General features: G+C 73.6%; 48 protein-coding genes, 1 tRNA gene, 1 pseudogene and 1 riboswitch (2 of these 51 only partly in view). Of the genes and pseudogenes, 17 read left to right on the forward strand and 33 right to left on the reverse strand.

Annotation, left to right across the window (positions count from 1 at the left end):
• Positions 1–343, forward strand: the 3' portion of a protein-coding gene (locus tag ACFZBX_RS00225) for a TetR family transcriptional regulator (RefSeq protein WP_391530404.1). The gene continues 314 nt to the left of window position 1, outside the view; the window shows 343 of its 657 coding nt (coding positions 315–657); the start codon falls outside the window, past its left edge; it ends in the stop codon at positions 341–343.
• Positions 344–400: 57 nt separating this feature from the next.
• On the opposite strand, the gene ACFZBX_RS00230 is transcribed toward ACFZBX_RS00225, so the two are convergent.
• Together ACFZBX_RS00230 and ACFZBX_RS00235 are read right to left on the reverse strand one after the other, a co-directional pair.
• Complete coding sequence (locus ACFZBX_RS00230; protein WP_391530405.1) at positions 401–1,282, reverse strand: hypothetical protein; 882 nt, start codon at positions 1,280–1,282, stop codon at positions 401–403.
• A gap of 8 nt (positions 1,283–1,290) precedes the next feature.
• Positions 1,291–1,947, reverse strand: coding sequence for a papain-like cysteine protease family protein (locus ACFZBX_RS00235; protein WP_391530407.1), 657 nt, complete (start codon positions 1,945–1,947; stop codon positions 1,291–1,293).
• A gap of 288 nt (positions 1,948–2,235) precedes the next feature.
• Here ACFZBX_RS00235 and ACFZBX_RS00240 point away from each other — a divergent pair, with 288 nt between their 5' ends.
• The gene (locus ACFZBX_RS00240) at positions 2,236–3,168 is read left to right on the forward strand and encodes a hypothetical protein (RefSeq protein WP_391530408.1); all 933 of its coding nucleotides are present in this window, start codon (positions 2,236–2,238) and stop codon (positions 3,166–3,168) included.
• 39 nt (positions 3,169–3,207) lie between these two features.
• Here the strand turns inward: ACFZBX_RS00240 and ACFZBX_RS00245 are convergent, their stop codons facing one another.
• From ACFZBX_RS00245 to mca, 5 genes are all read right to left on the reverse strand, one after another.
• Positions 3,208–3,966 (reverse strand): sterol desaturase family protein, encoded by a 759-nt coding sequence (locus ACFZBX_RS00245; protein ID WP_391530409.1) that lies wholly within the window; start codon positions 3,964–3,966, stop codon positions 3,208–3,210.
• 135 nt (positions 3,967–4,101) lie between these two features.
• Complete coding sequence (locus tag ACFZBX_RS00250; RefSeq protein WP_391530411.1) at positions 4,102–4,962, reverse strand: GNAT family N-acetyltransferase; 861 nt, start codon at positions 4,960–4,962, stop codon at positions 4,102–4,104.
• A gap of 41 nt (positions 4,963–5,003) precedes the next feature.
• A complete protein-coding gene (locus tag ACFZBX_RS00255) occupies positions 5,004–7,061 on the reverse strand; it encodes a thioredoxin domain-containing protein (protein ID WP_391530412.1) in 2,058 nt (685 codons plus the stop codon).
• Positions 7,062–7,104: 43 nt separating this feature from the next.
• Positions 7,105–7,296 carry a hypothetical protein gene (locus tag ACFZBX_RS00260; protein ID WP_380760000.1) on the reverse strand — a complete coding sequence of 64 codons (192 nt, stop codon included), beginning with the start codon at positions 7,294–7,296 and terminating at the stop codon, positions 7,105–7,107.
• Between the two features lie 49 nt (positions 7,297–7,345).
• Positions 7,346–8,251 (reverse strand): mycothiol conjugate amidase Mca, encoded by a 906-nt coding sequence (mca, locus tag ACFZBX_RS00265; protein ID WP_391530413.1) that lies wholly within the window; start codon positions 8,249–8,251, stop codon positions 7,346–7,348.
• A 239-nt stretch (positions 8,252–8,490) separates the two neighbouring features.
• Here mca and ACFZBX_RS00270 point away from each other — a divergent pair, with 239 nt between their 5' ends.
• Together ACFZBX_RS00270 and greA are read left to right on the forward strand one after the other, a co-directional pair.
• On the forward strand, positions 8,491–8,901 hold the full coding sequence (locus tag ACFZBX_RS00270) for a DUF4307 domain-containing protein (RefSeq protein ID WP_391530415.1): 411 nt from the start codon (positions 8,491–8,493) through the stop codon (positions 8,899–8,901).
• 272 nt (positions 8,902–9,173) lie between these two features.
• On the forward strand, positions 9,174–9,671 hold the full coding sequence (gene greA / locus ACFZBX_RS00275) for a transcription elongation factor GreA (protein WP_391530417.1): 498 nt from the start codon (positions 9,174–9,176) through the stop codon (positions 9,669–9,671).
• A 70-nt stretch (positions 9,672–9,741) separates the two neighbouring features.
• Here greA and ACFZBX_RS00280 read toward each other — a convergent pair whose 3' ends face one another.
• The 3 genes from ACFZBX_RS00280 to ilvA form a co-directional block, all read right to left on the reverse strand.
• Positions 9,742–10,599 carry an ABC transporter permease gene (locus ACFZBX_RS00280; protein WP_391530418.1) on the reverse strand — a complete coding sequence of 286 codons (858 nt, stop codon included), beginning with the start codon at positions 10,597–10,599 and terminating at the stop codon, positions 9,742–9,744.
• Between the two features lies 1 nt (position 10,600).
• A complete protein-coding gene (locus ACFZBX_RS00285) occupies positions 10,601–11,641 on the reverse strand; it encodes an ATP-binding cassette domain-containing protein (protein WP_391530420.1) in 1,041 nt (346 codons plus the stop codon).
• A 193-nt stretch (positions 11,642–11,834) separates the two neighbouring features.
• A complete protein-coding gene (gene ilvA, locus ACFZBX_RS00290; protein ID WP_391530422.1) occupies positions 11,835–13,046 on the reverse strand; it encodes a threonine ammonia-lyase in 1,212 nt (403 codons plus the stop codon).
• A gap of 121 nt (positions 13,047–13,167) precedes the next feature.
• Here ilvA and ACFZBX_RS00295 point away from each other — a divergent pair, with 121 nt between their 5' ends.
• A complete protein-coding gene (locus tag ACFZBX_RS00295) occupies positions 13,168–13,659 on the forward strand; it encodes a MarR family winged helix-turn-helix transcriptional regulator (protein WP_391530423.1) in 492 nt (163 codons plus the stop codon).
• A gap of 22 nt (positions 13,660–13,681) precedes the next feature.
• Here ACFZBX_RS00295 and ACFZBX_RS00300 read toward each other — a convergent pair whose 3' ends face one another.
• A complete protein-coding gene (locus tag ACFZBX_RS00300; protein WP_391530425.1) occupies positions 13,682–14,836 on the reverse strand; it encodes a cystathionine gamma-synthase in 1,155 nt (384 codons plus the stop codon).
• 142 nt (positions 14,837–14,978) lie between these two features.
• Between ACFZBX_RS00300 and msrA the strand changes: the two genes are divergently transcribed.
• Together msrA and ACFZBX_RS00310 are read left to right on the forward strand one after the other, a co-directional pair.
• A complete protein-coding gene (gene msrA, locus ACFZBX_RS00305) occupies positions 14,979–15,644 on the forward strand; it encodes a peptide-methionine (S)-S-oxide reductase MsrA (RefSeq protein WP_391530426.1) in 666 nt (221 codons plus the stop codon).
• Positions 15,645–15,752: 108 nt separating this feature from the next.
• The gene (locus ACFZBX_RS00310) at positions 15,753–16,121 is read left to right on the forward strand and encodes a cupin domain-containing protein (protein ID WP_391530427.1); all 369 of its coding nucleotides are present in this window, start codon (positions 15,753–15,755) and stop codon (positions 16,119–16,121) included.
• A 15-nt stretch (positions 16,122–16,136) separates the two neighbouring features.
• On the opposite strand, the gene ACFZBX_RS00315 is transcribed toward ACFZBX_RS00310, so the two are convergent.
• From ACFZBX_RS00315 to ACFZBX_RS00330, 4 genes are all read right to left on the reverse strand, one after another.
• A complete protein-coding gene (locus ACFZBX_RS00315) occupies positions 16,137–16,637 on the reverse strand; it encodes a DUF1203 domain-containing protein (RefSeq protein WP_391530428.1) in 501 nt (166 codons plus the stop codon).
• 326 nt (positions 16,638–16,963) lie between these two features.
• Entirely contained in the window at positions 16,964–18,316 is a 1,353-nt protein-coding gene (locus tag ACFZBX_RS00320) for an Ig-like domain-containing protein (RefSeq protein WP_391530429.1), read from the reverse strand.
• 180 nt (positions 18,317–18,496) lie between these two features.
• Positions 18,497–18,835 carry a hypothetical protein gene (locus ACFZBX_RS00325; RefSeq protein WP_380760029.1) on the reverse strand — a complete coding sequence of 113 codons (339 nt, stop codon included), beginning with the start codon at positions 18,833–18,835 and terminating at the stop codon, positions 18,497–18,499.
• Positions 18,836–19,345: 510 nt separating this feature from the next.
• A complete protein-coding gene (locus ACFZBX_RS00330; RefSeq protein WP_391530431.1) occupies positions 19,346–20,749 on the reverse strand; it encodes a cystathionine beta-synthase in 1,404 nt (467 codons plus the stop codon).
• A 203-nt stretch (positions 20,750–20,952) separates the two neighbouring features.
• Between ACFZBX_RS00330 and ACFZBX_RS00335 the strand changes: the two genes are divergently transcribed.
• The 3 genes from ACFZBX_RS00335 to ACFZBX_RS00345 all read left to right on the forward strand — a co-directional run bounded on the left by ACFZBX_RS00335 (position 20,953) and on the right by ACFZBX_RS00345 (position 24,561).
• The gene (locus ACFZBX_RS00335) at positions 20,953–22,038 is read left to right on the forward strand and encodes an SGNH/GDSL hydrolase family protein (RefSeq protein WP_391530432.1); all 1,086 of its coding nucleotides are present in this window, start codon (positions 20,953–20,955) and stop codon (positions 22,036–22,038) included.
• A 62-nt stretch (positions 22,039–22,100) separates the two neighbouring features.
• On the forward strand, positions 22,101–23,321 hold the full coding sequence (locus ACFZBX_RS00340; RefSeq protein ID WP_391530433.1) for an acetyl-CoA C-acetyltransferase: 1,221 nt from the start codon (positions 22,101–22,103) through the stop codon (positions 23,319–23,321).
• 295 nt (positions 23,322–23,616) lie between these two features.
• Positions 23,617–24,561: a hypothetical protein gene (locus ACFZBX_RS00345; RefSeq protein ID WP_391530435.1), complete on the forward strand. Its 945-nt coding sequence runs from the start codon at positions 23,617–23,619 to the stop codon at positions 24,559–24,561.
• Positions 24,562–24,669: 108 nt separating this feature from the next.
• Here the strand turns inward: ACFZBX_RS00345 and ACFZBX_RS00350 are convergent, their stop codons facing one another.
• The 3 genes from ACFZBX_RS00350 to ACFZBX_RS00360 all read right to left on the reverse strand — a co-directional run bounded on the left by ACFZBX_RS00350 (position 24,670) and on the right by ACFZBX_RS00360 (position 26,306).
• Positions 24,670–25,071 carry a hypothetical protein gene (locus ACFZBX_RS00350; protein ID WP_391530436.1) on the reverse strand — a complete coding sequence of 134 codons (402 nt, stop codon included), beginning with the start codon at positions 25,069–25,071 and terminating at the stop codon, positions 24,670–24,672.
• 92 nt (positions 25,072–25,163) lie between these two features.
• Complete coding sequence (locus ACFZBX_RS00355; RefSeq protein WP_391530438.1) at positions 25,164–26,072, reverse strand: Bax inhibitor-1/YccA family protein; 909 nt, start codon at positions 26,070–26,072, stop codon at positions 25,164–25,166.
• A gap of 152 nt (positions 26,073–26,224) precedes the next feature.
• Positions 26,225–26,306, reverse strand: a tRNA-Leu gene (locus ACFZBX_RS00360).
• 414 nt (positions 26,307–26,720) lie between these two features.
• Between ACFZBX_RS00360 and ACFZBX_RS00365 the strand changes: the two genes are divergently transcribed.
• Both ACFZBX_RS00365 and ACFZBX_RS00370 read left to right on the forward strand, forming a co-directional pair.
• Complete coding sequence (locus ACFZBX_RS00365; protein ID WP_391530439.1) at positions 26,721–27,494, forward strand: ABC transporter ATP-binding protein; 774 nt, start codon at positions 26,721–26,723, stop codon at positions 27,492–27,494.
• Between the two features lie 54 nt (positions 27,495–27,548).
• Positions 27,549–30,107 (forward strand): ABC transporter permease, encoded by a 2,559-nt coding sequence (locus ACFZBX_RS00370; protein ID WP_391530440.1) that lies wholly within the window; start codon positions 27,549–27,551, stop codon positions 30,105–30,107.
• A gap of 216 nt (positions 30,108–30,323) precedes the next feature.
• On the opposite strand, the gene ACFZBX_RS00375 is transcribed toward ACFZBX_RS00370, so the two are convergent.
• The 7 genes from ACFZBX_RS00375 to ACFZBX_RS00405 form a co-directional block, all read right to left on the reverse strand.
• Positions 30,324–31,694 carry an NAD(P)/FAD-dependent oxidoreductase gene (locus tag ACFZBX_RS00375; protein ID WP_380760874.1) on the reverse strand — a complete coding sequence of 457 codons (1,371 nt, stop codon included), beginning with the start codon at positions 31,692–31,694 and terminating at the stop codon, positions 30,324–30,326.
• Between the two features lie 427 nt (positions 31,695–32,121).
• Positions 32,122–33,063, reverse strand: coding sequence for an exopolyphosphatase (locus ACFZBX_RS00380; protein WP_391530441.1), 942 nt, complete (start codon positions 33,061–33,063; stop codon positions 32,122–32,124).
• Positions 33,060–33,731, reverse strand: a complete 672-nt coding sequence (locus ACFZBX_RS00385; RefSeq protein ID WP_391531015.1) for a DUF501 domain-containing protein — start codon at positions 33,729–33,731, stop codon at positions 33,060–33,062. The genes ACFZBX_RS00380 and ACFZBX_RS00385 overlap by 4 nt, the downstream gene beginning before the upstream one ends.
• Positions 33,703–34,221, reverse strand: a complete 519-nt coding sequence (locus ACFZBX_RS00390) for a septum formation initiator family protein (RefSeq protein WP_391530442.1) — start codon at positions 34,219–34,221, stop codon at positions 33,703–33,705. The genes ACFZBX_RS00385 and ACFZBX_RS00390 overlap by 29 nt, the downstream gene beginning before the upstream one ends.
• 144 nt (positions 34,222–34,365) lie before the next feature.
• Entirely contained in the window at positions 34,366–35,652 is a 1,287-nt protein-coding gene (eno, locus tag ACFZBX_RS00395; protein ID WP_344333861.1) for a phosphopyruvate hydratase, read from the reverse strand.
• 241 nt (positions 35,653–35,893) lie between these two features.
• The gene (locus ACFZBX_RS00400) at positions 35,894–36,829 is read right to left on the reverse strand and encodes a transglycosylase family protein (protein WP_391530444.1); all 936 of its coding nucleotides are present in this window, start codon (positions 36,827–36,829) and stop codon (positions 35,894–35,896) included.
• 5 nt (positions 36,830–36,834) lie between these two features.
• Positions 36,835–36,983, reverse strand: a riboswitch (cyclic di-AMP (ydaO/yuaA leader).
• Between the two features lie 231 nt (positions 36,984–37,214).
• Positions 37,215–38,525, reverse strand: coding sequence for a cytochrome P450 (locus tag ACFZBX_RS00405; RefSeq protein ID WP_391530445.1), 1,311 nt, complete (start codon positions 38,523–38,525; stop codon positions 37,215–37,217).
• Positions 38,526–38,757: 232 nt separating this feature from the next.
• Between ACFZBX_RS00405 and ACFZBX_RS00410 the strand changes: the two genes are divergently transcribed.
• Complete coding sequence (locus ACFZBX_RS00410; protein ID WP_391530447.1) at positions 38,758–39,183, forward strand: SDR family NAD(P)-dependent oxidoreductase; 426 nt, start codon at positions 38,758–38,760, stop codon at positions 39,181–39,183.
• A 34-nt stretch (positions 39,184–39,217) separates the two neighbouring features.
• On the opposite strand, the gene ACFZBX_RS00415 is transcribed toward ACFZBX_RS00410, so the two are convergent.
• On the reverse strand, positions 39,218–40,255 hold the full coding sequence (locus ACFZBX_RS00415; protein ID WP_391530448.1) for a MazG family protein: 1,038 nt from the start codon (positions 40,253–40,255) through the stop codon (positions 39,218–39,220).
• Positions 40,256–40,391: 136 nt separating this feature from the next.
• Here ACFZBX_RS00415 and ACFZBX_RS00420 point away from each other — a divergent pair.
• Positions 40,392–41,030, forward strand: a pseudogene (locus ACFZBX_RS00420) (phosphatase PAP2 family protein); the annotation flags it as partial.
• Between the two features lie 114 nt (positions 41,031–41,144).
• Here the strand turns inward: ACFZBX_RS00420 and ACFZBX_RS00425 are convergent.
• The 5 genes from ACFZBX_RS00425 to ACFZBX_RS00445 form a co-directional block, all read right to left on the reverse strand.
• On the reverse strand, positions 41,145–41,804 hold the full coding sequence (locus ACFZBX_RS00425; protein WP_391531017.1) for a response regulator: 660 nt from the start codon (positions 41,802–41,804) through the stop codon (positions 41,145–41,147).
• A 76-nt stretch (positions 41,805–41,880) separates the two neighbouring features.
• The gene (locus tag ACFZBX_RS00430; RefSeq protein WP_391530450.1) at positions 41,881–43,284 is read right to left on the reverse strand and encodes a sensor histidine kinase; all 1,404 of its coding nucleotides are present in this window, start codon (positions 43,282–43,284) and stop codon (positions 41,881–41,883) included.
• Between the two features lie 488 nt (positions 43,285–43,772).
• The gene (locus ACFZBX_RS00435) at positions 43,773–45,398 is read right to left on the reverse strand and encodes a protein kinase (RefSeq protein WP_391530451.1); all 1,626 of its coding nucleotides are present in this window, start codon (positions 45,396–45,398) and stop codon (positions 43,773–43,775) included.
• A complete protein-coding gene (locus ACFZBX_RS00440) occupies positions 45,395–46,180 on the reverse strand; it encodes a hypothetical protein (protein ID WP_391530453.1) in 786 nt (261 codons plus the stop codon). Before ACFZBX_RS00440 ends, ACFZBX_RS00435 begins: the two co-directional genes overlap by 4 nt.
• Positions 46,181–46,371: 191 nt before the next feature.
• Complete coding sequence (locus tag ACFZBX_RS00445; protein WP_391530454.1) at positions 46,372–48,528, reverse strand: N-6 DNA methylase; 2,157 nt, start codon at positions 48,526–48,528, stop codon at positions 46,372–46,374.
• Between the two features lie 199 nt (positions 48,529–48,727).
• Here ACFZBX_RS00445 and ACFZBX_RS00450 point away from each other — a divergent pair, with 199 nt between their 5' ends.
• Entirely contained in the window at positions 48,728–49,366 is a 639-nt protein-coding gene (locus tag ACFZBX_RS00450) for a DUF4352 domain-containing protein (RefSeq protein ID WP_391530456.1), read from the forward strand.
• A 138-nt stretch (positions 49,367–49,504) separates the two neighbouring features.
• Here the strand turns inward: ACFZBX_RS00450 and mfd are convergent, their stop codons facing one another.
• Complete coding sequence (mfd, locus tag ACFZBX_RS00455; protein ID WP_391530458.1) at positions 49,505–53,134, reverse strand: transcription-repair coupling factor; 3,630 nt, start codon at positions 53,132–53,134, stop codon at positions 49,505–49,507.
• Between the two features lie 682 nt (positions 53,135–53,816).
• Between mfd and ACFZBX_RS00460 the strand changes: the two genes are divergently transcribed.
• On the forward strand, positions 53,817–55,136 hold the full coding sequence (locus ACFZBX_RS00460; protein ID WP_391530459.1) for a nucleotide sugar dehydrogenase: 1,320 nt from the start codon (positions 53,817–53,819) through the stop codon (positions 55,134–55,136).
• A gap of 97 nt (positions 55,137–55,233) precedes the next feature.
• Here the strand turns inward: ACFZBX_RS00460 and ACFZBX_RS00465 are convergent, their stop codons facing one another.
• Positions 55,234–55,551 carry a beta/gamma crystallin domain-containing protein gene (locus ACFZBX_RS00465; protein ID WP_391530460.1) on the reverse strand — a complete coding sequence of 106 codons (318 nt, stop codon included), beginning with the start codon at positions 55,549–55,551 and terminating at the stop codon, positions 55,234–55,236.
• A 487-nt stretch (positions 55,552–56,038) separates the two neighbouring features.
• Between ACFZBX_RS00465 and ACFZBX_RS00470 the strand changes: the two genes are divergently transcribed.
• Positions 56,039–56,476, forward strand: the 5' portion of a protein-coding gene (locus ACFZBX_RS00470; RefSeq protein ID WP_391530462.1) for a hypothetical protein. 231 nt of this gene lie beyond the right edge of the window; only the first 438 of its 669 coding nucleotides appear in the window; its start codon is at positions 56,039–56,041; its stop codon lies off the right edge, out of view.

The raw sequence follows: 56,476 nt of genomic DNA on the forward strand, positions 1-56,476 counted from the left end.
TCCGCGCTCCTGCCGTACGGCCCTCGTCGAGCTGCTCCGCAACCTGCCGCAGGACGATCGCGAGGAACTGCTCCTCCGGATGCGACTGGTCGGGGACATCCCCGCGCTGCGCTCCCGGATGCTCGACGCCGGCGGCGCCCCGCAGCGCCTGTACCTCGCCGTGCTGACCCGGCGGGCCGGCGTCCAGGAGCCCACCTTCGCGATGCGGATCGCCGCCGCCGCGCTCACCGCGGCCACCACCGAGGCCGTGCTGCTGTGGGCCGAGGCCGGCGGCGGCGAGGACATCGCCGGCCTGGTCGACCGCACCTTCACGGTCCTGGAGGAAGGATTCGCCGGTCTGTAGCACGGGCGGGGCGGCGGAGCCCGGTCGCCGCACCGGGCCCAGCCGCCCCGCCCGGACCTACCGGCGAGCCCGGCCCGACGGCGCTCCGACCCGCCGTCGCAGGACCACGCCCGCGCCCGCGAGCGCGGTGGCGCCCAGGGCCGCGGCCGCCGTCACGGCCGGCAGCGCGGCATTGCCGGCGGCCTGCCCGGCGGTCGGCTCGTAGCCGCCGCCCCGCCCCGCCCGGTCGTACGCCGAGCCGGGCAGCTTGTCGCCGTACCGCTGGCGGACCAGGCCCTGGTACCCGGCCAGGCTCACCCCGGCCTCGCCCACCGAACGGCGCGCCTCCTCGTCGAGCGGCAGCACCCGGCCGTCCCGCAGCACGTACCAGGCGTTGATCTGCGGCTCGCGGAACGCCGTCCCGCCACCGCCCTCGGCCGCCCGCGCCGCGTAGTCGCCCTCGTCGCCGCCGCCGGCGATGTTGACCACCCGCCAGCCGCCGCCCTGCTTCACCGTCCACACCGAGGCGACCTGGCCGTCGGCCGCGACCACCCGGCTCGCGGTGAACTCCGCCCGGGCCACCGGGGCGCCCGGCGTACCGGCCACGAAGGCGGCGTCCAGCGTGTACACCGGCACGGTCTCCCCGGCCAGCCTGGGCGCCGCGGCCGCCGCCGCGGCCTCCTCGGCCTCCGCGGCCGCGCCCGGGGCGAGCCGCCCGGTCGGCGGGACGCCCTTGCGGGCGAAGAAGCGGCCCAGCTGGTCGAGCACCGCCGGGCTGCGCACCGCGTCGCGGGCCCCGGCCAGCTCCGCGGCCGGCACCGGCTCGGGCACCCCGGCCGAGCCGGCCGGAGCCGCGGGACCGGCGGCGGACGCGGCCGGTGCGAGTGCCAGACCCAGACCGGCGGCGAGCAGGACGGCCGCCGCGCCGCGCACGAGCGCGGACCTGTGCATGCTGCTCATGTCGCCCCTCACGCGCCGATCCGGTACAGGGAGTGGGTCCAGGAGAACGTGCCGTTCGACACGTAGTAGTTGTAGTCCGCCCAGTTGTAGCGGTAGTTGGACGGCCACGGGTCACCCCAGTAGACCTGGTTGGCGGTGGTGTCGTACCCGTACAGGACGTGCATGTGGCCGCCGCCGGAGCTCCACTGGATCCGGGTCTCCACCGGCCGGTCGGCGTTCACCTCGCTCTGCACCGTGCTGTAGCGCAGGTACCCGCTGACGTACGAGCCCGGGTTGATGCCGAACCGGCTCAGGGCGTTCTGCACATCGCCCAGGGTGGCCTGGTTGTTGGGGCAGGCGGAGTTGGCCGAACGGCCGAACGCGGCGTTGCAGAACTGGTTCTGGCTGTAGTCGTAGCCGTACCAGGTGGCGATGGTGTTGCCGCTCGCCGCCCAGCACCAGTTGCTCTGCTGTTGCTGCTGCATGGTGAGGTTGAGCTTCTTGTAGGTGCCGGCCAGGTCGGCCGAGGAACCCGCGGCGGCCACGGGCCGCACTCGCTGCTGGGGGCCCGCGGCCGTGGGGGCGGCCTGGGCCGGGGTGACGGCCGCGACGCTGAGCGCCGGGCCGAGGACGCCGAGCGCGAGCACCGAGACGGCGCGGCGCAGACGTATCCGGGTGACGGACATGGGGGATGTCCTCCTTGCGACAGGCAGAGGAGTCGAGAGGTGTGGGGGCGCGGTCCGGATCGCGACACCGAGCATCGCGCCGTTGACATGGCCGGTCAACGGCCCCCGAGGCCCCGCCCACCGGGTGTGAACGGGTCCCGCCCCGCTGTGAACGACGGCCGCGGAACCCCCGCCCGGGATGTCGGAACCGGTGACAAACCCCCCTCCACATGTGAATATTCACGACCGACCGGGCCCGCCGCACAGGCCCGGGCCGGCCCGCCCCGTCCCGCCACCCGAGGAGGCCGCATGCGGCGGACCGACCAGCCCGACCTCGTCACCGCGCTGCGCACCGGCCCGTTCGACCTCGCCCTGCGCACCGCCATCGCCGCCCGCGGCCTCGCGCTGCACCGCGTCCGCGACCACCTCGCGCTGCGCGGCGTCCACATCGGGGTCACCAGCCTCAGCTACTGGCAGCAGGGCCGGCGCCGCCCCGAACGGCCCGAGTCGCTGCGCGCCGTCCGGGAGTTGGAGCGGGTCCTGGAGCTCCCCGCACACTCCCTGACCCGGCTGCTCGGCCCCCGGCGGGCCGCCCCCGCCGCGCCGGCCGGCCCGCCCGTCCGCCCCTACCGCGACCTCATCACCCCGGCCACCGCCGTCGACGACCTGCTCGCCGAGCTGGCCGGCCCGCGCGACAGCGGGCTGCACACCATCACCCACATCGAGCGGATCAGGATCGGCGCCGACCGCCGGCTCCGGCGCCGCGACTCCCAGCACGCCCTGCGCGCCCACCGCGACGGCATCGACCGCTACCTCGCCATCCACCAGGGCGACCCCGGGAGCGACATCACCCGGGTCGGCGTGCGCGCCGAGGAGAACTGCCGCCCCGGCCGGGTCCGCCGCGACCAGGCCCACGACCTGCTGATCGCCGAACTCCTGCTGGACCGCAGGCTGCGCGCGGGCGACACCCATCTGCTCGGCTACGGCTTCGACGACGCCCCCGCGCCCGAGCCCAGCCGCGAGTACATCCGCGGCTTCCACGCGGGCGCCGGGCAGTACGTCCTCCAGGTCACCTTCCACCCGGCCGCGCTGCCGGTCCGCTGCCACCGCTTCGCCCGCCGCTCGCCCGCCGAGAAGCCCTACGAGAGCGAGGAGCTGACCCTGGACGGCCACCACTGCGTCCACCTGGTCGCCACCGCCGTCGGGCCCTGCATCCTGGGCATCGGCTGGGACTGGGACTGAGCCGCGCCCGAGGGCGCCGGGATCACCGGTGCGCCGGGATCACGGGTGCGCCGGGTCCGGGGCCGCGCGGCGGGCGTCGTAGCGGGGGTCGATGGTGCCGAACAGCCGGTCCCAGACGGTGGTGTAGAAGCCCAGGTTGACGGCCGGATCGGCGTGGTGGCCGGCATGGAACATCGGCAGCGCCACCCAGCGGAACACCGCGAGCCGCCGGACCCGTGCCGGGAAGGGCTCCACGCCGAGGTGTCCGAGCAGGCCGAAGACCAGGTTGACGCCGATGTAACCGGACAGCGCGAGGACGGACATCCCCGGCCAGAGGCAGAGCACCGTGATCCACGCGCCGCCGAAGCCCAGCACCTCCAGCGGGTGCAGCACGAAGAGGGTGGCCGGGCGCGGGTCCGGGTAGCCGTGGTGCAGTTCGTGCGCCAGCCGGTAGAGCCGGCGGCGGTGGGCCAGCCAGTGCCCGCCGTACATCAGCGCGTCCATCACCAGCGAGAACAGCAGCAGATCGGCCGGCGCGCGCGGTCCCACGTCGGCCGTGAGCCGGATCCAGCCGGCCCGCCAGAGCTGCCAGCCGAGCAGCCCGACGGCGGAGTTGAGCAGCACGGCGACCAGCGTGAGCACCCGTTCCCGGCGGTCCGGCGGCGCGGGCGGCGGGGTCACCCGGCGGTCGCCGAAGCGGCGGACCAGCAGGCCGCCGGCCAGCAGGGCCAGCGCGAACAGCGCGAGGTTCCCGGCCAGCGCGCCCGCCGCCGCCTCCGCCGGGCTCAGCCGCCCGGTCCAGTCGAGCACCGTGTCCACCGCCACGCTCCCCCCGGCCGCCGGCCCACCCCACCGCTCCGACGCCGGCCCGCCGCGGGTGGTTCCCTCCGCCGCTCCGGCCGTCCCGGCCCGTCCCGCCCGTCCCCGCCCGTCCCGCCCTGGCCGCCCTGGCCGTCAGTCGCCGAAGGCCAGCTCCAGGCAGTCCTCCACCGGCCGGTAGCCGATCCGCCGGTAGATCGAGTTGCTGGTCGGATTGGAGAGGTCCGCGTACAACAGCACCTCCGCGGCCCCGGCGGCGAGGGCGGCGGCCGAGGCTGCCGCCGTGACACCGCTGCCGTAGCCGCGGCCACGGGCCTCGCGCGGGGTGTAGACCGGGCCGATGCGGGACATCCCGGCGACGACCGCGCTGGCCCCGGCCACCGCGACCGGCCGACCGGCGTCCTCCCACAGGTGCAGCTGGCCGGCGGCGGTCCGGTCGTCCACCACCATCGCCACATCGGGGACGAGGACGCCCGCCTCGACCGCGAACTCCTCGAACCAGCGGATCAGCAGCGCGCGGTCCGCCGCCCCGGCGAGCCGGGCACGGCCGGCCGGAGGACCCGGCGGTCCGGTCAACTCGCCCAGCCGGTAGAGCCGTTCATTGGCCCTGACGGTCCCGGCAGCCCCGGTGGCCCCGGCCCACGCCTCGCCGAACGCCCGCACCGCCGCCACCCCGCCGGCGATGCCGGCGAACTCCGTGAACCCGGCCCGGGCACCGGCGAGTTCGGCGGCCAGTTCGGCCGCCGCCCGCTCGGGCATCAGTCCCAGCCGCGGCACGAACGGCGGGGTCTGCAGGAACGCCCCCTCGACCGGCCCGTCCGGCTCCCCGCGCCACCAGCCGAAGACCGGCACGCCCGCGCCGTAGTAGTCCGGGCCGCGCGCGGCCAGCCGGTCCATGATCGTGAGCAGCACGGTGTTCTCGGCCGGATGCGCGGCGAGGAAGCCGCCGGCCTGCGCGCGGAAGTCGTCGAGGGAGGTGCCGAGGGTCCAGGACATGGCCCCATCCTCTCCCGCCGTCCAGCGCGCCGGCCAACGGTTTACTCCTGCGCCAACGCCCCCAGTCGCTCGGCGAGTTGCTCCGGATCGGTGGTCGGCGCGTCGCAGCTGAAGTGCCGGCAGACGTAGGCGGCGGGCGCGCCGTCGACCAGCGGCCGGCCGGCCAGCAGCGGGACCTCGTCGCCGCCCGCGCCCGGCTCGCCGAACGCGACCACGGCGCCGGGCGCGGTGCCGAGCAGCGCGGCCCGGTGCAGCGCGGCCGTCCCGGGGTCGCCGGCCTGGCCGATCACCGCGACCTCGCGCGGGCCGTCGGCCAGCGCCTCGGCGGCGGCCAGGCCCCAGCCGACGAACCTCGGCGCGCGCGAGGCGAGCGCCCCGACGATGCCGAGCGCCCGTTCGGCGGCGGTCCGGTGGCGGGCGGAGCCGGTGTACGCGGCGTAGGTGAGCAGGGCGGCCGCGGCGGCGGTCCAGCCGGACGGGGTCGCGTTGTCGGTCGGGTCCTGCGGGCGCCGGATCAGCTCCTCGGCGTCGTCGGCGGTGTCGTACAGCGCGCCGGACGCCTCGTCGGCGAAGTGCTTGAGCACGGTGTCGAGCAGCCCGCCGGCCAACTGGAGCCACTCGGCCTCGCCGGTGACGGCGTACAGGGCGAGGAAGCCCTCGGCGGTGTCGGCGTAGTCCTCCAGCACGCCCGCGTTGGCGCCGGGGCGGCCGTCCCGGGAGGTGCGCAGCAGCCGGCCCTCGGGGGTGAGGTGGACGGCGAGCAGCAGGTCGGCGGCGCTCTCGGCGGCCCGGACCAGGTCGGGGCGCTCCAGCAGGGCGCCGGTCTCGGCGAGGGCGGCGATGGCGAGGCCGTTCCAGGCGGCGACCACCTTGTCGTCCCGGGCGGGCGCGGGGCGGGCCGCGCGGGCCGCCAGCATCCGCTCCCTGATCGCCTCGTACTCGGCGAAGTCCTCGGGGTCGGCGAGGAGTTGCAGGACGGAGGTGCCGTGCTCGAAGGTGCCGTCGGCGGTGACCGAGAACAGCCGGGCGGCGGTGGCCGCGTCGGCGGGGCCGAGCAGGTCGACCAACTGGCCCGGCTCCCAGACGTAGTAGGCGCCCTCGGCGGTGGCGCCGGTCTCCTCGTCCAGGCTGTCGGCGTCCAGCGCGGAGGCGAACGCGCCTTCGGGGGTGCGCAGTTCGCGCAGCAGGAAGTCGGCGGTGGAGAGCGCGACCCGGCGGGCCAGCGGGGAGCCGGTCGTCCGCCACAGGTGCAGGTAGGCGCGCAGCAGCAGCGCGTTGTCGTAGAGCATCTTCTCGAAGTGCGGCACCACCCAGCCGGCGTCCACCGCGTACCGGGCGAAGCCACCGCCGAGCTGGTCGTGGATGCCGCCGCGGGCCATCGCCTCACCGGTGCGCACGGCCATCTCCAGCGCGGCCTCGGAGCCGGTCCTGGCGTGGTGGCGCAGCAGGTACTCGACCACCATGGCGGGCGGGAACTTGGGCGCCCCGCCGAAGCCGCCGTGCCGCTGGTCGAAGTCGCGGCTGAGCGCGACCAGCGCCTGGTGCAGATCGGCCTCGCCGGGCGGCTGGTGGACCCCGCTGCCGACGGCGTAGACGGACGCCCGCTCGGCCAGGTCGGCCCGGATCCGGGCGGCGACCTCGGCGACCTCGTCCCGCCGGTCCCGCCAGGCGGCGTGCACGCCCTCCAGCACCTGCCGGAACGACGGCATGCCGTGCCGGGGCTCCGGCGGGAAGTAGGTGCCGAAGTAGAACGGCTCCTTGCCGGGGGTCAGGAACACCGTCATCGGCCACCCGCCCTGCCCGGTCGCCGCCTGCACCGCCTCCATGTACACGGCGTCGACGTCCGGCCGCTCCTCCCGGTCCACCTTGACCGCGACGAACCGCTCGTTGAGGTACTCCGCCGTCCCGTCGTCCTCGAACGACTCGTGCGCCATCACATGGCACCAGTGGCACGCCGCGTACCCCACGGACAGCAGGACGGGGACGCCGCGGCGGGCCGCCTCCTCGAAGGCCCCGGGCCCCCAGGGCCACCAGTCGACCGGGTTCCCGGCGTGCTGCTGCAGGTACGGCGACGTCGCGTCGGCGAGGCGGTTCGGCATGCCCCCATCCTCGCGCATCCGCGCGGGTGGAGGGGGCATGGCCTCACTCCTTCGGGGACTCCGGCTCCTCGGCGAAGTTCACGCGCTTGAACTGCTTGTTCATCGACTTGGCCAGGAACCAGGTGGCCACGCCGAGGGCGGCGAAGACGAGGAAGCCCAGCAGGCCGGGGGTGACCTTGGCGTCGTCGACGGCGAGTTCGGCGGCGAGGTGGGTGAGGTTCACGGGGGCGCTCATATCTCTATGGTGGCCCGGCTCACGGGGAGCCGGGCCGTCGGGGGGTGCTTCAGTCCCGCGTGTCGGCCGACTCGGCCGTCAGGCTGGGGGTCCGCAGGCCGGCGAACAGGTCGTCCTCCGGCAGGTCCACGTCGACCAGGGTACGAGCAAGCTCGTAGTCCTCGGTGGGCCACACCTCGCGCTGGACCTCCAGCGGGACGCGGAACCACGGGCCGTCCGGGTCGATCTGGGTGGCGTGCGCGATCAGCGCGCGGTCCCGGGTCTCGAACCAGTCGTCGCAGCGGACCCGGGTGGTGATCTCGCGCTCCTGGCGGCCGCTCTTCTCCCAGCCGGCGATCCACTCGCCGTAGGGGGACTCGTGGCCGTTCTCGGAGAGGTACTTGTGCAGGGCGCGGATCCGGCCCATCGGGAAGCCGTGGTTGTAGTACACCTTCAGCGGCTGCCAGGGGTCGCCGGCCTCGGGGTAGGCGTCGGGGTCGCCCGCGGCGTCGAAGGCCAGCATGGTGATCTTGTGGGTCATGATGTGGTCGGGGTGCGGGTAGCCGCCGTTCTCGTCGTAGGTCGTGATGACCTGCGGCTTGAACTCCCGGATGAGGCGGACCAGCGGTTCGGCCGCCTCCTTGACGTCCTGGAGGGCGAAGCAGCCCTCGGGCAGCGGGGGCAGCGGGTCGCCCTCCGGCAGGCCCGAGTCCACGAAGCCCAGCCAGGCCTGCTTGATCCCGAGGATCGCGCGGGCCTCGTCCATCTCCTTGCGCCGGACCTCGTGGATGTTCTCCTCGATCTCCGGCTTGCCCTGCAGCTTCGGGTTGAGGACCGAACCGCGTTCCCCCCCGGTGCAGGTGGCCACCAGCACGTCCACCCCCTGGTCGACGTACATGGCCATGGTCGCCGCGCCCTTGCTGGACTCGTCGTCCGGGTGGGCGTGCACCGCCATCAGTCGCAACTGCTCAGTCAACGCGTGCGTTCCTTCCACAAATGTCCGGGCGTACCGCGCAAGCCGGTCCACCCACCGTCCGAGCCGCTCTTGGGGCCGCGTCACCGCGGGACCGGCCGCCGCGCCGGGCGCCGACACGGCCGGGCCCGCCCCCGCCGGACCGGCCGCGGGCGTGCCCCTCCTATAGTGACGGACTGGAGGAGCACCGCATTCCCCCGCACCACCCGCGCGGCCCCCTCCCCACGAGAGGACTGAGCCCCATGAGCGCTGGCACCCGGCCCCCGCAGCTGCCCGAGGACCGCTACGGGCGGCGCGGCGACCGCGAGAGCGACCGCCGCCTCAAGGTGGTCGGCGCGGTCTGCGGGGTCCTGGCCCTGGGCCTGATCGTCTGGCTGGGCAGCTCCTACCTGATCCGCGAGACGAAGATCAACGGCGCCGTGCCGACCTTCCAGGCGCTCTCCGACACCGAGCTCCAGCTCCACCTGGCGGTGCGCAAGAGCGACGGCACGGCCGGCAGCTGCACCGTCCGCTCGCAGGCCGAGGACGGCGCGGTGGTCGGAGTGGCCGACTTCCCCGTCCCGGCGGAGGGCTCCAGCTACGACGCGGTGGTGAGCCTGCGGACCACCGCCCGCGGCACCACCGCCGAGCTGCTGGGCTGTACTCCCAAGTAACCCCGCCGCAGGCATATCCGCTCGGGAGAACGGGCATCCGTAGAGGAGCCCGTCCCGCCGATCCTGTACACCTTGGCGCAACGCTGTCGTCAATGGCAGGCCAACGACCCTCCCGATTGTCGGCGGGAGTTGTTAGGCTCGTGGTTTCGCCCCTTCCGCACCAGCTGGTACGGGAGCGGGCGTTGCTTTGTAGTTAAGACCGATATCAGCACCACTCAACACGCTGACGACTCACACCCTCAGCACAGCCCCAGCACCTACGAGGAGCACCCGTGACCCAGACCAGCGAGAACGTGACCTGGCTCACTCAGTCCGGCTACGACCAGCTCAAGGCCGAGCTGGATCACCTGACCGGCCCCTGGCGGATCGAGATCGCGCAGAAGATCGAGGCCGCGCGCGAGGAGGGTGACCTCAAGGAGAACGCCGGTTATCACGCCGCCAAGGAGGAGCAGGGCAAGTACGAGCTGCGGATCCGCCAGCTCACCCAGATCCTGGAGCGCGCCAAGGTCGGCGAGGCCCCGGCGGACTCGGGTGTGGTGGCCCCGGGCATGGTCGTCACGGTCGCCTTCGACGGCGACGAGGACGACACCATGAAGTTCCTGCTGGGCTCGCGCGAGGTCGGCGACGACGACCTGGACATCTACTCGCCGCAGTCGCCGCTCGGCCGTGCGATCGACGGCAAGACGATCGGCGACGAGGCGACCTACGAGCTGCCGAACGGCAAGCAGTCCATGGTCAAGATCATCGAGGTCAAGCCCTACTCCGGCTGACCCCTCCCCCGACACGCCGAAGCGGCCGCGCACTCGTCGCGGCCGCTTCGCGCGTTCCGGGCCGGGTCGGTCAGCCGGCCGAGGAGCGGTACTTGCGCACCGCCAGCCAGGAGAAGACCGCGGTGATCACCACCGACCAGAGCACCGAGACCAGCTCGGCGTGCTGCATCGGCCACACGTCGTCCACCGGGCCCACCTGGTTGCCGAACAGGTTGCGGCAGGCCTGCACGGTGGCGCTGAACGGGTTCCAGTAGGCGATCGCCTGCAACCAGCCCGGCATCGAGCTGACCGGCACGAAGGCGTTGGAGATGAAGGTCAGCGGGAAGAGCCAGATCAGCCCGGCCGAGGTGGCCGCCTCCGGACTGCGCACCGAGAGGCCGATCAGCGCGCCGATCCAGGAGAAGGCGTAGCCGAGCAGGAGCAGCAGCCCGAACGCGGCGAGCGCGGACAGCAGTCCCTCGTGGATCCGCCAGCCGACCAGCAGCGCGACCACGGCCAGCACCACCAGGGTGAACGCGGTCTGGCAGAGGTCGGCCAGGGTGCGGCCGACCAGCACGGCCGAGCGGGCCATCGGCAGCGAGCGGAACCGGTCGACCAGGCCCTTGGACATGTCCTCGGCGATGCCCGCCGAGGCGCCGGCCACCGCGAAGGTCACGGTCTGGGCGAAGATGCCCGCCATCAGGAACTGGATGTACGTCGAGGAGCTGGACTGCGTCCCCGGGATGTTGATCGCGCCGCCCATGACGTACGAGAACAGCAGCACGAACATGACCGGCTGCATCAGGCCGAAGATCACGATCTCGGGTATCCGGGTCATCCGGCGCAGGTTGCGCTTGGCGACCACCCAGGAGTCGTGCAGGACGGCGTCCACGCCCCGGCGCTGCTTGGGTACCGCTCCGCCGATGGCGTGCTCGGTGGCCGTGGCCATCTCAGAGCTCCTTCCCGGCCGCGACGGCCTGCTTGCCGGTGCCGGAGCCGTTGCCCCGCCCGCGCTTCCCGCCCCCGGCGGCGGCGTTCTCCGCGTCCTCGGCCTCGGTGTGGTGGCCGGTGAGGGAGAGGAAGACGTCGTCCAGGGTCGGCCGGCGCAGGCCGATGTCGTCGATCTCGATCGAGCGGGAGTCCAGTTCGCGGATCACGTCGGCGAGCACCCGGGCGCCGCCGCTGACCGGGACGGTGATCCGCCGGGTGTTCTTCTCCACCGCCGGCTCGCCGAGCGCGTAGGCGGAGAGCGCCGCGACCGCGTCGCCGACCAGGTCGGGCCGCTGCACCACGACCTCGATCCGCTCGCCGCCGATCTGCGCCTTGAGCCGGTCGGCGGTGCCGCGCGCGATCACCTTGCCGTGGTCGACCACGGCGATGTCGTGGGCGAGGCGGTCGGCCTCCTCCAGGTACTGGGTGGTGAGCAGCAGCGTGGTGCCCTGCTCGACCAGGGTCTCGATGACCTCCCACAGGGCCAGCCGGTTGCGCGGGTCGAGGCCGGTGGTGGGCTCGTCCAGGAACATCACCGGCGGGCGGACGACCAGCGCGGCGGCGAGGTCCAGGCGCCGGCGCATGCCGCCGGAGTAGGTCTTGGCGGTGCGGTCCTTGGCCTCGGTGAGGTTGAACCACTCCAGCAGTTCGAGCGCCCGGGCCTTCGCCTGGCGGACCGGCATCTGGTAGAGCTCGCCGACCATCTGGAGGTTCTCGAAGCCGGTGAGGTACTCGTCGACCGCGGCGTACTGGCCGGAGAGCCCGATCAGGCTGCGGACCCGGTTCGGGTGCTTGAGGACGTCGACGCCGGCCACCGTCGCGCGGCCGGAGTCGGGCTGGAGCAGGGTGGTGAGGACGCGCACGGTGGTGGTCTTGCCGGCACCGTTCGGGCCGAGCAGCCCTAGCACCGTGCCCTCGGGGACGTCGAGGCTGACGCCGTCCAGGGCTCGTACGTCGCCGAATGTCTTGACCAGGTTCTCGGCTTGGATGGCTGGCGCCATGGGCCTGCCTCATCTCCTCGAGGAAAGGACTGGGCTGTGCGATGACGAAATCTGTGGCCTGTCCTACTTTGCCCCCAATGCAGGCGGGCGGGCGAGTCGTTTCCGCGACCACGACGGCAGAACGCGATGTATCGCGAATATGGCAGACGCGATATAACGCGTCAAGAAATTAACCGACCGCCCCCCGGGGGGCCTACCGAGAGACCACGTACCCCGCGCCGCGCAGCTCCCCGAGCACCGCCGCGCAGTGCTCCGGCCCCTTGGTCTCCAGGTGCAGGTCCACCTCCACCTCGGTCAGCCCCAGCTGCGGGTCGACCCGCACGTGCGCCACGTCCAGCACGTTGGCGTCCACCCTGGTCAGCACCCCGAGCAGGCCCGCCAGCGCGCCCGGCCGGTCCGCCAGCCGCACCCGCAGCGAGAGGTACCGCCCGGCCGCCGCCAGCCCGTGCCGCAGCACCCGCTGCATCAGCTGCGGGTCGATGTTGCCGCCGGACAGCACCGCCACCACCGGGCCCTCGAAGGAGTCCGGCCGCTCCAGCAGCGCCGCGACCGGAGCCGCCCCGGCCGGCTCCACCACCAGCTTCAGCCGCTCCAGCCCCAGCAGCAGCGCCCGGGACAGCGAGTCCTCGGAGACCGTCCGGACGCCGTCCGCCAGGGTGTTGACGATCTCGAACGGGATGTCCCCCGGCCGGCCGACCATGATCCCGTCCGCCATCGTGGCGAACCGTTCCAGCGAGACCGGGCGCCCCGCCGCCAGCGAGGGCGGGTACGCGGCCGCGGCCGCCGCCTGCACCCCGATCACCCGCACGTCCGGCCGCAGCGGCTTGACCGCCGCCGCGATCCCGGCCAGCAGGCCGCCGCCGCCCACGCCGACCAGGACGGTCCGCACCTCGGGGCACTGCTCCAGGATCTCCAGCCCGACGGTGGCCTGCCCGATCACGACGTCCCGGTGGTCGAACGGGTGGATGAACACCGCGCCGCCCGCCTCCGCGTACCGCTGGGCCGCCTGCAGCGTCTCGTCGACGGTCGTCCCGTGCAGCCGCACCTCGGCGCCGTACTCCCGGGTGGCCGCGATCTTCGGCAGCGGCGCGGAGACCGGCATGAAGACGGTCGAGCGCACCCCGAGCAGCGAGGCGGCCAGCGCCACGCCCTGGGCGTGGTTCCCGGCGCTCGCCGCGACCACCCCGCTCGCCCGCTGCACCGGGGAGAGGCCGGCGATCCGCACGTACGCCCCGCGCAGCTTGAACGAACCGGTGCGCTGGAGGTTCTCGCACTTCAGGTGGACCGGCGCGCCGACCAGCGCGGAGAGGTGGCGGCTGCCCTCCATCGGCGTCACCCGGGCGACCCCGGCGAGCATCTTCTGAGCGCCGCGGACATCGTCGAGGGTGATCGGCCAGCTGTGCATGACAGCAGCCTAGAGCGCGATGACACGTGATCCGGGGACGTCGGCCCTGTTCCCGGGCCCGCCCGGCCCGCGTACGCTGCTGCTCCTGAGCTTCCTCACCGCACGACGATCGTGAGCCGCGATGACGACGACCTCGCCCCTGGCCACCGACCTCACCGACCCCGTGCACACCCAACTGCAGTACCAGCTGGCCGTGTTCGCCCGCCGCATGGAGCAGGTCCGCGGCACCGACGGGGTGGCCGCCCTGGTCCGGGCCGCCTACCTGCTGCTCGAACGGCTGGAGCGGCTGGGCCCCGCCAACGTCAAGGCCCTGGCCGACGCGCTGGGTGTCGAATCCTCCACCGTCACCCGGCAGGTCGCCCCGCTGGTCGCGGCCGGCCTGGTCGGCCGGGTGCAGGACCCGGCCGACCGGCGCGCCGTCCGGCTCGCGCTGACCCCGCTCGGCGCCGGCCGGCTGGCCGAAGTCCGCGCCGGGAGAACCGAGTTGACCCGCCGACTGGTGGCCGGCTGGCCGCCCGAGGAGCAACGCGCGTTCTGCGCCCTGCTGGCCCGCTTCAACCACTCCGTGGAGGAGTACGCCGCGGGCCGGCAGGGCGCCGGCGGCGGCGCGTAGCGCGCGCCGCCGGCGCGCGGACTCAGCCCAGCGCCTGCCGGAGGTCGGCCAGCAGGTCGTCGATCGACTCGATGCCGACGGAGACGCGCACCAGGTCGGCGGGCACCTCCAGCGCCGAACCGGCCACCGAGGCGTGGGTCATCCGGCCCGGGTGCTCGATCAGCGACTCCACGCCGCCCAGCGACTCACCGAGGGTGAACAGCTGCGCCCGGTTGCAGACCTCGACCGCCGCCTCCTCGCCGCCGTTCACCCGGAACGACACCATGCCGCCGAAGGCCTTCATCTGCTTGGCGGCGATGTCGTGCCCGGGGTGCCCGGGCAGGCCCGGGTACAGCACCTGGCTGACCTTGGGGTGGCCGGCCAGCAGCTCGGCGACCTTCTCCGCGTTCGAGCTGTGCCGGTCCATCCGCACGCCGAGGGTCTTGATGCCGCGCAGCACCAGCCAGGCGTCGAACGGGCCGGAGACCGCGCCCATCGCGTTCTGGTGGTAGGCGACCTCCTCGCCGAGGCCCGCCTCGGCGATCACCAGGGCGCCGCCGACCACGTCGGAGTGGCCGCCCATGTACTTGGTGGTCGAGTGCACGACCACGTCGGCGCCGAGCGCGATCGGCTGCTGGAGGTAGGGGCTGGCGAAGGTGTTGTCGACCACCAGCAGCGCGCCCGCGCCGTGCGCGATGTCGGCCAGCGCGGCCAGGTCGGTGATGCCCAGCAGCGGGTTGGACGGGGTCTCCACCCACACCGCGCGGGTGTTGGGCCGCAGCGCCTCGCGGACGGTCGCGAGGTCCTGGGTGTTGGCCACGGAGAACTCGACGCCCCAGCGGGTCAGCACCTTGGCGAACAGCCGGAAGGTGCCGCCGTAGGCGTCGTTGGGGATCACGATGTGGTCGCCCGGCTTGAGGATCGTGCGCAGCAGGGTGTCCTCGGCGGCGAGACCGGAGGCGAAGGCGAGGCCGCGGGCGCCGCCCTCCAACGCGGCGAGGCACTCCTCCAGCGCGGTGCGGGTCGGGTTGGCGCTGCGGCTGTACTCGTAACCGCCCCGCAGGCCGCCCACCCCGTCCTGCTTGTAGGTGGACACCTGGTAGATCGGCGTGACGACGGCCCCGGTCTGGGGGTCTGCTTCCTGACCCGCGTGGATGGCGAGGGTCTCGAAGCCCTGGGGAAGCTGGTGCTCGGTCATGCTCCGAGCGTAGTCGGCGAACCGCCGGCCGCCGCCCGGAAGCCGCCGGCCGGTCCGCGGGGCGCCGCCGGACCCTCGGAATCCCCGGGTGCCCGGCCGCGTTGGAACGTCCGCAACCCTCCCCGATCCGTTGGAGCAGGCCGTGCTGTTCAACCGCCACAAGACCTCGCTCGTCCCCGCCGACCAGGCGCTGCCCGGCCGGGAGACCCCGGCGTTCACGCTGCGTGAGCCGCACACCGTGCTCGGTCATCCGCTCACCGGCCCGTACCCCGACGGTCTTGAGGTCGCGGACTTCGGGCTGGGCTGCTTCTGGGGCGCCGAGCGGACGTTCTGGCGGCTGCCCGGCGTCTGGACGACGCTGGTCGGCTACCAGGGCGGCCACACCCCGAACCCGACGTACGAGGAGGTGTGCAGCGGCCTGACCGGGCACACCGAGGCGGTGCGGGTGGTGTACGACCCCGCGGTGGTCTCCTACGAGCGGCTGCTGAAGACCTTCTGGGAGGCGCACGACCCGACCCAGGGCAACCGCCAAGGCAACGACGTGGGCACCCAGTACCGCTCGGCGCTCTACACCCACTCCCCCGACCAGGCCGCCGCCGCGACCGCCACCCGGGACGCCTTCCAGCCCGCCCTGACCGCGCTCGGCCTCGGCCCGGTCACCACCGAGATCGCCCCGGCCGGCCCGTTCTACCCCGCCGAGCCCTACCACCAGCAGTACCTCTCGGACGCCAAGAACCCGAACGGCTACTGCGGCCTCGGCGGCACCGGCGCCAGCTGCCCGATCGGCGTGGCCCGGACGGACGCCTGAGGTCCGGTTCCCGACCCGGGTGTCGGGGGCGCAGACTGGAAGGACCGGTAGGGCGGCCGCGTCACCGTCCCTGGTGACGGGGCCGCCCCCTGTCCCGAGGAGCACCTCATGGCCGGTCTCATCCGCAGGAACTTCGACACCGATCCCGAGGAGGTCCGCCCGTTCGAGGCGGACAAGGGCGAGTTGCGCCTGGTGAACCTGGACGGCGGGGCCGTCGGACGGGCGGTGTTCCAGCCCGGCTGGCAGTGGTCCAAGCACATCAAGCCGATCGCCGGGACGGACAGCTGCCGGTCGGCCCACGTCGGCTACGTCGTCTCCGGACGGATGAAGATCGTCATGGACGACGGCGAGGAGAACGAGTTCGGCCCCGGCGACTTCATGGTCTGCCCGCCCGGCCACGACGCCTGGGTGGTCGGCGACGAGCCGGTGGTCGCCCTGGACTGGCAGGGCTTCGGCGAGTACGCCAAGCGTTCCTGAACCCCCCGGCGGTGGTCAGCCCCGCCGGACCTCGTGCATGAAGCACCCGAACTCCACCGCGCGGACGTGCAGCACGGCCACCTGCGGGTCGGCGAGCAGCCGTGCCGCGACCGCCTCGGCGGTCTGCGGCTCGACCAGCTCGCCACCCAGGATGTGCCCGCGCCGGTCGTAGGCGCGCACCACCCGCCGGCCGCTGTGGAAGCCCTCCGGCCAGCCCGGTCCGGCCGGACCGGCGCACGGGCCGTCGTGCACGAAGACCGGGCCGAGTTCCTCGTACGGCCCGGGCTCGGCCCCGGTCTCGGCGGCCCAGCGGCGCAGCGGTGCGTAGCTCACCAGGGCGATCCGCTCCCCGGCCCGCGCCCTGGTCAGGCAGCAGCGCAGCGGGGCGCCGCCGGTCGCGTCGACCGAGCGCACGGGCGCGCGTCCGGCGTCGTCGCGCACCAGCAGGGCGCCGTGCACGGCGGGGTCGATCGGACGGACGGTCAGGACGGACGGGGTGGTGGAGGTTGTCGTCATGCCTCCACCCTCCCGCCGCGGCCGCCGGGAGTCCGGCGGGATTCGGCCGTCGCGTTCGGTGGCCCGCCCGCGGGTCGGCGGGCGCCGGTCGGGCGCGTGGTCGGTGGGCGGCTCCCGGTTGCGCAGCCGCCGCCACCGGTCGCGGTGCCGGTGACGACGATCCGCCGCACGTGGGCGGTCGGGTCGTCCGCGTTCGCGGTGATCCGGTGATCCCGGGCCGGTGCAGGTGGGCGCGCTCCGGCGCGGACTGCACGATGTCCCGGGCCCGGTACGGATCACCGGCCGGCGGTTCCCGGGCGGAATCGCGCGGGCGGTCCCGGGGAGCGTCAGATCGCGCTGCCGGCCTTCCAGTCGGCCCAGCCCATGTTCCAGCCGTTGAGGCCGTTGGACGGCGCCACGGTCTTGTCGCCGGAGTTCACGACCTCGACCACGTCGCCGATCATGGAGCTCTTGTAGAACTTGTAGCCGTCCGCGCTCGCGTCCTGGCCGCCCTTGACGTCGCGCAGGCCGACGCAGCCGTGGCTGGTGTTCTGGCTGCCGAAGATCGAGGCCGGCGACCAGTAGTTGCCGTGGATGAAGGTGCCGGAGGTACTGAGCCGCATCGCGTGCGGGACGTCCGGGATGTCGTACTCGCTGCCGAGGCCGACGGTCTGCGAGTTCATCCGGGTCTGCTGGTACTGCTCGGTGATCACCATCCTGCCGCCCCAGGTGCGGTACTCGGGCGAGCCGCCGGAGATCGCGTAGACGGCGCTGACCTGGCCGTCCGTGGTGACGGTGAGCTTCTTGGCGGCGAGGTCGGCGACGCTGGTCTGCGCGCGGCCGATGGTGAAGCGGACGTCCTTGGACTGGGTGCCGTAGACGCCCTTGGCCCCCTGGACGTCCTTCAGCCGGAGCTTGACGGTCACCTTGGTGCCCTTGGCCCAGTACTCCCGCGGCCGGAAGTCGAGGCGGGTGCTGGAGAACCAGTGCCCGACGATCTCGACGCCCGGCTCGGCTATCACGGTGATCGCCTGCTGGACGGCCTTGCGGTCGGTGACCGGCTTGCTGAAGTTGATCGAGACCGGCATGCCGACGCCGACGACCGAGCCGTCCTCGGGGGTGAAGTAGCCGACGAAGGTGTTGGCCGGGGTCGCCGTGGTGAAGACGGCGTTGGCGTCGGCCTCCAGCCTCTCCTTGTCGAAGGCGACCGCGGACACCGTGTACTTGGTGCCGCTGGCCGGGGCGGCGGCGGAGGTCCAGACGGTGCCGTCCGCGGACAGCTCGCCGGCCAGCGCCTTGCCGGTGGAGTCGGTGACCTTGACCGTGGTGAGGGCGCCGCCGGCGACGGCGACCCGGACCGGCTCGCTGAAGCTGGCCGCGGTGGCGCCGTCGGCCGGGGTGACGGTGATCACGGCGGCGGAGGTCTTCGGGGTCGGGGTGCTGGTGGCGCTGGGCGTGGGCTGCGCGCCGCCGGTGGCCGTACCGTCGGTGGCCGTACCGCCGGAGCCGCCGGAGCCGCCGGTGCCACCGGAGCCGTTGCCGCCCGAGCCGCCGCCGGTGGTGCCGGCGCCGTTGTCGGTGCTCTTGCTGTCGTTGCAGGCCGCCAGCAGCAGGACCGGGGCGCCGATCAGACCCGCCAGTACGCCACGTCGGCTCCAGCTGCTCCCGGCCGCTCGGCCCTGACCTTCCCGTGCCGTCACGTCGCCCACTCCCTGCTGATCATCCGGGCATTACGGATACAGAAACGCAATCCGTGCGTTCACGGTTCCATCACCAACGGCTTGCGATCGTACGAGAATCCGAAACTCGGCGCCAAATATGGACAAATGCCCGGTCCGTGGACAGCGGACCGGGCATTCACAGGCCGTGACGGGCACGCCCTACTCGGCGGACTCCTCCACCGAGTACTCGTCCCACTCGTCACCCTCCGGGTCGAAGTCGGTCTTCGCCGACTCCCAGGTCGCCGAGGCGAGCTCGACCCCGGGGACGTCGCCGAGCAGCGCCACCGGGTCGATGAAGTGCGCGAGCGAGCCCGACGGGTCCACCTCGATGGCGTCCACGGACTGCGCGCGCTCCTCGTCGTCGAGGTACTCGTCCTCGGCCACCTGCTGGAGGGCCGCCGCCTTCAGGGCGCCCTCGTCGGTGATCTCGGCGATGAGCTCGATGCTGAGCCGGACGTAGCGCGGGCTGTCCTGGTCGGTCGTGTCAGTGCTGGTCATGGCAGTGAGACTACGGGAAGACGGCCATGCCGGACGCACGAAGCCGCCCCGGGCCGAAGGGGCGGGCGGGAGAGTGACAGCCGGGGCCGGCCCGCCCGGAGGCGGGGCCGGCCCCGGCGTCTCCGCCGGGCTCCCCCACCCGGGAGCCGCGGAGACGCGCCAAGCGGCGCGGTTCGCCCGGGGAGCCGCCACACCCTGGCGGCCGGCCGGAGCCGGGCAGGGGCGGGACGACGGCGTCTCCACGGGCGGGGACACCACCGGCCGGTTCAGGACCGGCCGTCGGGTCCGAGACGGGCCGTGCCCGCCGGGGAGCCGCTCCCGTCGGTCACCGCCGTCTCGCTCGGCGTCTTGCCGTGAGCACAACGATGGCGCAGCCGTGTTAAGCCCGTGCTGCACGGAGATGACGCCGGTGTACCAGTTCGCGCGGAAACAGCACCTCCGCCCCGTAGGTCCTCAGCCACCGGGTCGGGGTCGGCGGCTGACCGGGGGCGGGTCCGGCGGTTCCCGGCCTCAGTGCCCGGCGCGGCTGCCGGTCAGGAAGCCCAGCAGGTCCTGGCGGGTGACGATGCCCTGCGGCTTGCCCTCCACCAGCACCACCGCGGCGTCGGCCTTCTCCAGCACCGCCATCAGGTTGGTGACGGTCTCGCCCGAGCCGACCACCGGCAGCGGCTTGGACATCACCTTGTCCAGGGTGTCGGTCAGCTGGATGTCGCCCGCGAAGACGCCCTCCAGCAGCAGCTTCTCCACCACCGAGCCGATCACCTCGCCGGCCATGATGTCCGGGTGGCCGGCGCCCGGCGAGACCACCGGCATCTGCGAGACGCCGTACTCGCGCAGCACCCGGACGGCCTCGGCGACCGTCTCGTTGGGGTGCATGTGGACGAACTGCGGGATGCCCTCGTGCTCGATGGCGTCCTTGCGGGCCAGCACCTCGCCGATGTGCGCCTCGTCGGTGGCGGACGGCAGGAAGCCGTAGTCGGCCATCCAGTCGTCGTTGAAGATCTTCGACAGGTAGCCGCGGCCGCCGTCCGGCAGCAGCACCACGACGACGTCGTCCGGGCCGAGCCCGCGGGCCACCTCCAGCGCGGCGACGACCGCCATGCCGCAGGAGCCGCCGACCAGCAGGCCCTCCTCCTTGGCCAGGCGGCGGGTCATCTGGAAGGAGTCCTTGTCGGAGACGGCGACGATCCCGTCCGCGACGGTGCGGTCGTAGGCGGTCGGCCAGAAGTCCTCGCCGACGCCCTCGACCAGGTACGGCCGGCCGGTGCCGCCCGAGTAGACCGAGCCCTCCGGGTCGGCGCCGATCACCTTGACCTTGCCGCCGGAGACCTCCTTCAGGTAGTTGCCGGTGCCGGAGATGGTGCCGCCGGTGCCGACGCCCGCCACGAAGTGGGTGATCCGGCCCTCGGTCTGCTCCCACAGCTCCGGACCGGTGGAGTGGTAGTGCGAGGCCGGGTTGTCCGGGTTGGAGTACTGGTCCGGCTTCCAGGCGTTCGGGGTCTCACGGACCAGGCGGTCGGAGACGTTGTAGTACGAGTCCGGGTGCTCGGGGGCGACGGCGGTCGGACAGACGACCACCTCGGCGCCGTAGGCCCGCAGCGTGTTGATCTTGTCGGTGGAGACCTTGTCGGGGCAGACGAAGATGCACTTGTAGCCCTTCTGCTGGGCCACGATCGCCAGGCCGACGCCGGTGTTGCCGGAGGTCGGCTCGACGATGGTGCCGCCCGGCTTGAGGGCGCCGGAGGCCTCGGCGGCCTCGATCATGCGCATCGCGATGCGGTCCTTCACCGAGCCACCGGGGTTGAAGTACTCGACCTTGGCGAGCACGGTCGCGCTGATCCCCTCGGTGACCTTGTTCAGCTTGACCAGCGGGGTGTCGCCGACCAGGTCGATGATCGAGTTGTGGTACCGCACGGGGGGTCCTCCCGGTCTGTGGGGCATGCAGTGGCGCTTTCGGTACTGCAAAGCCTAGGCCGTACCACGAGCCCCGGAGGGCCCTCGCGCCCCACGAACGGACCACCCCCGTCGTAGGCCGGGGCGATCGCGGGTACTAGGGGTGTACACGCATCGGGAGCGGCCCTTCACGGGGTGGCACGAGGACGCGAAGGGGGCACCGGATGTCGACGGCACAGGAGTCACGGGCCCGGGTGGCCCGCCGGATCGCCACCGCGGCGGCGTACGGCGGCGGCGGGCTCGGGGTGCTGGGCGTGGGCCTGGTGGGCCTGCTGCTGACCGAGAGCAAACTCGCGATCCAGGCCATCGGCATCCTGGAGAGCGCCCCGCCGAAGGCCGACGGCGTCTACGGCGAGGCCTTCGCCGACACCGCGGCCGCCCCGCAGCCGCCGCTGGTGCTGGCCTTCCTCGGCGACTCCACCGCGGCCGGCCTGGGCGTGCTGCGGGCCCGCGAGACGCCGGGCGCGCTGCTCGCCGCCGGACTCGCCTCGGTCGCCGAGCGCCCGGTCCGGCTGGTCAACGTGGCGTTCTCCGGCGGCCGCTCCGCCGACCTCGCGGGCCAGCTGGACCAGGCCCTGGCGCACCGCCCCGACGTCGCCGTGATCATGGTCGGCGCCAATGACGTGACCCGGCACAGCCCGGCCCAGCTCGCCGTGCGCCAGCTCGGCGAGACGGTCGCCGCACTGCGCGCCGTCGGCTGCCAGGTGGTGGTCGGCACCTGCCCCGACCTCGGCACGATCAAGCCGGTCCGCCCGCCGCTGCGCTGGGTGGCCCGCCGGCTGAGCCGTCAGCTGGCCGCCGCGCAGACCATCGCGGTGGTGGAGGCGGGCGGCCGGACGGTCTCGCTCGGCTCGCTGCTCGGGCCGGAGTTCGCGGCCCGGCCGGAGATGTTCGCCGCCGACCGCTACCACCCCTCGGCCCAGGGCTACGCGACGGCCGCGATGGCCGTACTGCCCTCGGTCTGCGCCGTACTGGGCCTCTGGCCGCAGGAGGAGCGGCCGGACGGGCCGGTCCCGGGCGAGGCGGTGCTGCCGGTGGCGGTGGCCGCGGCGGCCGCGGCCGGACGCTCCGGCTCCGAGGTGGCGGCGGTCGGCGGCGAGCCCGGCGCGGCCGGGCGCTGGGCCCTGCTGCGCCACCGGCTGAGGGTCGGCCTGCCGGGCTCCGGAGCCTCCGCGGAGCCCCCCGCGGAAGGCCGCCCGACCGGCGGGAACACGTCGGCCAGCTCACACACCGGGGCGGATGACGACTGACCTACCAGACGGTAACTTTCCTCCCGGACGCCTGTCCGCCGCCACTCAGCGAGGAGCCCGCCATGCCCGAAGCCGTCATCGTCAGCGCCACCCGTTCGCCGATCGGCCGGGCCTTCAAGGGATCGCTGAAGGACGTCCGCCCGGACGACCTGACCGCGCACGTCATCCGGGCCGCGCTGGCCAAGGTGCCGCAGCTCGACCCGCGCGAGATCGACGACCTGATGCTCGGCTGCGGCCTGCCCGGCGGCGAGCAGGGCCACAACCTGGCCCGCATCGTGGCCGTGCAGATGGGCATGGACTACCTGCCCGGCGCCACCATCACCCGCTACTGCTCCTCCTCGCTGCAGACCACGCGGATGGCGCTGCACGCGATCAAGGCCGGCGAGGGCGACGTCTTCGTCTCGGCCGGCGTGGAGACCGTCTCGCGCAGCGTCAACGGCACCTCGGACGGCCTGCCGGGCACCATGAACCCGCTGTTCGACGAGGCCCGCGCGCGCACCGCCGAGCGCGCCGAACGCGGTGGCGGCGAGTGGCACGACCCGCGCGAGGACGGGCTGCTGCCGGACGCCTACATCGCGATGGGCCAGACCGCCGAGAACCTGGCCGCACTCAAGGGCATCACCCGCGCCGAGCAGGACGAGTTCGGCGTGCGCTCGCAGAACCTCGCCGAGGCCGCCATCGAGGCCGGCTTCTGGGAGCGCGAGATCACCCCGGTCACGCTGCCGGACGGCACCGTGGTCGGCACGGACGACGGTCCGCGCGCGGGCGTCACGCTGGAGGGCGTCTCCGGCCTGAAGCCGGTGTTCCGCCCGGACGGCACGGTGACCGCCGGTAACTGCTGCCCGCTGAACGACGGCGCCGCCGCGCTGGTCGTCATGTCCGACACCAAGGCCCGCGAGCTTGGCATCACCCCGCTCGCCCGGGTGGTCTCCACCGGTGTCAGCGCACTCTCCCCCGAGATCATGGGCTACGGCCCGGTCGAGGCCTCGAAGCAGGCGCTCAAGCGGGCCGGCCTGGGCATCGGCGACATCGACCTGGTCGAGATCAACGAGGCCTTCGCCGCCCAGGTGATCCCGTCCTACCGCGACCTCGGCGTCGACCTGGACCGGCTGAACGTCAACGGCGGCGCGATCGCGGTCGGCCACCCCTTCGGCATGACCGGCGCCCGGATCACCACCACCCTGATCAACTCCCTGCAGTGGCACGACAAGCAGTTCGGCCTGGAGACCATGTGCGTCGGCGGCGGCCAGGGCATGGCGATGGTCATCGAGCGGCTGAGCTGACCCACGCCTCCAGGTCAACCCCGAAGGGTCCAGACCACCCGTTTGGAGTGACGCAGCGTAATTGAGGGCCGGATCACACCGAGAGGTCGATCCGGCCCTCTTTTCTTTCATTTCCGGACCGGAAATCAACGGTGCGGAGCGGATCAACTCCGCAGCGTAGAGCGGGACTACCTAACAATTTGGGGACAAGAGCGAAAGTCGCTGACAAAGTGGACATTCGCCACTGCGGTAACAGGCCGGGATGCGGCACTGTGGAGGCGTAACCCCGTTCCACTCCTCGCTAGGAGTACGTTCCGTGAGCGCCGTCTACACCATCCTGCTGCTGATCCTGATCGCCGTGTCGACCGCCGTGCTGCTCCACCTCCGGGGAATCTCCCGCCGGCTGGACGCGCGGGCCGCCGCCGCCCCGGCCGTCGACGAGGCGGCGATACGCCGGGCCGTCGCCGAGGCGCTGGCCGCCGACCGCGAGCGGGAGATCACCGAGGCCCGGGCGTTCTGGGCCGAGCAGGAGGCCCGCGCGGCCGAGGACGCGCCACTGTTCGACTCCCCCTTCGCCGGGGTCTTCAACACCACCGACGAGTGGCCGCTCTTCTTCCCCCGCCCGACCGGTCCGAGCGAGGCGGCCGACAACGCGGGAACCATGGACCCGGAGTTCGGCGAGGCGCTGCGCTCCGCGCTGGAGGACCTGATCAACGAGGGCGGCGTCCACCCGGCCGAGCCCGGTACCGAGGGCGGCGCGCCGCTGCGCCCCGGCCACCCGACCGGCGCCCCGGTCGCCGAGCCCACCGGTGACGCCCGGGCCCGCCGCGAGGCCGACCTGCTGGCCACCGGCCTGGAGGCCGGACTGCTGGACGCCGAGTCGGCCGTCGAGGAGGCCCCGGTCGCCGCGCCCGACCCGCGCCGCCACCCCTCGCACCCCGACTTCGTCCCCAGCCAGACGCCGTCCCGGGAGTGGACCGACACCCGGCTGACCGCCCTCGCCGAGGAGGGCGTCGCCCTGATCGACGTCCGCCCGGGCCCGCTCGGCACCCTGGACGTCTACGCCTTCGCCGACGGCACCACGCTCTGCGTGGCCCCGGGCGACCGCGAGGCCGCGTACCGGCTGATCGACGCCGTCCGGGCCGGCGAGAACGTCCGGCTGCTCGGCGGCTCCCGGTTCTCCGGCTCCTACTCGCTGACCTTCTCCACCGACGAGGACACCGTGTACGTGCTCGCCGACCGGGTGGTGGCCAGCATCTGACCCGACCGGGCAGACAGGCCCCGGGGCCGACCGGATCAAGGGGTTACCGATCCGGCCGGCCCCTCGCCTTTCCCGTACCGGGTGCCGGGTGTCGAACACCCGGGGGGATCAGACGGCCGCCGTGGTCTCCGCGAGCCACCGCAGGGCGTGCGCCCGCAGCACGTCCGCCGTCGCCGGTCCGTCCGGCAGCGCCACCGAGGCGCCCCCCGGAAGTGCGGCCAGCGCCGCCGCCAGGTCGTGCCCGACCACCGCGAGCTGGTCGCCGACGGCGAACGCCCCGGCGTCGGGCAGCTCGTGCGCCGTCCCGCCGCCGACCCCGCCGTCCGGACGCGCCGCCTCGGCCGCCTGCGCCGCGGCCGCCAGCCGGCGGGCCAGCGCCAGCCCGGCCGCCGCCCGCGAGGGGTGCCCGGGAACGGCGCCCAGCAGCCGGCTCTGCGGCATCGCGCGGAACCGGTCCGCCAGCGCGTCGACGGCGGTCACCAGGGTGTTCTCATCGGACGTCTCGGACATGCCGCGAGCATACGGGGCCCGGACGCGGAAAGCCGCCGGGCCCCGGAGCGGTCGGCTCCGGGGCCCGGCGGCAGTGGTGGTGCGACGGAGGATCAGTCGTCGCCGCGCAGGATCGCGATCAGCCGCAGCATCTCGACGTAGATCCAGACCAGCGACAGGGTGAGCCCGAAGGCGGCCCGCCAGGCCTCCTTCTGCGGGGCCCCGTGCGCGATGGCCTCCTCGACGGCGGCGAAGTCCAGCGAGAGGAAGAAGGCACCGAGACCGATGCCGACCAGGCCGACCACGACGCCCAGCGGACCGGAGCGCAGCCCCATGTCGGCGCCGAACATCGACGCGACCAGGTTGATCAGCATCAGCAGCACGAAGCCCATGGCGATCGCGATGCCGATCCGGGTGTAGCGCGGGGTGACCCTGATCCGGCCGGTCTTGTAGGCGATCAGCATCGCCGCGAAGACCGCCGCGGTCCCCAGCACCGCCTGGATCGCGATGCCCTCCCAGATGGTGTTGAACACCTTGGTGATGGCACCGAGCGCGAAGCCCTGCAGACCCGCGTAGAGCAGGATCAGCGGCGGGCTGACGCTCCGCTTGAAGGAGATCACCATGCCGATGACGAAGGCGATCAGCGAGGCGCCGCCGGCCAGGCCGAAGTTCCGCTCGGGCAGTGCGAACCAGGCCAGACCGCCGGCCGCGACCAGGGTCAGCAGCGTCATCGCGGTGCGCGCGACCACGTCGTCGAGCGTCATCCGCCCCGTCGCCAGCGGACCGGCGGACGGCGCGTTGTACATCTCGGCGAGCTGCTCGTCGGTCAGCGGCGCCTGGCCCTGCGGCTGCTGGGCGTAGGGGCTGTTGGCGTACGGGTTGTTTCCGTACGGATTGTTGCCGTAGGGGTTGTTGGCGTACTGGCCCCCGGCCGGCGGGGTCTGGGTGGTCCCGAAACCCGCGTAGCCGGACTCGCGGGTGAAGGACCCCTCCCGCGAGAAGACCGGGTTGCTGCTTCTCATTGCTCATTCCCTCCGTGGCGGCACTGCACCGCCCGAACCACCAGGGTAATGGCTTGGCAAAGGAATCGGCATCCGCCGCGAGAAGGATTCGGCCGCCGGTCGGCCCGCTACTCCGGCGGGGACGCCGATCGGCGCCCCCGCGAGCAAGCACGTGCCCAGAGCCGGACTCGAACCGGCACGGCCTTTCGGCCAAGCAGTTTTAAGCTGCCCGTGTCTGCGTTCCACCATCTGGGCGTCCTGCGGACCCGGCCCCGCCGACGGAGCGGAGAGCATTGCCCCGCCGCCCGCGCGGACCACCCCTGAGCCTAGTCGCCCGACAACCCCTTTCGCATGTTCCTAGGCGGGGAAGTTGTCATGTTTCCTTGCCATCTGACGAACAGTTCGTGATTTGGCCACCGAACCCGCTCGTTCCGGCCACCGCCTTTCGCTCAGGGTCCGTGTCATACCGCAGGAGGAGGGCGCCTCCCGGGCGTACACCCAGCGGCGGTCAGGCCAACCGTCCGGCGGAGCGACGAGAAACCATGATCGTCCGGCGGAGCATGGAGGTACGGCCGGACGCCCATGGAAGGGCCCGGTCGTCCAAGCACTTCCGCCGCGCCGCACCCACCCGGCGCGGCCCCTCTCTGCCGAGCCCCGAGGAGCACCCCCGTGACCACGTCGACCGCAACCGCCGTCCGCACCGGCCGGGCGGCCGCCCGCGCCACCGGTCTGAACAAGGTCTACGGGGAGGGGGAGACCCGCGTCGTCGCCCTCGACAACGTCAGCGTCACCTTCCCGCAGGGCGAGTTCACCGCCATCATGGGCCCCTCCGGCTCCGGCAAGTCCACCCTGATGCACTGCATGGCCGGCCTCGACACCGTCACCTCCGGCTCCTCCACCATCGGCGACACCGAACTCGTCGGCCTCAAGGACAAGCAGCTCACCCAGCTGCGCCGCGACCACATCGGCTTCATCTTCCAGGCCTTCAACCTGCTGCCCACCCTCACCGCCCTGGAGAACATCACCCTCCCGATGGACATCGCCGGCCGCAAGGCCGACAAGCAGTGGCTCGACAAGGTGGTCGAGACCGTCGGACTCTCCGGCCGGCTCTCCCACCGCCCCAGCCAGCTCTCCGGCGGCCAGCAGCAGCGCGTCGCCTGCGCCCGCGCCCTCGCGAGCAAGCCCGACATCATCTTCGCCGACGAACCGACCGGAAACCTCGACTCCCGATCCGGCGCCGAGATCCTCTCCTTCCTGCGCAACTCCGTGCGCGAACTCGGACAGACCGTCGTCATGGTCACCCACGACCCCGTCGCCGCCTCCTACGCCGACCGCGTCGTCTTCCTCGCCGACGGCCGCATCGTCGACGAACTGCTCCACCCGACCGCCGACGCCGTCCTGGACCGCATGCGCCGCTTCGACGCCAAGGGCCGCACCAGCTGACGCCCCGCGTCCGCCGCCCGCCCCTTCGCAGACCCCAGTACCCCAGGACACCCCATGTATCGCACCGCACTGCGCAATGTGCTGGCCCACAAGGGCCGGCTGCTGATGACGGCGCTCGCCGTCATGCTGGGCACCGCCTTCGTGGCCGGCACCATGGTCTTCTCCGACACCTTCGGCAAGGCCATGCGGGACAACAACTCCAAGAGCTACTCCGACGTGTCGGTCCAGGTCGTCGACACCGCCGCCGGCGCCGGCGCGTCCGCCCGGGAGAAGGGCGGGAAGAGCCCGGTCACGCTGACCGATGCCACCGTCCAGCAGCTCGCCGCGCTGCCCGGCACCGCGAGTGTCCGCGGCGTGGTCAGCGGCTTCACCGGCGTCGCCGACCGGAGCGGCACCCTGATCGGCCAGTCCTGGACGGCCCGGGGAGCCAACTTCGCCCCCGGCCCGGACGGCAAGGACTCCCGCTACCCGATGGTCGAGGGCCAGGGCCCGAAGAACGGCAAGGAGGTCGCCCTCGACCGGAAGGCCGCCGAGGAGGGCGGCTACAAGGTCGGCGACACCGTCCGCATCGCCATCAACGGGCCCGTCATGGAGCTGAAGCTCACCGGTGTCTTCACCACCGACGACCCGGTGGTGAACTCCGGCGGCACGCTCACCCTGTTCGACCGCGCCACCGCCCAGCAGCTGCTGCTGGAGCCCGGCCGCTACAGCGGCATCGTGCTCGCCGCCAAGCCCGGCACCAGCCAGGACGCCCTGCTCTCCGAGGTGAACCAGAAGCTCCGCCCGGAGCAGCAGATCGAGGTCCGCACCGGCGCCGAGCTGAAGGCGGAGGAGGACCGGCTGATCACCAGGGACTCCGAGCAGATCCGCACCATGCTGCTCGCCTTCGCCGCGATCTCGCTCTTCGTCGGCATCTTCCTCATCGCCAACACCTTCACCATGCTGATCGCCCAGCGCACCAAGGAGCTCGCGCTGCTCCGCGCGGTCGGCGCCAGCCGCAAGCAGGTGACCCGCTCGGTGCTGATCGAGGCGCTCGCCATCGGCACCGTGGCGGGCGCGGCCGGCCTGGTCGCCGGAGTCGGCGTCGGCGCCGCACTGCAGTCCGTGGTCGTCTCGCTGAACGACAGCCTGCCGACCGGGTCACTGGTGATCAAGCCGCTGACCGTGGCGGTCACCCTGCTCGTCGGCATCCTGGTGACGGTGCTCTCCGCGCTGCTGCCGGCCGTCCGCGCCTCGCGGATCGCCCCGGTCGCCGCGATGAGCAGCGGTGACCAGCCGGTCAGCCAGAAGTCCCTGGTGGTCCGGAACGCGATCGGCTCGGTGCTGGCCGCCGTCGGCATCGCCCTGGTCGTCTTCGGCGCCTCGAAGGGCAACTCCGACGGCCGGATCCCGGTCGCGGCCGGCGCGCTCTTCGCCGTCCTGGGCGTCTTCGTCCTGCTGCCGCTGCTCTCCCGGCCGGTGATCGCCCTGGTCGGCCCGGTACTCGGCAGGCTGTTCGGCACGCCGGGCAAGCTGGCCCGGCAGAACGCGGTGCGCAACCCGCGCCGCACCGCCGCCACCGCCGCCGCGCTCACCATCGGTCTGACCCTGGTCAGCGGACTGACCGTGATCGGCGCCTCGGTCGGCGACACCGTGGACCGCACGGTCACCAGCTCGATGAAGGCCGACTACTTCGTCGCCGCCGCCAACTTCATGAGCCTGTCCGACAAGGTGCCGGCGGAGATCGCCAAGGCCCCCGGGGTGGCCACCTCCTCGCCGATGACCCGGGTCTCCTGGAAGCTCAACGGCAGCGCGCGGGACATCTCCGGCCTGGACGCGGACAGCTTCGACAAGCTGGTCTCGGTGACGATGAAGAGCGGCACGACGGCCGCCGCCGCCCAGGGGCAGCTGCTCGTCGACGAGGACCTCGCGAAGAAGCTCGGGGTCACCACCGGCTCGACCGTCGAGGTCGCCTACCCCGGCGACGCCAAGGGCACGCTGACCGTCGGCGGCGTCTACGAGACCGGCGGCCTGCTCGGCGGGGCGATGCTGGCCAACAGCGAGATCGTCAAGCACGACCCCGGGGCGAACCTGGAGAGCGTCCTGGTCAAGGGCACCGACGGGGAGAGCGCCGCGCTCAAGAAGGCGCTCAAGGACGCCACCGGCGCCAACCCGGTGATCGAGGTCCAGTCGCGCCAGGACGTGCGGGACAGGTTCAGCCAGACCATCACCTTCGCGCTCAACATGATGTACGGCCTGCTGGCGATGTCGGTGATCGTCGCGATCCTCGGTGTGATCAACACCCTGGCGATGTCGGTCTTCGAGCGCAAGCGCGAGATCGGCATGCTGCGGGCGATCGGCCTGGACCGATCCGGCATCAAGCGGATGGTCCGTCTGGAGTCCGTGGTGATCTCGGTCTTCGGCGCCGGCATCGGAGTGCTGCTCGGCTGCTTCATGGCCTGGGCGATCAACGGCACCCTGGAGTCCAGTCTTCAGGGCCTGACCACCGTGGTCCCCTTCGGCCAGCTGCTGCTCTTCCTGGCCCTGGCCGGCCTGGTCGGCCTGGTGGCCGCCTTCTGGCCCGCCCGCCGGGCCTCCAAGCTGGACATCCTGGCCAGCATCAAGACCGACTGACCGTCGGCCCGGGCCTGAGAAGGCCCGGACACGGGAAGGCCAGGACACGGGAAGGCCCCCGCCGGAGGGTTCGGCGGGGGCCTTCTCGTTCACTTCTGTACTCCGCCCGACTCGCACAGCCGGCTGAGCACCACGGAGGTCGTGGTCCGGCAACACTGCCGGGCGGAGGGCCTCCGACTCATACCCCGGTGCTCCCACACCGGGGTCCGCAGTCGCTTACTTGCTGGCGAGCTCCTTGTCGGCGGCCGGCTTGGCGGCCTCGACGGCGGGCTTGGTGGGGGCCGTGACCTCCTGGATCGGCTGGTACGGGTTCTCCATCTGCGACAGGCCGACCATCTCGCGCTTCAGGAAGACGGCGAGGGTCCAGTCGGTGAAGACGCGGACCTTCCGGTTGAAGGTGGGGACCATGGCGCCGTGGTACAGGCGGTGGAACCACCAGGCCGGACGGCCCTTCAGCTTGTACTTGCCGAAGAGGATCGCGACACCCTTGTGCAGGCCGAGGCCGGCGACCGCACCCAGGTTCTTGTGCTTGTACTCCTGCTGCGGGAAGCCGCGCATGCCGGAGATCACGTTGTCGCCGAGGACGGCGGCCTGGCGCACGGCGTGCTGCGCGTTCGGCGGGCACCAGGCACCCTCACCGGCGGCGAGGTCCGGCACCTGGGCGTTGTCGCCGGCGGCCCAGACGTAGTCGAAGCCCTGGACCTGGAGGGTCGGCGCGGTGTCGACGTGGCCGCGCGGGCCCAGCGGCAGGCCGAAGCGGGCCAGCACCGGGTTCGGCTTCACGCCGGCCGTCCACACGATGGTGGAGGCGTCCATCTCCATGCCGTTCTTCAGCACGACGTGGCCGTCGACGCAGGAGTCCATCGAGGTCTCGATGTAGACCTCGATGTTGCGCTCTTCGAGCTTCTCCTTGGTCCACAGACCGAGGTCGGGGCCCATCTCCGGGAGGATCCGGTTGGCGGCCTCGACCACGACGAAGCGCATGTCGTCACGGCTGACGGTCTTGTAGATCTTGGAGGCGTCGCGCGCCATGTCCTCGATCTCGGCGATCGTCTCGACGCCGGCGAAGCCGCCGCCGATGATGACGAAGGTCAGCGCCTTGCGGCGGACCGCCTCGTCCGTGGTGGACTCGGCCTTGTCCAGCTGCGCCATGACGTGGTTGCGGAGGGCGATGGCCTCCTCCACGGTCTTCATGCCGATGCCGTTCTCGGCCAGGCCCGGGATCGGGAAGGTCCGGGAGACCGAACCGGTCGCGACGACCAGGTAGTCGAAGGGCAGCTCGTACGAGTCGCCCGCCGAGGGCTGGATCGTGGCGATCTTGCGCTCGTGGTCCACACCGGTGACCGCACCGGTGAGCACCTCCGCGTTCTTCAGCGCGGTGCGCAGGGGCGCGACGAGGTTGCGGGGCGCGACGTTGCCGCCGGCCGCCTCGGGGAGGAAGGGCAGGTACGTCATGTACGACCGCGGGTCCACGACCGTGACGGTCGCTTCGCCGTAGCGCATCTTCTTGAGGATGCGCATCGCGGCATACAGGCCGACGTAACCACCGCCGACAATGAGGATGCGAGGACGCTCCGTGGTGCTCATATCCGAAAGTATCCAGCACCGCTCGGAGCAGTCTTCGTGAGCCCGCTCACAAGCTTATGGACCCCTTCTGCTACACTGCGCGCCCCCGTTTCGAGCCCCCGCCCGACCCCTGGCGGCCCCCGCGACCCCCGGTCGGGCACTCCCACCGGGACGGCCCCGCTGAGCAGCAACGATCCATGAGGCGGCCCGGTTCCCGTACGGGATTTCGATTTTCAAACCTCCAGCGGCTCGGGACCTGCGATCCAGTGGCCGTCACGCCGAGCGAGCCTTCGGTCCCACATATCGGACGGAGCGGACCGCCCGGCACGGCGAAAGGCTGGATCCTCATGTGAAGAAATTCACGAACATTCCCGCGCGGCCCCGGGCGCGCCCCGGCCCCGGAGCCCCAGGGGGGCTTCCGGGGCCGGTCGGTGAGTCCCGCGCCGGTTCAGCGGGCGATGCTCCAGGCGATGCCGTCCAGGATGTCGTGCTCGCTGACGACCACCTCGGCGGCGCCCGTCCGCTCCATGATCTCCAGCAGCTCCAGCGCGCCGGCCGCGATCACGTCCACCCGGCCCGGGTGCATCGACGGGATCGCCGCCCGCTCCGCGTGGGTGGAGCGCAGCAGCCGGCCGGCGATCTCGGCGACCCGCTCGCGGGAGATCCGGGAGTGGTGGATCGCCTCCGAGTCGTAGCCGGGCAGGTCCTGGGCGATCGCCGAGATGGTGGTGACCGTGCCGGCCAGGCCGACCAGGGTGGCCGCGCCGGTCAGCGCCACGGCCTCCTCCGCCCGGTCCAGCTCCGCCCGCACGTGCGCCCTCGCCTCGGCGATCTGCGCGTCCGACGGCAGCTCGGCGCCGTCGAAGTGCCGCTCGGTCAGCCGGACGCAGCCGATGTCCACCGAGCGCGCCGCCCGGACGTCCTCGGCGCCGAGCACGAACTCGGTCGAGCCGCCGCCCAGGTCGAAGACCAGGTAGGGGGCCGGGAACTGACCCCCGGTGAGCTCCTTGGTGGCGCCGACGAAGGACAGGTGCGCCTCCTCCTCGCCGCTGACCACCTCGGGCTCGACGCCCAGGGCCGCCCGCACGCCGTCGACGTACTCGGCGCTGTTCTCGGCGTCCCGGGAGGCGCTGGTGGCGACGAAGCGGATCCGCTCCGGGCCCACCCCGAAGCCGGAGATCACCCCGGCGTACTCCCGGCAGGCGGCGAAGGTGCGCTCCAGCGCGTCCGGGTGCAGCCGGCCGGTGCGGTCCACGCCCTGGCCCAGCCGGTTGATGATCATCCGCCGGTCGAGGTCGGTGATCGCCCCGGTCTCCGGGTCGAGGTCGGCGACCAGCAGCCGGATCGAATTGGTCCCGCAGTCGATCGCGGCCACCCGGGTGGTGCTCATGCGTCGGCCTCCCCCGCCTCGTCCGCCTCCTGCGCGGCCCGCTTGGCGGCGCGGTCGGCGGTCTTCTGCTCCTTGGCCGCGATCACGGCCTCGTGGTCCTGCTCCTTGGTCCGGTTGCGGGCCACCCGCTCGCCGGCGGCCGCGACCTCGGCGGCGGAGACGCACGGGCCCTTGGCCCACCAGTCCTCCAGCATGCCGAGCGCCTCGTCGCCGAGCGGGTTGACGCCCTCGCCGGCCGCCAGCGAGTGGCCGACCAGCACGTGCAGGCACTTGACCCGGTCCGGCATGCCGCCGGCGCTCGGGAAGCCCTCCAGCACCTCGATGGCGTCCCGGCGGGCGATGTAGTCCTCGTGCGCCTTCTGGTACGCCGCGGCCAGCTCCGGGTCCTCGGCGAGCCGGGCGCTCTGGTCCTTCATCACGCCGTCCGCCTCCAGGGTGCCGATCAGCGAGGCGGCCTTGGGGCAGGTCAGGTAGTACAGCGTCGGGAACGGCGTGCCGTCCGGCAGCCGGGGGGCCGTCTCCACGACGTCCGGGTTGCCGCACGGGCAGCGGTGGGCCACGCCGCGCAGGCCGCGCGGAACCCGGCCGAGCTGTGCGGCGATCGCCGCGACGTCCTCGTCGGAGACGGTGGGGTGGTTCTCAGTGGTCATGGGAGGAGCTGTCTCCAGCGGGGGCGGGGGCGGGTGGTGAGGGTGGGGCGGGCTGCCCCGGGGCGGCGGGGGCCGCGGGAGCGGCGGCGGCGTCGACGGAGTCCCAGACGCTGGCGTACCAGGGCCGGGCCGCCTTGGCCGGACCGGCCGCCGGGCCCGCCGCGGGCGGCGGCGCGCCCAGCGAGGAGTTGGCCGCGCCCCGGGCCGCCGGGTCCACCGCGATGTACGGGGTCTCCCCCGGCATCGCGTAGTGCAGCCGGGTGCGGGCCTGCGCCTTGACGTACTCCGGGTCCTGCCAGCGGGCCTTCTCCCGGCGCAGCTGCTCGACCTGCTGCCGGGCGTGCTCGGCCCGGGCGCGCTGCGCCGAGATCTCCGAGCGCTGGGAGACGAACTGGCGCGTCGGATAGGCCAGGATCGCCACCAGCGAGCAGAGCACCAGCACGAGGACGGTCGCCCGGCTCGTGAACCGGGGCCGGGCCGCCAAGCCCGGGATCCTCCAGCCTGCCATCTCCGGTGTCCCCTCCTGCTCCTGGTCCGCTCCTGGTCGCGACGGTGCCCCGCCGTCCACCCTACGGGGTGAACGGCGGGGCACCGGTCAGGCGTGCGCTACCGGGCGTCCCGGCGATACCGGCCGGGCGCGGCCGGGTCGGGCTCAGCCCTCGTACTTGAACCGCGGGAAGGCGCCGCGGCCGGCGTACTCGGCGGCGTCGTCGAGGATCTCCTCGATGCGCAGCAGCTGGTTGTACTTGGCGACGCGCTCGGAGCGGGCCGGGGCGCCGGTCTTGATCTGGCCGCAGTTGGTGGCGACGGCGAGGTCGGCGATGGTGACGTCCTCGGTCTCGCCGGAGCGGTGCGACATCATGCAGCGGTAGCCGTTGCGCTGGGCCAGCTCGACGGCGTCCAGGGTCTCGGTGAGCGAGCCGATCTGGTTGACCTTCACCAGCAGCGCGTTGGCGGTGCCGGTCTCGATGCCGCGGGCCAGGCGGGCCGGGTTGGTGACGAACAGGTCGTCGCCGACCAGCTGGACCTTGTCGCCCAGCTTGTCGGTCATGGCCTTCCAGCCGTCCCAGTCCGACTCGTCCAGCGGGTCCTCGATGGAGACCAGCGGGTAGGCGGCGACCAGGCCGGCGTAGTACTCGATCAGCTCGGCGGAGGTGAGCGCCTTGCCCTCGAACTGGTAGGCGCCGTCCTCGTAGAACTCGGAGGAGGCGACGTCCAGGGCGAGCGCGACGTCCTTGCCCGGCACGTAGCCGGCCTTCTGGATGGCCTCGACGATGAGGTCCAGGGCCTCGCGGTTGGAGTCCAGGTTCGGGGCGAAGCCGCCCTCGTCGCCCAGGCCGGTCGACAGACCGCGCTCCTTCAGCACGCCCTTGAGGGTGTGGTAGACCTCGACGCCCCAGCGGACGGCCTCGGAGAAGGACTCCGCGCCGATCGGGGCGATCATGAACTCCTGGATGTCGACGTTGGAGTCCGCGTGCGAGCCGCCGTTGAGGATGTTCATCATCGGGACCGGCAGGACGTGCGCGTTCGGGCCGCCCAGGTAGCGGAACAGCGGCAGGTCGCTGGCCTCGGAGGCGGCGTGCGCGACGGCCAGCGAGACGCCCAGGATGGCGTTGGCGCCGAGCGAGGACTTGTCCGGGGTGGCGTCCAGGTCCAGCATGGCCTGGTCGATCAGGCGCTGCTCGGTGGCGTCGTAGCCGACCAGCTCCGGGCCGATCTGCTCGATGACGGCCAGGACGGCCTTCTCCACGCCCTTGCCGAAGTAGCGGTTCTTGTCACCGTCGCGGAGCTCCAGCGCCTCGAAGGCACCGGTGGAGGCACCCGACGGGACGGCGGCACGGCCGGTGCTGCCGTCGTCGAGGCCGACCTCGACCTCGACCGTGGGGTTGCCGCGCGAGTCGAGAATCTCACGGGCTACGACGACATCGATGGACGGCACGAGGCATCTCCTAGCGGAAGCAGGTTCGGCTGACGTGGGGTGCAGTCGGCCGGACGATTGCGGAGTCGTTACGACCAGAGCCTAACCGCACGGGCTGTCCGGGCCACGTCGACCTCGGCTCCGTCTCAGCGTGTGGCCTCGCTACCCACCGGTAGTTCACCTGGTTGCCGGGCCGGAGACGTCCGGAAGCGGACGAAGGGGGCCCAATCGGCCCCCTCCGTCCGTCCGGTCGGACCGGTCGTCAGCCGAGGGTCAGGACCTGGCCCGGGACGATCAGGTTCGGGTCGGCGCCGACGGTGGCGCGGTTGCCGTCGTACAGCGCCTGCCAGCCGCCGGAGACGCCCTGGGCGGTGGCGATCCCGCCGAGCGTGTCACCGGAGCGGACGGTGTAGCCCTGGCCGGCCGACTGCTGCTGAGCGGCGGGGGCCTGGGCGGCCGGCTGGCCGGCGTTCTGCTGGTAGACGCTCTGGTGGCTGGTCCAGTACCAGGCGCCGTTGTTCTGGTACCAGTACACCTTGGCGTCGGCGTCCCAGCCGGCCTTGCCGGAGAAGGCCGGCGACTGCTGCTGCGGCTGGGCCTGCGGGGCCTGCTGCTTGGGCGCGGCGTGCTTCGGCGCGTACTGCTGGGCCTGCGGCTTGGCGGTCTGCTGCTCGGCCTGCGCCTTGGGGGCGGCGTGCTTCGGCGCGGCGGCCTTCGGGGCCTCCTGCTGCGGCTTGGCCTCCTGGGCGGCCTGCGGGACCTGCGGCTTCGGGGCGGCCGGCTTGGCGGGCGTCGAGGTGTCGACCGCCGCCGGGGCGCCGCCCTTGGTCAGGCCGGCCTTCTTGGAGCAGACCGGCCAGGCGCCCGGGCCCTGCCCGGCGAGGACCTTCTCGGCGACCGATATCTGCTGGGCCTTCGAGGCCTGGTTGGCCTGCGGCGCGTAGGCGTTGCCGCCGTACGCCTTCCAGGTGCTGGCGGTGAACTGGAGGCCGCCGTAGAAGCCGTTGCCGGTGTTGATGCTCCAGTTGCCGCCGCTCTCGCACTGGGCGACCGCGTCCCAGGTGGAGACCGGGGCGGCGGAGGCGCCGGTGGCGCTCAGGATCGGCATGGCCAGTCCGACGCCGGCGACACCGGCGACGGCGATGGCCTTCTCGGCCTGGGTACGGCGACGGTGACGACCGGTTCCAACGAACAGCATGAAGGGGTCCCTCTCCGCACGCCTGCGAGGTGAGCTGTCGGGTTCGGACCGGGAGGTGGCCCGGCCGCGCGGAGGCGGCTTCACCCCTAGCCGTGGGAGACGGCGCAAAACCTGGGTCCCCCGCCCCTGCCCAGGGTTCTGGTCGGTTTCCCGGGGCGCGGCGGGCAGGACTCGGCGTTCCGCGCACGGGGCCCGCAGCTGCGGGCTCCACGGAGAGTAGACAGATCTTCAGAGCAATCACAAGCTCATATCGTCGATATCACACGGACATCACGTCATGTGATGGATCGCCTACCAACCGGGGTGGTATGTCCGGATTGAGGGTGGTTCAGACCCTCGGAAACCGGCGAACGGAGAGTGTGCGTCAGCGTGTTGTGCTGGTGCGTCAGCCCTCCGAGCCGGTCTCCGAGCCAGTCTCCGGGCCGGTCTCCGGAGCCTTGCCGCCGGGCGCTTTCTCCGGTGTGAATTCCACCGGAAGTTCACGGAGTCCACGCATGATCAGACCACCGCGCCACCGCAGGTCCCCGGGGTCCGCGGCGAGCCGCAGGTCCGGCAGCCGGGTCAGCAGGGTGGCCAGCGCGGCCCGCCCCTCCAGCCGCGCCAGCGGCGCGCCGATGCAGTAGTGGATGCCGTGCCCGAACCCCAGGTGCGGGTTGTCCGTCCGGGCCAGGTCCAGGGTGTTCTCGTCGGCGAACCGCGCCGGGTCCCGGTCCGCCGCCGCGAGCACCACCAGCACCGGGTCGCCGACCGGGATCTCCACCCCGCCGATGGTCAGCGGGCTGGTCGCGAACCGCCAGGTGGCCAGCTCCACCGGCCCGTCGTAGCGCAGCAGTTCCTCGATCCCGGTCTCCAGCAGCGCGCTCTCGCCGCGCCCGACGGACTCCTGGAGCAGGGCGCGCTGGCCCGGGTTGCGCAGCAGCGCGTACACGCCGTTGCCGATCAGGTTGACCGTCGTCTCGAAGCCGGCGAAGAGCAGGATGAAGGCCATCGCCGCGGCCTCGTTCTCGGTCAGGTGCTCTCCGTGGTCGCTCGCCCGGATCAGCCCCGAGATCAGGTCGTCGCCGAGGTCCGCCCGCTTGCGGTGGATCAGCTCCGCCAGGTAGGCGCGCATCCGCTTCACCGCGCGCCCCACCCCGCCGCGCCGGCCGCCGCCGTGCCGGATCATCATCCCGGCCCAGTCCCGGAAGTCGTCCTGGTCCTCGGCCGGCACCCCGAGCAGGTCGCAGATCGCGTAGATGGGGAGCGGGAAGGCGAACTCGTGGATGAGGTCGGCGGACCCGCGCGCCGCGAAGCCGTCGATCAGCCGGTCGGTCAGCTGCTGCACCCGCGGCTCGAAGGCCGCCACCCGGCGCGGCGTGAACGCCTTGGACACCAGGCGGCGCAGCCGGGTGTGGTCCGGCGGGTCGATGTTGAGCAGGTGCGTCATGAGGTCGGCCTGGCGCTCGCCCGGGATGCCGACCCGGCCGGTGCGGTGGGCCTGCTCGCTGTGGTGCACCGGGTTCTTGGAGAGCCGGCCGTCCGCGAGCGCCTGCCGGGCGTCCGCGTACCGCGTGACCAGCCACGCCTCCACCCCGCTCGGCAGGGTGGTCCGGTGCACCGGCTCGTGCTCCCGCAGCCACGCGTAGGCGGGGTACGGGTCGGCGGCGAACTCCCAGGTGAACAGGGGCGGACGGGCGGAGGCGGGCTGAGCTGGCATGGGTCGACGGTATCCCGGGCGTGTCCGGGCGACCGCACGCAGTGCGCGCGACGTGCGCGTGGGCGGGCGGTGTCCGCTCACCGGGACACCGCGCCGTCCGTTCGGCGTGACAGGCGTGAGCCTGGTCACCTGAGGGGTAATTCCTGTTGCGGAGGGTCAGGACCTGCCTACGATCCTCCGCAAGGTGCGCGTGGGCGCCGGTGCGGAGCCGCCCACAGGGAGGAGCAAGGCCATGCGGGTCAACGGTTCGGTCGTCGTGATCTCCGTACTCGACGGCGGGTCGGGGGCGGACCTCGCCCGCCGGCTCACCGCGGCGGGCACCACCGGCATGCTGATCGCCGACCAGCGGGTCGGGATCGCCGAGGACCTCGCCACCGAGCTCGACCGGCCGGGCTGTCCCGTCGTCGGCGTCTGCGGCGACGTCCGCCGTCCCAGTGACGTCGCCGCGCTGGTCGACACCGCCGAGAAGCACCTGGGCCCGATCGGCCTGTTCTGCGTGGCCGGGCCGGGCGGCGAGCGGATCGTCTCCCTCGCCGAGCTGCCCGACCACCTCGACCTGGAGCGGCTCGCCGAACTCGTCGCCCTGGTCGGCGAGGCGATCGGCGAGGTCGTCGTCGTCCCGGCGCAGCGCCGGCCGGTGGCGGACGTCGCCGCCTGATCGCCACGCCCTCCACCGGCCGGGCTCCGGTCCCCTACTCTCCGGGCTTCAGGCCCTCGGCGGCGCGGACCGCGTCCCGGTAGCCGCGCGCCGCCGCCCGCAGTGCGGCGTCCACGTCCACCCCGGCGTCGTGCGCGCGCTGCGCCACCGCGAGCAGCAGCCGGCCCGCCGACTCCGCCGTCAGCGCCCCCGGCAGCTCGTACGGTTCGTCCGGCACGCCGGTGAAGCCCGCCCGGCGCACCCGCGACACCAGCTTCGCCGCGTAGGCGAGCGAGGGCAGCCCGGCCGGCACGCCGTCCAGCACCGACTCGCGCTCCGACTTCTCGGCCGCCTTGAGCGCCTCCCAGCTGGCCTCCACCTCCTCCGCGCCGCTCGCCTCGGCGTCGCCGAACACGTGCGGGTGGCGGTACATCAGCTTGTCGACGATGTCGCCCGCCACGTCGTCGACCGAGAAGGCGCCGGTGGGGTGCTCCTCGGCGATCCGGGAGTGGAAGAAGACCTGGAGCAGGACGTCGCCCAGCTCCTCGCGGAGCATGTCGCGGTCCCCCTCCTCGATCGCCTCGACCAGCTCGTAGGCCTCCTCGACCAGGTACTTCACCAGGCTGGCGTGGGTCTGCTCGGCGTCCCACGGGCAGCCGCCCGGCGAGCGGAGCCGGTCCATCACGGAGACCAGGTCCAGCAGCCGGGCGCCCGGCAGGTCGTAGGAGCCGGGCAGCACCTCGATCTCCGGCACCTCGCCGGCGTGCTCGACCGCGAGGCGGGCCAGCGCGTCGGTCAGCCCGGGGTCGCCGTCCGGGCCGCCCAGCCAGACCGTCGGTCCCGCGTCGGCGGACGGCCCGTCCGGGGCCTCGGTCAGCAGCCGGGCCAGCGCGGGGGCGGAGCCGGGCGCCACGGTCCGGACCTCGACGCCGGCCTGCGCCAGGGCGGGCAGCTGCGGGTGGGCGGGGTCGGCGGTGAGCACCCGCCCGGCCGACCGCAGCGCCTCCCAGGCGGGCCACGACAGCAGGCCGGGGGCCACCCGGTGGGTGGTGATGAGGAGGATCAGCTTCGCGCCCGGAGGATTCGTCGTCACAACCCGAACCTACCCGTCTGCCCCGACCCTCCTCCCCGCACGGCCGGGCACGTTCGTCAACCCTGACGATCGTCCAGGTCGGACCCTGTCTTTCGGGTCGGGTCGGACGCCTTCCCCTCCTTCTACCGTGCGTGGCATGACGAACACGCTCAGGAACAGAACGGCCCTCGCGGTGGTGCTGCTGGGGGCGGGCACCGGCGCGGTCGGGTGGCTGGCACCGGGGCGCGCGGGCGGGGAGGGACCGGTCCGGGTGGTCACCGGCCGGTCCGCCGAGGCCTACCGCCGGGTGGCCGACGCCGTCGCCGACGCCCCGCCCCGGCTCGCCGCCCTGCTGGAGCCCGCCACCGAGGCCGGACTGCTGGTACTGGGCCTGCTGCTGGTGCTCTGCTGGTGGACGGCGCGCGGGCGGCGGGCCGCCGGCACGGTCGCGGGCGTCGCGCTCACCGGCCTCGGCACGGTGCTCGCGTACGGGGCGAGCGAGCTGCTGAAGCTCGTGCTCGACGAGGAGCGGCCCTGCCGGGCGCTGCCCGCCCTGCCGTCCACCGCGCTCGCCGACTGCCCGCCGCCGGGCGACTGGTCCTTCCCCAGCAATCACGCGACCCTGGCCGTCGGGCTGGCCACCGGGCTGGTGCTGCTGCGGCCGCGCTGGGCGGCGTGGGTGGCGTGGGCGGCCATACCCGTCGGCCTCGGGACGGCCGGCCTGCGGGTCGCCGCCGGGGTGCACTACCCGCACGACGTGCTCGCCGGGGCGGTCCTGGGCGGGACGGTCACGGCGGCGGTGGTCGTCGCGCTGCTGCCGTCCGCGACGGCGGTGGTCGGTGCGCTGGGCGGAGTGCGGCTGCTCGGTCCGCTGCTGCTCCGTCCGCTGCCGGCGGCACCCGTCCCCGGGTCAGGCCGGCGGGCCCGCGGTCAGGCCCGCCTCATGGGCGAGGACGGCGGCGGCCGCCCGGTTGGCCACGCCCAGCCGCGCCAGGACGTTGCTGACGTGGGCCTTCACCGTGCCCTCCACCACCCCGATCCGACGGGCGATCTGGCCGTTGGACAGCCCGGCGGCGACCAGCGCCAGCACGTCGCGTTCGCGGGCGGTCAGCCCGTCCACCCGGCGCTGGGCGGCAGCCCGGCGGTCGGCCGGACCACCGGCCCCGGAGGCGGCGAGGTGGGCCACCACCCGGGCGGCCACCCTGGGTGAGAGATAGGCGGCGCCGTCCGCCACCGAGCGCACGCCGGCGATCAGCTCCTCCGGCTCGCCGGACTTGATCAGGAACCCGTTGGCGCCCCCGCCGAGGGCGCGCAGGATGTAGTCGTCCTCACCGAAGGTGGTCAGCATGACGATCCCGGTCGGGCCCCCGGCCCTGGTGGTGACGGCGCCCCGGCGGATCTCGGCGGCGGCGGCGATGCCGTCCGTGCCGGGCATCCGGATGTCCAGCACGGCGACGTCCGGGCGGTGGCGGCGGACCAGGTCCACCGCCTCCCGCCCGTCCCCGGTCTCGGCGACGATCTCGATCCCCGGGTCGGTGGCCAGCACCGCGCGCACCCCCGCCCGCACCATCGGCTCGTCGTCCGCGATCACCACCCGGATCGGCGAGCGGGCCCCGCCCCGGGGCTCCACGCCGTTCACCGGGCGCTCACTGGATCAGGGTGTCCAGGGAGATCAGCACGTCGTTCCGGAAGCAGAGCCGGTACGCGTCCCCGGAGCGGTCGTCGTTGAACACCTCGGCCGTCATCGCGTAGTACTCGCATGTCACTCCCTCTCCGCCGGGCGGCGGGCCGCCCACGGACGGATGGTACGGAAACTGACGTTCCGGCAGAAATCGCTGGACGGTGGCCCGGTCCATGCCGACGCGCAGCGAGGCGTAGTCGGCGGGTTCGAGGACGGACGGGCCGGTCCGCTGGATCGTCCAGCCCCGCAGCGCGGCGGTCAGGACCAGGGCGACGGACAGCGGCACCAGCACCACGGCCACCATCATCCGGCCCACCCGGCGCCGGGCCCGGCGCAGTTCACCGGCGGGCGAGACCGCCGGCGGCAGCGGCACCGGGCCGCCCGCCGGGGCGCCGGTGCGCGGCAGGTCGGCGCGGACCTCGAAACCCCCGTCGTCGCGAGGCCCGTGCCGGAAGGCACCGCCGGCCAGCCGGACCCGCTCGGCCAGGCCGATGAGGCCGCGGCCGCCCGTCACCGGACCGGGCGAACCGCCCAGCGGCGGTCCGTTGACGACCGTGACCCGGGCGCCGTCCGGGGAGTACGCGACCCGCACCGTGACCGGCGCGCCCGGGGCGTGCTTGGCGGCGTTGGTCAGTGCCTCCTGGACCACCCGGTACGCGGCGTGCTCGGTCGCCCGCGGCAGCCCGTCCGGCCCGCCGGTCACGGTCAGCCGGACGTCCAGGCCCGCCGCGGCGGCCTCCGCCACCAACTGCGGGACGCCCGCGTCGGCCGGGCCTCGGGTGGCGTGCGCGTCCGTCTCGTCGCGCAGGACGCCGATCACCTCGCCGAGGCGCTCCACGGCCGCCGCCGCGCCCGCCCGGATCTCCCGGGCCGCCTCACGGTGCGGCGGGGCCAGGTCGGGTGCCAGCTTCAGCGCGCCGGCCCGCAGGGCGATCAGGCTCAGGTCGTGGCCGAGGGCGTCGTGCATGTCCTGGGCGATCCTGGCCCGCTCACGCAGCCGCGCCTGCTCGGCGACCAGTCGCTGCTCACGCTCCGCCCGCTCGGCGCGTTCCCAGCCGGCCCGCACCAGTTCCTGCGACTGCCGCCAGAACCTGCCCACCATCCACGGCCCCATCCCGGCGCAGACCAGGACGGACATCACGGACGTCGCCTGCACCGACCAGGCCGGGACCAGGACGGCCACCAGCGTCACGGCCGTCACCAGGACCGCGAGCAGCATGGCCGCCTCGCGCACCCGCGCCATCCGCACCCCGGCCGCGAACGCCGCCCCGACCCCGGGAACCGCCCACCAGAGGGACACCGCGCTCAGCCCGAGCCCCCCGGCCGCCGCCCCCAGCAACCCCCACTCCACCCACCGTTCTCTCCACACCCACCCGACCCTACGGACCTCACCCACCCCCACGGATCTGCCGAAAGTCATGCCCGCCACCCAAACCCACCCCCACCCGAGAAGTCGGCCCGGCCGCCCGGGCGGGGCAGCAATCGCACGGAGAGCCGGCGGCGGCACCAGCGCCCCCGACCGGCACGGAAAGCCGGACCCGCCGACTTCCTGGTCCAGCCCGTCCGAGAAGGCAGCCCCAGGCCGACCAGGCGGCAGCGAGCACACGGAGAAAAAGCCCAACGCGCGCCGAAAGGCCAGGGGCAGCCCCACCGACATTCCACTCCAGCCAGGCAGGAAGGCAACCGGCTGGGAGCGGCCACCGCCAAAAACCGGCCCCGTCCCACGCCGTATCAGCACCCCTGCCCGGCGCAGGAAGTCGGACCCGCCGACCTTTCGCTCCTGTTGGGGCCAGGGACGGCAATCGCGCCGCCGGCTTGCGTGGAGAGTCGGGCCGGCGGGGTGGGCGGGGTTCTGGGTCAGCCGGCGGGGGGCCAGGGGGTGGCGGTGGTGCGGTGGGGCTGGAGGGTGTCGAGGGTGTGGCGCAGGCGGCGGACGGCGGGGTGGTGGGGGCCCTCGCGGCGTTCGCGGTCGAAGAGGAGCTGGAGCAGCCACGACCAGGCCGCCTCGGTCTCGCCGAGCGAGGCCAGCTGAACGCCGATCCGCTCGCGGAGGTCCAGCAGCCGCTCCGGTTCGGTCTCCGGCCAGACCGCGAGCAGGGCCTGGTACTCGGCGAGCGCCTCCGCTCCGCGCCCGAGCTGTTCGAGGCACTCGGCGGTCCGGTAGCGCGGCTCCAGGGCCCGCCGGCCGTGCGGCCCGCCCTCGGCGGTGGCCGCGAGCAGCCGGTACTCCGTCAGGGCCTCCTGGTGGCGCCGCTCCTGGAGGAGGGTGCGGGCGTAGATGGTCCGGACGGTGCGGACCATCGCCGCCCCGTCGCCGAGTTCGGACCGGCCGCGCGCCAGTAGCCGGGCGGCGAGGTCGAGCACCTCGCGGCGCCGGCCCGCGTCGACCAAGTCGGAGAGCCGGGCGCAGGCCGCCGGGAAGTCCTCGGCAGGGGCGGGCACGACGGTGGGCACGACCGGCACGGCGGACGGCAGGAACGGGGTCGGCTCGGCCCGGGCCGGCGTCACCGGGGCGGCGGCCGCCGGGCGGGGCGGCGGCTGGAGCGGGTGCCGGTACGGGCGGGACGGGTCGGGCAGCGGGCCGAACCGGGGCTGCGGCACGGGGACGGCGGCGGGCAGCAGCGGAAGGAGCCGCCCGTACACCTCCTGCGCGTCGGCCGGGCGGTCCTCGGGCCGCTTGGCGAGCAGGTCGAGGACCAGCCGCTCCAGCGGCGCCGGCACCTCGGGGCGCAGGTCGCGCAGCGGCACCGGCGGGTCGTCGACGTGCCGGCGCAGCAGCCCCAGGGCGGTGGGCGCGCGGAACGGCCCCTCGCCGGCGAGCATCTCGTGCAGCAGGCAGCCGAGCGCGTACAGGTCGCTGCGCGGGTCGACGGTGGCGGACAGCGCCTGCTCCGGCGCCATGTAGGAGGGGCTGCCGATCGGGGCGCCGGTGAGCGTGAGGCGGGTGGCCGCGGGGTCGATCGCGGTGGCGATGCCGAGGTCGAGCAGGACGGTCCGGCCGTCCTCACGGACCATCACATTGCTGGGCTTGAGGTCCCGGTGGACGACCGGCACGGCGTGCACGGCGGCCAGCGCGGCGCAGAGCTGGGCGGCCACCGAGACCGCGCGCTCGACCGGGAACGGCGCGTCCTCGGCGATCAGGTCGGCCAGGCTGACGCCGGACACGCGCTGCATGACCAGGAACAGCTCGCCGCCGTCCTCGCCCGCGTCGAAGACGGTGACCAGACCGGGGTGGTCGAGCGCGGCGGTGGTGCGGCACTCGCGCAGGAAGCGGTGGCGCAGTTCGTCGCCCGGCCGGAGGTGTCCGGCGGTGGCGGGATCGGCGGCGCCGGTGGCGGCGAGCAGGTGGTCGGTGCGCAGCAGCTTGACGGCGACCGGACGGGCGAGCCGTTCGTCACGGCCGGCCCAGACCTGGCCCATGCCGCCGTGGCCGATCTTCTCGGTGAGGTGGTAGCGGCCGCCGATCACCCGGGCGACGGTCACGGGCGGTCCTCGCGGGCCTGCCGGCGCAGCAGTTCGCCGAGTTCGCGCAGCTCGTCGGAGGTGGCGGGACCGGCGGCTCCGGGTCCGGCGGCGGCTCCGGGTCCGGCGGCCGCTCCGGGACCGGCGGCGCGCACGGGCGGATGGGAGATGGCCGACGGGTGGGAGTCGACGGCGGGGTACGACCGGGCGGCCTGCGGGTAGGGGGCGCCGGTCCCGTACGGCTGGGCGGCGGGGTACAGCTGCGCGGGCCGCGGGTACGGCTGGACCGGTGCGGCGGGCGCCGGGTACCCGTACCCGGCCGACGGCGCGTAGGACCCGGCCGGAGCGGGCGGCTGTACCGGCCGGCCCGACGACCACACCACCTGGCGGTCCAGCAGCAGGAAGTGCACCGGCGGGGTGAACCACAGCACCACCATCATCGTGGTGCCGACCGCGTCGGCGAGCGGGGCGTCGCCCTTGGGGTAGCTGCCGGCGATCCCCATGCAGATGAAGAAGGCGAGGAAGAGCCCGGCGTAGACGACCGCGCCCAGGATGTCGTACGGCCGGCGGCGGCGGACCGCGAGCAGCAGCGAGGGGACCATGCCGAGCAGGCCGAAGGAGAGCAGCGGCGCGAGGACCACCAGGACCCGGCCGAGCACGCCGTACGGTCCGGCCTGCCGTTCGGCGCCCCTCGGGGGGACGGCCATGGTCGGGGCGTAGGCCTGCGGCCCGGTACCGGGTATGCCGCCGGTGGGCGCGCCACCGGGCGGTGGGCCGAACTGCCCGGGGTACTGCCCTGACATGCGCGCTCCTGAGCGGGTGAGGACGACGGCGGTCCCGATCACGGAACCGGCTCCGCACACCGTACCGCCCGCGCCCGTCGCGCTGGAGTCCTTCCACCGCACCCGAATCACACGCCCCTAGCGCACGCACCGCGCGCCCGGCACCCGGCGCCGGAGCGGGAAGTCGGCCGGATCGACTTCCTGCTCCGGCGTCAGGGGGCCTGCGGCGGCTCGGCGGTGCCGGCGGCGAGGGCGTCGGTGACGGCCTGGGTGAGGGTGCGGCCGAGGGCGGCGGCGCGTTGCAGGGTGGCGTCGAAGGCGGCCAGCCGGGCGAAGGCGGCCCCGAGGCGGCGCTGTTCGGTGATCGGCAGGCGCGGCAGCTCGACCCGGCGGATGTCCAGGCGGGTGGTGGTGGAGGCGTGGCTGGCGGCCCGGCGGGCGGCGGCCGTGGAACGCAGGTGGCCGGCCAGGAAGTCCGGGTCGAGGGCGGCCGGGTCGGGGCGGAGCAGATGGAGCTGGCGGCCGAGGGCGGCGCCGGCGGGCGGGCCGTCCGGGCCGACGACGCGGGCGGTGCCGCCGCCGAGGGCGGGGACGAGGACGTCACCGGGCCGGGTCAGCGGCAGGGCCTCGGCACCGGCGGCGGACCGGTCGAGGACGGCGCCGGGCGCGCTGCCGGTGACCAGGTCCTGGTCGGTGAGGACGGGGGTGCCGGACGGGTCGGCGTCGGCCGGCCGGGAGGGCGCGCCGGTGCCGGAGGAGTGCACCTCCAGCAGTCCGGAGCGGACCAGCTCGCCCAGCGTGACGACCGCGCCGCCACCGCCGGGGCCGCCGGGGCCGGTGCCCGCTTCGCCGGTCGGCTCGGGCAGCAGCGCGCCGGGGTCGGCGAGCCCGTCCAGCAGCTCGGTCAGCCGGCCGCTGAGGTGGGAGAACCCGGCCGCGCCGCCGAGCGGGGCGGCCGGGGGGACGTGGCGGGCGGGCGAGAGGTCGGTCTCGTCGTCGAGCAGGTCGATTGCCGCCACGGTCCGGTGCCGGCCGGGGCGGTCCTGGGGCAGCGGCAGCCCCTCGCGGGCGGCCAGGTCGAAGGCGCGCCAGGCGTCCAGCACGGTGCGGCGCAGTTCGGGCCAGCGGACCTTGTCGCGGCCGCCCTCGGCCGCCTCGGCCGAGGTGGGCGAGGCGGAGGCGGCGTCCAGCATCAGCACCTGGCGGAAGTCGTCGCCGGGGCGGGGCGCGCGCAGCACCCAGAGGTGGAGCGGCACCCCGTACGGGGGCGCGACGCCGGCCGGGAGTGCGACGACGGCCCGCAGTGCGCCGGAGCGCAGCAGCTCGGCGCGGACCCGGCGGCCGGCCCGGCGGGCGGCGACGGTGGGCGGGAGCAGCAGGGCGGCGAGTCCGCCGGGGCGGGTGTGGGCGAGGCAGTGCAGCACCCAGGCGAGTTCGGACTCCCCGCGCGGCGGGACGAGGCCGCCGGGCCAGCGCCGGTCGAACTGCAGCTCCTCGTGGCCCCAGTCCCGCTCGTTGTAGGGGGGTTGGCAGAGCACCGCGTCGAAGGTGTGGCCGGTGTAGGCGTCGGCGCGCAGGGCGTCGCCGGGGCGGACGTCGACCGGGAGCGGGGCGGGGTCGGCGGCGGGCGCGTGCAGGGCGATCCGGAGCAGGGCGAGCCCGGCGGTGACCGGGTCGGCGTCCTGGCCGTAGCGGTCGGTGGTGGCGGGCAGGGCGAGCAGCAGCGCGCCGAGGCCGGTGGCGGGGTCGAGCACGGTGGCGGGGACGCCCGCGACGGCGGCGAGCAGTTCGGCGGCCTCCGGCGGGGTGGGGCTGAGCTGGCGGGTGTTGGCCTCGGCGTAGCGGGTGAGGAGCTGTTCGAAGGCGGCGGCCGGACCGGCCTTGGCGGCGAGTTCGACGAGCAGGCGGGCGAGGTCGAGCTCGGTGGAGCCGAGCAGTCCGGGCTGCCGCAGATCGGCGGCGCCTTCGGGGCCCAGCACGGTGCGGGCGGTGTCGGCGAGGGCCCGCGGAAGGCCGGTGGCCAGCCTGGTGTCCGGCTGGTCGGCGAGCGCGCTCCAGCGCTCCGGCGCGCGGTGGTGCAGCAGCAGGACGGAGCCGGCCCGGACCAGCGGGGCGGCCGGGTGGCCGGCCGGGTCGCGCAGGGTCTCGACGAGCCGCCAGACCCGTTCGAGCAGCGGCAGTTCGGCGATCTTGCCCTGGGCCCGGAGCCAGGACTCCACGTCGGTGAGCGCGAAGGCCGGGCTGCTGTCGGTGCCGCCGACCGGGCGGGGGAAGTCGGGGTGGCGGCGGCGCCAGTTGCTGACGGCGGCACGGCCGACCCCGGCGAGACGGGCGATCTCGACGGCGGTCACCTCGGGACGGTCCGGCATGGGGGCTCCTTCGGCGGCGATCGGCGGCGGCATCGATGGTGTGACCACACAGCATAGTCAGCACCCCTCGCCGAACGGTTCACACGTGAACGGAGAGGTATGGCGAATCGCTGTTGACATGGTTCACAGCGCATGGTGTGATCTCTCCTGTCGACAGCACGTCAGGTCGGCACCGAGCAGAAGCCAGAAGGAGCCAGTCATGTCCGCCATCACCCGCCGCACCCGCCGTACCGCCGCCCTGCTGGCCGGCGCCGCGCTCGTGGTCCTCACCGCCACGGCCTGCGACTCGACCGGCGGCACGACCGTCTCCACCGAGGCCAAGCAGACCGCCGCCTCCGCCCCGGCGGCCGGCGACGCCGCCGCCAAGCCCGCCGAGAGCAAGGCCGCCGACACCAAGCCCGCCGAGGCGGCCAAGGCCCCCGCCAAGGTCGGCGACACCATCGCCCTCAAGAGCACCCTGGAGAAGGGCAACACCGCCGACGTCACCGCCCTGAAGGTGGTCGACCCGGCGCAGAGCACCAACGAGTACCTCACCGCGGCGGACGGCAAGCACTACGTCGCCGTGCAGTTCCAGATCAAGCCGACCGGCTCCAAGGCGTACAGCGAGGCGCCCTGGAGCAGCGCCAAGGTGATCGACAACCAGGGCCAGGCCTACGGCCCGACGCTCGCCGACACCAAGGCCGGCCCGTCCTTCCAGACCCCGACCAACATCGCCGCCGGCGAGACGGGCAAGGGCTTCGTGGTCTTCGAGGTCCCCGACGGCACCAAGCTCGACAAGGTCCAGTTCTCCCTGGACAACGGCTTCGCCGACCAGGTCGGCCAGTGGAAGATCGGCTGACGGCCCTGTTCACAGCCCATCAGTCCGAACAGCCCGAACCGACCGAACAGCCCGAACAGCCCGACCGGCCCGCCGCAACGACGACGGCGGTCCCGGGCGCCACCGCCCGAGACCGCCGCACTCCCTCCCGGAGGCCCGCTACTTCGCGGCCCCCGCCAGGTCGTCGAACATCGTCGACAGGAACTCCCGGCACCACGCCAGCAGCTCCCGCCCGACCAGCGGCTTGCCGCCGATCCGCCCGGTGGACGGCCGCGGCACCAGCAGCTGCTGGGCCGCCGCCTTCACCTGGCTGCGCGGGTAGAGCCGGTTCAGCCGCAGCTGCTGCGACTCCCGCAGCTCGACCGGCCCGAACCGCACGTTGGAGCCCTGAAGGGTGATGTCCGAGATGCCGCACCGCCGCGCGAACAGCCGCAGCGCCGCCACCATCAGCAGGTTCTCCACCGGCTCGGGCAGCTTGCCGTAGCGGTCGACCAGCTCGTCCCGGACCTGGGTGATGTCCTCCTCCGAGTTGACCGCCGCGATCGAGCGGTAGGCCTGGAGCCGCAGCCGCTCCCCCGGCGCGTAGTCGTGCGGCACATGGGCGTCGACCGGCAGCTCGATCTTCACCTCCAGCGGCTCCTCCTCCGGCTCGCCGCCGCCCGCCAGCGACTCCCGGAACTCGGCCACCGCCTCGCCGACCATCCGCATGTAGAGGTCGAAGCCGACGCCCGCGATGTGCCCGGACTGCTCGCCGCCGAGCAGGTTGCCCGCCCCGCGGATCTCCAGGTCCTTCATCGCCACGTACATGCCGGCACCCATCTCGGTGTGCTGGGCGATGGTGGCCAGCCGCTCGTGCGCCGTCTCGGTCAGCGGCTTCTCCGGCGGGTACAGCATGTACGCGTACCCGCGCTCCCGCCCGCGGCCCACCCGGCCGCGCAGCTGGTGCAGCTGGGAGAGGCCGAAGGTGTCGCCGCGCTCGACGATGAGCGTGTTGGCGTTGGAGATGTCGATGCCGGACTCCACGATCGTGGTCGACACCAGGACGTCGAACTCCTTCTCCCAGAAGTCGACGACCACCTTCTCCAGCTGGGTCTCGCCCATCTGCCCGTGCGCGGTGGCGATCCGCGCCTCGGGCACCAGGTCCTTCAGCCGGGCGGCCGCCTTGTCGATCGACTCCACCCGGTTGTGGATGTAGAACACCTGGCCCTCGCGCAGCAGCTCACGCCGGATCGCCGCCGAGATCTGCTTCTCGTCGTACGGCCCGACGAAGGTCAGCACCGGGTGCCGCTCCTCCGGCGGGGTGGTGATGGTGGACATCTCGCGGATGCCGGTGACGGCCATCTCCAGGGTGCGCGGGATCGGGGTCGCGGACATGGTGAGCACGTCCACGTTGGCCCGCAGCTTCTTCAGCTGCTCCTTGTGCTCGACGCCGAACCGCTGCTCCTCGTCGACGATGACCAGCCCGAGGTCCTTGAACCTGGTCTCCGAGGAGAACAGCCGGTGGGTGCCGATGACGACGTCCACCGAGCCCTCGAACAGCCCCTCCAGGACGGCCTTGGCCTCGCTGTCGGTCTGGAACCGGGAGAGCGCCTTCACGGTCACCGGGAAGTTGGCGTACCGCTCGGCGAAGGTCGAGAAGTGCTGCTGCACCAGCAGCGTGGTCGGCACCAGCACCGCCACCTGCTTGCCGTCCTGGACCGCCTTGAACGCCGCCCGCACCGCGATCTCGGTCTTGCCGTAGCCGACGTCGCCGCAGATCAGCCGGTCCATCGGGACGGACTTCTCCATGTCCGACTTGACCTCGGCGATGGTGGTCAGCTGGTCCGGCGTCTCCGCGTAGGGGAAGGCGTCCTCCAGCTCCCGCTGCCACGGGGTGTCCGGGCCGAAGGTGTGGCCGGGCGCCGCCATCCGGGCCGAGTACAGCTTGATCAGGTCGGCGGCGATCTCCTTGACCGCCTTCTTGGCGCGCTGCTTGGTCTTCGCCCAGTCCGCGCCGCCGAGCCGGTGCAGCGTCGGGGCCTCGCCACCGACGTACTTGGTGACCTGGTCGAGCTGGTCGGTCGGCACGAACAGCCGGTCGCCGGGGTGGCCGCGCTTCGCCGGCGCGTACTCCAGCACCAGGTACTCGCGGGTGGCGCCCTGCACGGTGCGCTGCACCATCTCCACGTACCGGCCGACGCCGTGCGCCTCGTGCACCACGTAGTCGCCGGCCACCAGCGCCAGCGGGTCGATGGCGTTGCGGCGCCGGGACGGCATCCGCCGCATGTCCTTGGTGGAGGACTTCTGGCCGGACAGGTCGGTCTCGGTGACCACGGTCAGCTTGAGCGCCTCGTCGACGAAGCCGTGCTCGATCGAGCCGCAGGAGACGTGCACGACGTCCCTGGTCGGCGCCTCGGACAGGTCGGCGACCAGCCGGGCCGGGATGCCCTCGTTGCCGAGCACCTCGGCGAGCCGCGAGGCCGGGCCGTGCCCCTCGGTCACCATGACGACCCGCCAGTCGGCGGTCAGCCGCTCCTTGGCGTCGGCGATCGCCCGCGCGGTGTCGCCCCGGTACGCCTCGACGGCGTGCATGCCGAGGGTCAGCGTGTTGGCGTCGGCCTCCAGCACGTCGTCCACCGAGGCGTCACTGGTCGCGAACGGGCTGACCGACCACCACGGCAGGCCGATCTCGGCGGCGTGCTCGCGCACCTCGGCGAGCGAGCGCAGCGAGGCCGCCGAGACGTCGATCGCCTCCAGGTCGATCGGCCGGTCGCCGCCGGCCGCGGCCGCCACCCAGGAGGCGTGCAGGAACTCCTGACTGGTCGCCACCAGGTCGGCGGCGCGGGTGCGGACCCGCTCGGGGTCGCAGACCACCGCGACCGAACCGAGCGGCAGCACGTCCAGCAGCAACTCCATGTCGTCGACCAGGACGGGCGCCAGCGACTCCATGCCCTCGACCGCGATGCCCTCGGCGATCCTGTCCAGGATCTCGGCCAGCCCCGGGTGCCCGGCGGCCAGCTCGGCGGCCCTGGCCCGCACCTCGTCGGTCAGCAGCAGCTCACGACAGGGCGGCGCCCACAGGCCGTGCTCGGCGATCTCCAGCGACCGCTGGTCGGCCACCTTGAAGTACCGGATCTCCTCGACGTCGTCGCCCCAGAACTCCACCCGCAGCGGGTGCTCCTCGGTCGGCGGGAAGACGTCCAGGATGCCGCCGCGCACCGCGAACTCGCCGCGCTTCTCGACCAGTTCGACCCGGGAGTAGGCGGCCGCGGCGAGCCGCCGGGCGATCTCCTCCAGATCGTGCGACTCGCTCCGCTGGACGGCCACCGGCTCCAGCTCGGCCAGCCCCTTCACCTGCGGCTGGAGCACCGAGCGCACCGGCGCCACGATCACCTGCACCGGCCCGGCCGCCGGGTCGTCGGCGCGCGGGTGGACGATCCGGCGCAGCACGGCCAGCCGGCGGCCGACCGTGTCGGAGCGCGGCGAGAGCCGCTCGTGCGGCAGCGTCTCCCAGGCCGGGAACTCGGCGACCGCGTCCGGCGGCAGCAGCGAACGGAGCGAGGCGGCGAGGTCCTCGGCCTCCCGGCCGGTGGCGGTGACGGCCAGCACCGGACGGCCCCGCTCCCCGGCCGCCTGCCCGGCGAGCGCGCGGGCGAGCGCGGCGATCGCGAACGGCCGGGCGGCGGGCGGCCCGACCAGGTCGAGGTGCCGGCGGCCGCCGGCCGCGGCACCGGTGGCGGTCGCGGCCTCGATCGCCTCGGCGAGGGCCGCGTCCCGCGCGACGACATCGAGCAGTCCGGTCAGGCTCATCTGGAGTCTCTTCTTCGTCCCGTGGCTGGTGCTGCCCAGGGGGCCGGAGGCCGGTCCGGGCAACGCGAACGGCCCGGCACGCCGAGCGGCCGGGGGTCTCCAGCCTACGCCGCGAGGCTGAGCCGCACCCGGCGCACGGCCGGGGGTGGGACGGGGGGTGGTGCGGCGCAAACGAACCACCGGCCGCGGGCCGCCGCTCCCGCCGTTGTGCGGACTGTTTCCCGGCCGTCGCGATCCGCCACGAACTGGACATACTCCTGTCACTGCCCGTCCATGGAGATCGCGCACCATGGAGAACGTGCCCGCCGCACCCAACCGTGGGGGATGGCTGCGGGGGCACGGTCGCACACCCGATGGGGGTCGGGCGTGCGAGGCCGGGCGGCCCTGGGTGGGGGCGCCCGCCCACGCGCCGGGAACCGTGGCGTCCTTTCCTGGAGGACGCCACGGGTCTCGGCCTCACTCTTCTCCGGGGCTCGCTCTTCTCCAAGGCCCAAGGCCCGGCCCTGCTCCGGGCCCACCGACGGGACACCGCGTTTCCGGTCCCTTCCGCCCCTTCCGCCCCTTCCGGCGCAATCCCGGGAAAACCCGCGCGGGCCGGTCCCGCTCCCTACCCTGATGTGAAGACCGTGTGGGGGACGCCCGGAGGGGCCAGGGGGCGTCGCGATGGAGGGGGTTCTTCGTCATGCGCGTTGTCATCGCAGGCCAGGGTTACGTGGGGCTGCCGCTCGCGGTCCGCGCGGCCGAGGTCGGCCACCGGGTGGTCGGCTACGACGTGGACGAGCGCCGGATCAAACGGCTGGCCGTCGGGGAGTCGTACGTCGAGGACATCCCGGCCGAGCGGCTGCGGCCGCTGCTGGAGAACGGGAGCTACCTGCCGTCCGCCGAGCCGTCCGACGTGGCCGGCTTCGACGTCGCGGTGATCACCGTGCCGACGCCGCTGCGCGACGGGGTGCCCGACCTGTCGTTCATCGAGGCCTCGGCCGCCCTGCTCGCCCAGCACCTGCGGCCCGGGGCGAGCGTCGTCCTGGAGTCGACCACCTACCCCGGCACCACCGAGGAGTTGCTCGCGCCGCTGCTGGAGGCGGGCTCCGGGCTGACCGCCGGACGGGACTTCCACCTCGGCTACAGCCCCGAGCGGATCGACCCGGGCAACCCGACCTGGCGGCTGGAGAACACCCCGAAGGTGGTCTCCGGGATCGACCCGGCGTCGCTGGCGGCGGTCGAGGGCTTCTACGGCGGGCTGGTCGAGCGGACCGTCCCGGTCTCCTCCTGCAAGGAGGCCGAGCTGACCAAGCTGCTGGAGAACACCTTCCGGCACGTGAACATCGCGCTGGTCAACGAGCTGGCGATGTTCGCGCACGACCTCGGCATCGACGTCTGGGAGGCCATCGACGCGGCCTCCACCAAGCCGTTCGGCTATCTGCGGTTCACCCCCGGCCCGGGAGTGGGCGGGCACTGCCTGCCGATCGACCCGTCCTACCTGTCCTGGCGGGTGGAGCGGGCGCTCGGCCAGTCGTTCCGCTTCGTCGAGCTGGCCAACGACGTCAACAGCCACATGCCCGACTACGTGGTCCGCCGGCTCGCCGAGGCGCTGAACGAGCGGCAGCGCTCGGTCAAGGGCTCGCGGGTGCTGCTGCTGGGGCTGGCGTACAAGAAGAACACCGGTGACGCCCGGGAAACGCCGGCCGCCCGGGTCGCCGAGCTGCTGGTCCGGATGGGCGCCGAGGTCCGGGCCGCCGACCCGCACGTGGTGGTCGGGGTGCACGTGCCCGAGCCGGTGATCCCCGGCCAGCGGGCCGCCGAGCACGACCCGCACGGGGACCCGTTCGGCGCGGTCCGCCGGGTGGAGGCCGACGCGGCGGAACTGGCGGCGGCGGACGCGGTGGTGCTGCTCGCCGACCACGACGACTTCGACTACGAGGCGGTCACCACCCACGCCCGGTACGTGCTGGACTGCCGGCGCCGGCTGGGCCGGGGCGCCGCCGCGGTCGAGGTGCTCTGACCCGTCGGAGACGGTGCCGGGCGACCGCACGCGCCCGGCACCGCGGGTCAGCGGGCGTCCTCGCCCGCGCGGGCCCGCGGGGCCCGTCCGCCGGTGGCTACCAGCGGGAGAGGTTGATGTCGTACATCATCACCTGGTGGCCGACGTGGCCGTTGAAGTCGTACTGCTCCCAGTTGAAGACCGTCCACGAGCCCATGCCGCCGCCGAGGTACGTGATGACCTTGTTGTTCCCGGCGTCGATCCGGTCGACGTTGTAGATGCGCACGGCCATCCAGCCGTCGTTCGCGAAACAGAGCTTCCCGGTGTAGCCGTAGTTGTAGACCTTCGCGAAATCGGTGCGGTTCCCGCAGTCGATCCGGTTGACGGCCTCGGCATTCGTCGCCGGCAACACCGTGGCGGCCGCCGCGGCGAGCACGGCGAGAGCGCCGATCCGGCGACTCCCGGCTTTTCCGGGTCGATACCCGGAAGAATGTTCCGAACGATTTGTGCGGCGAATCATGTGAACCCTCCGAAGGGGTAGCGGCTGCGACTCCAGAGGCTGACATGACGATGCACGGCCCAACAGTTCATTTCCGGCCAAGCCAATCACCCCGATGCCCGGCGGGCCGCCCCGCACAGGCATGCGCTAGGGTCCGAACAGTCCCGCCGTTCCTGAGGATCGGAGCTTCCGCTTGACCCGCCCGACGCATTTCGGACGATTCACCGCCACCGCTGCAGCGGTCGTTTTATCGGCCTTTTTCACAGGCTGCTCCGGAGCCTCCGGAGGGGGTTCCGCGGATTCCTCCCTGACACCGCCGGCGATCGACCAGGCAAAAGCCCCGGAATCCGGCCGGGCCGGAATGACCGGACTTCCGCTTTCCGCTTATCAGGCCGGCGACGAGGCCGCCGTGAAGGAGATTCAGGTGCGCAATGCGCTGGTCGTCTCCTGCATGCGCCGGGCCGGTTACGCCGGATTCAGCGGGGACGGCCTGCAACAGGCCCGGCCGCCGGACAACGCCACCGCCCTGCCGGCCGGCGCCTGGGGGTACCTCGGGGCGGAGGCCGCGGGCGTCCAGGGGTTCCACGCGCCCGCCCGGACCGTTCCCCCGGCGGGCGCGGCCCCGGCGGCCGGGGCCGGCGAGGCCTACGACGCCGCCCGGGTCGACTGCGACCGGCAGACCGCCGAACGGATCGGTTCGCCGCCGGGGCCGGGGGCCGAACTCATCGGACGGCTCTTCGCGGACTCGATGGCCGCCACCGGACGGGACGGCCGGGTCACCGCGGCGACCGCCGAGTGGGCCGGCTGCATGACGGCCGCGGGATTCCAGGCCGACGACCCGGCGACCTTCCCGGACCGCTTC

Origin of the sequence: Kitasatospora sp. NPDC008115 (assembly GCF_042957205.1) — a bacterium.
Classification (GTDB): Bacteria; Actinomycetota; Actinomycetes; order Streptomycetales; family Streptomycetaceae; genus Kitasatospora.

Excerpts from the sequence above, each read along its gene's own strand:
- ACFZBX_RS00335 (WP_391530432.1), top strand. The coding sequence starts at position 20,953 with ATGTCGACGGCACAGGAGTCACGGGCCCGGGTGGCCCGCCGGATCGCC.
- ACFZBX_RS00390 (WP_391530442.1), bottom strand. The coding sequence starts at position 34,221 with ATGGCAGGCTGGAGGATCCCGGGCTTGGCGGCCCGGCCCCGGTTCACG.
- ACFZBX_RS00280 (WP_391530418.1), bottom strand. The coding sequence starts at position 10,599 with ATGGCCACGGCCACCGAGCACGCCATCGGCGGAGCGGTACCCAAGCAG.
- ACFZBX_RS00350 (WP_391530436.1), bottom strand. The coding sequence starts at position 25,071 with ATGTCCGAGACGTCCGATGAGAACACCCTGGTGACCGCCGTCGACGCG.
- ACFZBX_RS00380 (WP_391530441.1), bottom strand. The coding sequence starts at position 33,063 with ATGAGCACCACCCGGGTGGCCGCGATCGACTGCGGGACCAATTCGATC.
- ACFZBX_RS00425 (WP_391531017.1), bottom strand. The coding sequence starts at position 41,804 with ATGGTGCGGGCGGGGGTGCGCGCGGTGCTGGCCACCGACCCGGGGATC.
- ACFZBX_RS00295 (WP_391530423.1), top strand. The coding sequence starts at position 13,168 with ATGACGACGACCTCGCCCCTGGCCACCGACCTCACCGACCCCGTGCAC.
- ACFZBX_RS00400 (WP_391530444.1), bottom strand. The coding sequence starts at position 36,829 with ATGCTGTTCGTTGGAACCGGTCGTCACCGTCGCCGTACCCAGGCCGAG.
- ilvA (WP_391530422.1), bottom strand. The coding sequence starts at position 13,046 with ATGCACAGCTGGCCGATCACCCTCGACGATGTCCGCGGCGCTCAGAAG.
- ACFZBX_RS00300 (WP_391530425.1), bottom strand. The coding sequence starts at position 14,836 with ATGACCGAGCACCAGCTTCCCCAGGGCTTCGAGACCCTCGCCATCCAC.
- ACFZBX_RS00450 (WP_391530456.1), top strand. The coding sequence starts at position 48,728 with ATGTCCGCCATCACCCGCCGCACCCGCCGTACCGCCGCCCTGCTGGCC.
- ACFZBX_RS00325 (WP_380760029.1), bottom strand. The coding sequence starts at position 18,835 with ATGACCAGCACTGACACGACCGACCAGGACAGCCCGCGCTACGTCCGG.
- ACFZBX_RS00355 (WP_391530438.1), bottom strand. The coding sequence starts at position 26,072 with ATGAGAAGCAGCAACCCGGTCTTCTCGCGGGAGGGGTCCTTCACCCGC.
- ACFZBX_RS00255 (WP_391530412.1), bottom strand. The coding sequence starts at position 7,061 with ATGCCGAACCGCCTCGCCGACGCGACGTCGCCGTACCTGCAGCAGCAC.
- ACFZBX_RS00370 (WP_391530440.1), top strand. The coding sequence starts at position 27,549 with ATGTATCGCACCGCACTGCGCAATGTGCTGGCCCACAAGGGCCGGCTG.
- ACFZBX_RS00270 (WP_391530415.1), top strand. The coding sequence starts at position 8,491 with ATGAGCGCTGGCACCCGGCCCCCGCAGCTGCCCGAGGACCGCTACGGG.
- ACFZBX_RS00440 (WP_391530453.1), bottom strand. The coding sequence starts at position 46,180 with ATGTCAGGGCAGTACCCCGGGCAGTTCGGCCCACCGCCCGGTGGCGCG.
- ACFZBX_RS00405 (WP_391530445.1), bottom strand. The coding sequence starts at position 38,525 with ATGCCAGCTCAGCCCGCCTCCGCCCGTCCGCCCCTGTTCACCTGGGAG.
- ACFZBX_RS00460 (WP_391530459.1), top strand. The coding sequence starts at position 53,817 with ATGCGCGTTGTCATCGCAGGCCAGGGTTACGTGGGGCTGCCGCTCGCG.
- ACFZBX_RS00240 (WP_391530408.1), top strand. The coding sequence starts at position 2,236 with ATGCGGCGGACCGACCAGCCCGACCTCGTCACCGCGCTGCGCACCGGC.
- ACFZBX_RS00340 (WP_391530433.1), top strand. The coding sequence starts at position 22,101 with ATGCCCGAAGCCGTCATCGTCAGCGCCACCCGTTCGCCGATCGGCCGG.
- ACFZBX_RS00260 (WP_380760000.1), bottom strand. The coding sequence starts at position 7,296 with ATGAGCGCCCCCGTGAACCTCACCCACCTCGCCGCCGAACTCGCCGTC.
- ACFZBX_RS00230 (WP_391530405.1), bottom strand. The coding sequence starts at position 1,282 with ATGAGCAGCATGCACAGGTCCGCGCTCGTGCGCGGCGCGGCGGCCGTC.
- ACFZBX_RS00410 (WP_391530447.1), top strand. The coding sequence starts at position 38,758 with ATGCGGGTCAACGGTTCGGTCGTCGTGATCTCCGTACTCGACGGCGGG.
- mfd (WP_391530458.1), bottom strand. The coding sequence starts at position 53,134 with ATGAGCCTGACCGGACTGCTCGATGTCGTCGCGCGGGACGCGGCCCTC.
- ACFZBX_RS00310 (WP_391530427.1), top strand. The coding sequence starts at position 15,753 with ATGGCCGGTCTCATCCGCAGGAACTTCGACACCGATCCCGAGGAGGTC.
- ACFZBX_RS00235 (WP_391530407.1), bottom strand. The coding sequence starts at position 1,947 with ATGTCCGTCACCCGGATACGTCTGCGCCGCGCCGTCTCGGTGCTCGCG.
- ACFZBX_RS00445 (WP_391530454.1), bottom strand. The coding sequence starts at position 48,528 with ATGCCGGACCGTCCCGAGGTGACCGCCGTCGAGATCGCCCGTCTCGCC.
- ACFZBX_RS00285 (WP_391530420.1), bottom strand. The coding sequence starts at position 11,641 with ATGGCGCCAGCCATCCAAGCCGAGAACCTGGTCAAGACATTCGGCGAC.
- ACFZBX_RS00315 (WP_391530428.1), bottom strand. The coding sequence starts at position 16,637 with ATGACGACAACCTCCACCACCCCGTCCGTCCTGACCGTCCGTCCGATC.
- ACFZBX_RS00250 (WP_391530411.1), bottom strand. The coding sequence starts at position 4,962 with ATGTCCTGGACCCTCGGCACCTCCCTCGACGACTTCCGCGCGCAGGCC.
- ACFZBX_RS00375 (WP_380760874.1), bottom strand. The coding sequence starts at position 31,694 with ATGAGCACCACGGAGCGTCCTCGCATCCTCATTGTCGGCGGTGGTTAC.